Source organism: Pseudomonas sp. SDO55104_S430, assembly GCF_054070595.1.
This window is the reverse complement of record NZ_JBSVXG010000011.1, coordinates 1-52,396: the sequence shown is the minus strand read 5'-3', so window position 1 is coordinate 52,396 and position 52,396 is coordinate 1. Positions and strand designations below refer to the sequence as shown.

Genomic DNA, 52,396 nt, shown 5'->3' with positions numbered 1-52,396 from the left:
AGTACGGGAAAGCTGCCGCGCCAGATGAGCATTCGGCGTGCGCGTTGGTGGCTGGTCATGGAATGCACCTTTCAGATCCGCCGCAGTACGACATGTCTGGGTCGAAGCCATCTGCAGGGTCGCCGTCGTAGCTGTAGGGTCGATCACAGCGCCTGCATTGGGCGAGCAAGTTGCCTCGCTTGTCCTCCCATAAGCCTTCAGGGAGAGCAGGGCGCTGATTCAGTGGTGTGACTGGCTGCATCACCCACTCTTCAAACGACTTCACCGCAGCACCTGTTGCAGCGTAGGGATACGGCGCGGTTCACCGTTCTCCTTGAACAGGCTGTACTGGAAGACCGCGATGGTCAGCAGGCCGACCATACACCAGGTGACGATTCTCATAGTCATGCTCTCCAATACTGCACCGGCACAAAGGTGAACTGGTCTTGCCCGTGACAGTGGACGCGCCAGTATTCAAGGTCGATGCGGTTCATGAGTTCTTGGAAGGTGTACACGCGGGTGGCGAGGCGCTTCATGGCTTCGACTCCTTTTCCTGCTTGGCCTTGATGGCGCAGTCCGCGTGTTGAGTCCGCCATCCGCCAGCATGTCGTTCGAAGTGCCCGGCACCTGCCGGGACATTCCCGTGGCACCGGTAGCAAATTCCTGCGTACTTGTTCCTCATGGGGCGACCTTGCAGACCCAGCGGCCCGCGCATTTGCATGGATGGTCGATCCATTTCACGTCGACCAGAAACAGGAAGCCCCGATTTCTCAGGGCTTCAACGATTCCTTCAAACGATCCGGCGATGATGGTCATGCGGCAACTCCCCTCAGGTCGTTGATGCGCTTGTCGCGCTTCTGGTCCAGTTCGTTTCGGTACTTGTTGGCGGTGGCGGGGTCGATCAACTCGCAAAACTCGGCGAGCTCGATCATGCCCATCACGAAGGTGTGGTCAGGGGCAGGGGAGTGCGTGACGCCGATCTTGGCGACCTCGTACTCGATGGCGGAGACGGCGCGATTGTTCATCAGTCGAAGTCCTCCGCCGCCTGCTCCATGGCCAGGTCAAACCACGGGTCGGCCATTTCCATGGCCAGTTCCTGTGGGTCCTTGTCGCCGAGCAGCTGTTGGGCGATGCTCTTACCGACCCCGGTCCTGATCGCCATAAGGACCAACTGGGCGAACAGGTCTTCCGTGTCCTCGCCGTCGATCTGGCGCTGGTTCAGCCGTTCCTGGACCTTCCCGAGGAAGTCGGCGTAGGTGATCACCTTCGTCTGGCTGCGAGTTCGAATCACCAGGTCGCAACCGAACACCAACTGCTCACCGGCGTTGTACGACCAATTGTCCGCCGCCTCATCACGGGCTGATGTATCGGCCGGGGTCATGTTGTCCCAGCGAGACTGGGCTGCTGCGAGTGCGTTCATGATCGCCTCCAGAGATGGCGGTTTATTTGCTCAGATCTAGCCACAGGTAATCGACATGCTGGCCAGGGCCATGCCGGTGGGTGACACGTTCCAGATGTTTGCGGTTGACGTGCTTCTTGGCCCGCGCTCTTGTCTGCCACGCGCTTCCACATATCTTGCAGATGTGGCCGACTAGCTGATGAGCCATCTCAATCTCCAATCAGGCGATATACCCGCCCGGCATGGTGGTTACGACCTTCTTCGGCGCGTCATGCATACGGCCTTTGGCGCAGTCGTGGACGTCGGGGCGGGGCTTGCGGGGCAGGGGTGGAGTTGTGCGTTTCATGATTGGCTCCATAAGCCCGCTCGGGCGGAGAGCATGGCGTCGGCGATCTTGTATGCCTCTCGCGCAGCGCCGTCGTAGTTCATGTACAAGGTGTCAGGGCCGCGCTTGGCGTCCGCCGCGAACGCCTGCATGGCCTTGGCCGCGAAGTAATCGCGAATGGTGATGCCGTACTCACGACCACACTGATGGTCTGGAGCAGAAGGAAACGCTGCCGACTGACCTGCGCTCATCGCCTCTTCATGCGCGAGCTGGGCGCCTTCGATCTGGCGGTCCATTTGGTCTGCCATGTAATCCATTGTTCTCACCTCCAATTGCCCAATAAAAAGCCCGGCGCGAACCGGGCTTTACCTTCCCTACATGACTACCGGGCGCATGGGGCGTCGGATAGTTGGCTGGCTGTTACATGGCTGCAAATCCTCCGCGTGGACGTACAGTGAAAATGCGCTTTCATAGTGCGCTTGCAGCTGTACCTGCATTGGCGAAACCCCTGAGATCAAGGTGTTCGCCGATTCAGGCAGTGAAAAGCCCGACAATGCCGGGCTTTTCTTCAGGCCTCAGGCCGTTCAGGTTTTATGCGGTGGTTGCGGCATCCCAGTCAGGAACACCGGCCGGAGCCGCCGACACCATGACGAAGTGATTGCTTTCAGCGCGCATGTTGGACTTTTGGGCTTGATCGCCAGCACCGACACCCGTTCGCCAACTGGCGAGGGTCAGCTCCATTCGGGTCATGGCCGACGATTGCAGCTCGCCGATCTGCTCGAAACTGGAAACCAGGTACTGGATCGGCCGCTCCATCGCCGAGGCGAACGAAGAGCCGAAGCACGCGCAGAGCGCGAGTGCCACGTAAGTCGCGAAGCGTTTCAAAATCATCGTGAAGCTCCTTTCGATGGTTGCTTGATGCGAATGCATCGGGGTGTGATCTTGTGGTCAATCGTCATCTCGGGGAGATCCAAGGCTGCTATCCACGACACCCTTGGCAGCCGGAGTTCGCACCGGCCCGCTCATTTGCGTTTTAGCTGATGAGCAGCGCTACCTGCTCATGCCGCCCGAAGGCCGCGCCCACTAGATTGAAGATCACACTCCGATGCACTCTCCATCACCATGGAGATATCGGGCCGCTTTGCGCCCGGCCGGCGTACTGCACGGAGATCAAAAGCAATAAATGAATGATCAAATGATCAATCTGCGGACGGGGCGGACGCGGAGCTCGCTGACCTTGGCGCTGTCGTCCTGAAAGCCATCATCGAAGTTCATACCGAATGCGAAGTAGGCGGAGCGCTGCGTGCTGCTCCAGTGCCATTCCTTCTCGAACATCTCTGGAACGTTCGCCATGCACAGCGCCAACTCGTTGATCGCTGGCAGATAGAGGTCGCTGTGGCCGTCAGCAGAGAGGCGTTCACAATACTTCGCCGCTGGATGATCCTCATCGTCATCGGTCAAGGCATTGGTGTTCGCCAGGCCGTCGCGGAGAGACGAGCATCCGGACGATTCCTTCTCGTAACCGCCGTAGGCCAATTTCACACCCTTCACATCCGGCACGATCAGGTGATAGTCCGGCTTGCCGTCCTCACCGCGCATTACGCCGGCATACACGCCGCCTTGGCCGGCCCAGTAGGAGCCGATCGATGGAACCGCGATGGTCGATCCACAGGTGCCGAGTGATTCCACCGGTGCAGCGCCCAGCACGAAGTTGGCGAATTGCAGAACCAGCGCCTTGTCCGGACTGCTGATCGTTGAATCACCGCAGGTCAGGGTGGTCATTTGAGCTGTCATGTTCTTTTCCTTGTCGGGTTTGGCTTTCAAATGCCTCCCGGGGTTTGAGAGGCATTTGTAAAGCCAGATGGCGATCCTGAAACAGCAGGAAGCCATCTGTGGTGATGCAGGGGGCCGCATTGCGCGGTGCAGAATCGTCCGCATCCCGCTGCCCACTCTTGGAATGGGCAGAAGTGATGGTTCAGGTGGCTGCGGCCAACGCATTCAGAATCATTTTTACGTGCGATCCATTGGCGCCGCAGTAGCCTTCGTAGTGGGTTGGCACGTTGACATCCCACGATTTGATGACCTGCCAGATGGCTTCGAATTCTGGTGAAGCCAGATCCGCTTCGGTAGGGTTTGGCATTTCGAGTTTTTCACTCGCCGCCTTGCTCTGTTGTGTGGCTGCGTTTTGCTCGGTATTCATCGTCTTGCCCTCTGTTGATTTCCCGTCTGGCCCTGTCGCCAAGGCCAGCCAGTGAAATCTGTTTTCCATTCCATGCGCGGCGCCGCGGTTTCCCCACCTGGCCGGCGTCACACATTTCGTGTTCGGTGTTCTTCGCCGGCTGGCTTGCATGGTTTGGCGTACTCCCCTGAGGGAAGTCCGGCAGGTTCCAGAGCCTGCATGGAGATCGAAATTTGTGTTTCGCGCTGTGCCCGTTGCCGGGGATCGATCCGCGAAGATTCCTGACTGTTAAAGAGCGGAGGGCTTTTAAGGCCCTGGCCAACACTGCTTGTGTTTCGTAATGCAAGTCGGCTTGCATTTATAAAAGCATGCTTGTGTTTTTAATGCAAGCACGCTTGTGAAAATATTTTGTACTGTTCGGATATACAGCATCAACAAAGGGGGTGTTTTATGGCAAAGCAGGACAAGAAGAAGGAAGCGGGGCCAAAGCCAATGACGGGAATGGAGAGGTTGTCGTTGCGAGTGTCATCGATGATCAATCACCCAAAAGCGCAGCTGGACCGCGCAGTGACGATTCATCGCCTGGATACGGATGGCCAGCGGGAATGGGATGAGCTATTGACGATCCTGTCGGACACTGACGGTATCGACATGACCATCAACGATGAGGACGATTCGATCACCCTGGAGTGGGAGGCGGCGAGCGATGAGGATCGCCCGGTCGAGGTGGGGGATGTGGAGCTGGCAGAGCCGCCTGCGCCTTTCTGACAGGTGCAGAAAAGCCCGCTCTCGGCGGGCTTTGGCATGACCTGGATTATTTTGTTTCAGAGAGGACTTTGCGCAAGCCGGCCATATCATCACTGCCAATGGAGCTCTCTACATTACAGACTTTGAACTCAACCAGCTTTGCTAATGAAAGTTTGGTCAGTGTCGCGCGATCTGGGGTCATTACGAACCGTTCAATTGTGGCTGATCCGGTGCTGTCGATGCTGTACTTGGCATTGAGATATGGCGCTGGCTCCCCATCAATCAGCCAAACAACGTATGGGCATCCGGCGAACTGTGAAGTATCTGCATAGGTGATTATTTGAAAGTAATATTCATTCGGCGTTGGTGAGCCTTTTGAGTAGTAGGCAGCGGTCGTTACTGCAAAGGTTTCCGCTTCTGTTGGAATCGCTTGCCAGGCAACTGAGCGAACGCCGGTGAAGCGGTCAGTCTTGTCCTCAAAAACGCCGGCTTGCGATGTCGCCGAAATAGCCAACAGTGCGGCGGCTACGTAAATAGAAAATGCTCGCATATGGTTCCCTCCAAGATTGACTGTCGACTCTACCATGGCGTACAGCCACTATCTCCGACAGGGAAGGGCGGAAACAAAAGCCCGGCACTGGGCCGGGCTGCAGTTCACTTCTTGATTACCTTGAGAGGTTTTTTCTTCCATCCTTTTGCTGCGCTCTCAAGGCATTGGTAGTAGGTCGGCTTTTGAGCTGCCTCACGCACGGCCTCAACATATGGCTTCGCCTGGGCCCACACCCTGATGACGGTGTTGTAGTTGGCTTCGCGAAGCATTTTTTCATCATAAATGCCTTGCCTGACCCCAACGAAAACGCGCTCCCAGTGGTTCAAAACGTAGCGAATACTGTTTGCGTCATCGGAATTGCTTTTGTCATCAGAGGCGAACGATCGCATGTTCGATCCAGGATCGGTATGCAGGCGCTGAAGGCACTTGTAGCCATTACTCAGATTGTCATCTGCCCTGGTGCCGAACATCAGATCAGCCGTTTGCTTGCGCCTGGCGATGGTTCGAGCACTGACAACTGAGGTGATTGCAACGATAACGCCGGTCATCACCATGAAGCCCTTGAACCACTCTTGGGCCATCGTCGCTTTACATGTTTCAAAAATCGCAGCCAAAAATTCCATATTTTTTCTATCCATCAGGCATTAAAAAAGGAGGCCGGCGGCCTCCTTTTTGGATCGAGATAACGACAGCTCAGAAGCCTTCGTATTCGTCTTTCTTTATGATGTTCTTCGCCATAGATGCCTCACTTATTCGGGATTCGTCCCCGTTTGGTCTCGACCGGAAATCGGTCACTTCTCCTGTCTCCGGAAGGCCGTCCTGACCATCCGTACTCAAGACTTTAGACGGTTTTTGGGTCTGCAAGTTCTTGGTTTCTACGTAAGCGGACTTATTTGACATCACTCGATTACGCTTATCAATAGAGGCAAATATCGTACCAACACGACCGTCTTGGTTGTCTTGAGGGTACGCGTTATGCCTTTCTCGCATTCCAGATCAGCAGCACCTTCGCATGCACTGCCACGTCATCAATCCTAGCTTGCTGGTCTTTGTGCTTTTCGTTGTCCGAGATAAGCCAGAAGTGGTCCTCGTCGCACATCTGGAGACGCTTGATGTACAGCAAGCCATGCCAGGTGATGACGTAAATGCCGTCCCCAACGAACTCATTGATGCCGCGATCGACGATCACTGGATCCTTGTCGTTGATCGTGCCTTCCATGCTTTGGCCCCAGCCAGTAATTACAGCAAGGGCGTTGAGCGCGGTGTAGGAGACGCCTTTCTCGCGCAGAACATCCTCACGCACGATCAGGTTGCGGATCGTTTCGTTATATTCCGGTGGCACCTGGCCGTGGCCCATTGCCGCGCGAATGTCATATTGCGGGATGAGCACCTCGTCTGGGCGCACTTTCAAGCCTGAAAAGTCGGCCGAGATCACGTTGCCCGACTTCACCTCTGATGCCGTCTCCTCAACCGCTTCGGCGATCTTCTGCCGGGCGTCATCTGAAAGATTCTTGCCGTGCTTGGCCAGCATTTGCTGAACGAGATCTGCTGCCGACTTGGTCGGTTCGACTGAAGCCTTTTCCGTGCTTGACCGGCGCGGTGGCTCGCCCTTGCCTGACAACAGCCAATCAACTGTCGTGTCATAGCCCTCGGCGATGGCGCTCAAATTGTCGTTCTTGATGTTTCCGGTGTCGCCTGCAAACCATTGGCGCACAGCTTCGTAGCTGACCCCGCAAGTGGTGGCTATGTCTCGCTTGAAACCCCGCGCACCCACTTCAGGTTTGCGCGCGAGGACGAGCTTTGTAATTCGATCAGTAATTTTCATAAGTGCAATTTACAAGAGTGCTTGTCAAGCATGCTTGCCTTGCAAACACAAGCATGCTTGAATACGAATAAGCAAAGGAGGTCGGCATGACCAAAACACAAGCAATCAAGCATTTCGGCTCTGTTTCGGCGCTGGCTAAGGCTTTGAACGTGACCTACGAGGCCGTGCGGCAGTGGGACGACGTACCAGAGCTGCGCCAGTACCAAATTGAGCGAATCACTCATGGTGCGCTGAAAGCTGAGCAGAAATCCCAAGCTGCATAGCCATGCCGCCACCCCAACAAGCTCTCTGTTTCAACCCCCTTATCAGCCGCAAGGAGCAATACATGTACGAAGACCCCAAGCACCTAAACCACAACGAAACAAAGGTTCGCCTGAGCGATGAGTACGACGAGTACCTGCGCTCGCTCGCAAAGATCCATGGAACGCAGAAGGCCGTGCTGGCACGGGAAATTCTCAAGGCTGCAATTCAGCAGATGAGGGATGAGCTTACCCGTACCCAAGACATGGCCTGAAGGCCCCCAATGGAGGCTCTATGCCTGAGACCCATGACGACCTGTCTTTGCGACAGATCGCGGATGAAGAGGATATCGAGCTACTGCGGCAAGAAGCCAAAGAACTCGGCATTACGCCAGAGCAGCTGGCAAAGGAAATGATTGAAAAGCACATCGTCGCTCGAACGAGACCCAAGACGATGCCAGGGACGGTTCAACCATTTAGGCGCCCGTACTCACCTGCGAGAGCCAAGCCTGATGAGGGCCTGAAAAGGTAAGCGGAGGGACTGATGAAGAACTCGAATACCAAATCGCGCGCACAAAAAAACCGGGATTGCGCCCCGGTTTTTTGCATTGCACTTGAAACAACTCTGTGAGGCCAACTATGGCAAATATCATTCAATTTGACAAGTCCAGGGGGTTTACCCGAATGGACAACCAGCTGATGGATAGCCTGATGGCTATCGACCTGTCGGCGCGCGAGATGAAGATCATCCTGTATGTGGCCAAGGCTACCCTGAACTTCAACGAGGGCGCCCAGCGCATCCCTGCAACGGCAATTGCCAAGGCTACCCATATTCACCCTGATACCGTGTCGAAAGCCGTATCTGGCCTGTTGCGACGTCGAGTGCTGTACCGCGAAGGCGGGGCGCGCGGCGATATCGGCCTCTGCGACCCAAAAGAGTGGAACTACGAAAATGATCCGAAACAGACCAAATCATCTGATTCGGCCCAAATCGTCCGAATCGGATCTGATGCGAAACAGACCAAAACCGACGACTCCCTTCTTTATTCCAAGAAAGAACCCCTATTAACTCTTCCTTCGGAAGAGATTAATCCGCCCCACGCAGAATCAGATGATCCGAGCGATAAAAAACCAGTCCGGAAAAAACCATTCGGCCTGGTCCAGATGCGCACCGACAACCCGCATGCCATTCCTGAGCAGTTGCTCATCGACTGGCTAGCACTGCGCAAGACCAAACGCGCCGCGACAACCCAAACCGTGTGGGATTCGCTTAACGCTGAAATCGCGAAGTGCCAATCCGAATTCGGTATTGACTCGACAACCGCGATGACCGAAGCGCTGCTCGCTGGCTGGCAAGGGTTTCGTGCCGCCTGGATCGCTAAGCGACTTGCCGAGGCCGCGCCGCAACCATCTACCCAGTCCCGGCACACCGGCTTCGATCAGCGCGACTACCACGCCGGCCTTATCAAGCGAGAGGACGGCAGCTATGCGCTCTGAAAAAGTCGTATCCATGCCGGAAGCAACTCCGAACATGCGTGTCCAGCCTGCTGAGTGTGAGAAGCACGGGCCGTACGAGCAGAAAGTCACCGTCATCCTGAACCGTGAATTGAAAGGCAGCTGCCCTGAGTGCCAGCGGCAGGCCAATGAGGATCGCGAAGCTGCGGCAGAGGCCAGTCGGGCCTATGAGATTCGCCTGTCCATCGCCCGAAAGCTCGGTGATGCATTGATCCCCAAACGGTTCACATCTCGCACCCTGGAGAATTACCAGGCTGCGAACGAAGGCCAGCGCAAGGCTCTGAGCTTCTGCAAACGTTACGTGCAGGTCTTCGACGAGATCCTCGAAACCGGTCGATGCATGGTCCTGATCGGAAAGCCGGGCACCGGGAAAACGCACCTTGGCGTGGCCATGGCCAACGAACTGCTGCACAACACCTCACGCACGGCGGTGTATCGCACTGTTGGGGCCATCCTGCAGGCGATCCGTGCAACGTACGACCGGAATAGCGAACGCAGCGAGGCGGAGATCCTGTCCAGCTTGGTCAGCCCCGATCTCCTTGTGCTGGACGAGGTTGGCGTGAGCAAGGAACAGCCCAGCGACTTCGAACTGACCACGCTTTTCGCAATCATCAACGGACGGTACGAGCAGGAGCGGCCCACGGTGGTCATCTCTAATCTCGATGCAGGGCAGCTGCCCGGAGCGATGGGTGAGCGCTGTGTCGACCGTCTACGCGAGGGCGGGATGATAGTCGTGCCGTTCGAGTGGGAATCGCAGCGCGGAAAGGAGGGCTTCTGATGGCTGACGTATGTGACCTTGCCGACGAGGCAATCGAAGAGTCCCTGAACCGGACCCTTTCCCAGATCCCGCGTTACACCGGAGTGAGCGCAACGGAATGTGAGTGCGGCGAAGAGATTCCGGAGGGCCGTCGTCTGGCTATTCCGGGGGTGAAGTTGTGCGTTCAGTGCGCCGAGCGTGATGCATTGGCCAAGCAGGGAGTGCGACGGCTATGACTGACCTCATGCTCCGCAACGAATCCGACCGCGTTCGCCTGATCGGCTACCTGACGGCGCTGGACCTCAAGAAGCCCCGTAAGCTGACCATCGTCGAAGTCCGCAGCAAGCGCAGCGATGCGCAGAACAAGCTTCTATGGATGTGGAACGGTCTGATCCAGACCCACCTGCGCGAGTCCTTCGGCCAGCTCGCCAGTTCCGAAGAGTGGCACGAGATCCTGGTGTCGAAACTGTGGCCGGCCGAGGTGCGCCCGGTCGAGCTTCCCGATGGCACCCGGTACCGCGTTGGCCGGGCCAAAACCCGCAAGTTCACCATCGCCGAGATGACCCAGTATCTCGAACTGCTGGACGCCTACTGCGCCGAGCATCTGCAACTCCTGCTCCCGCATCCGGATGACCTGATGTACGCCATCTATGGCGAGAGGAGGGCGGCATGAGCACTTACGGGGAAGATATCCAGAAGTGGATCAAGCGCAGCAACCGCAAGAAGGCGAAGCTGGTCCGGAGTGAAGGCCGTCACCACTACATCGTGTATTTCGACAAGGGAAAAGCCAGGGTTGGCTTTGTCAGTGACGGCATGTACTGCCGTTATGGCGTCACCTGCTATGGAGCGATGCCGAACACCGATCCCTATTACTGCTGGCAGTCCGAACCTGGTGCATGTGACGAAACAGACGTGAAGGTCATGACGGATTACCTGAATGGGGTGAGCGAGCTTCCTGATTTCGACTTCGGATCGATCAAGGAGCTGAAATGGTGATCGCACGAAAAGAGCCGGCAGTCCGGAAGCAGCCCCGCTCGAAGAAATGCCGAGTCGAAACCTGTGGGGCCTCATTCGTGCCTCAGCGCCTGGGTCAGGCGGTATGCAGCCCGGCCTGCGCGCTGAAGGACGCGCCTCGGAACGAGCTGAAGGCGAAGAAGGCCATCGATCAGCGCGATCGCCGTGAGATCAAGGTCCGCAAGGAGAAGCTGAAGAGCCGGGCGGACCATCTCAAGGACACGCAGGTCGCGTTCAACGCCTGGGTCCGCGCCCGGGACTCCGCGCAACCCTGCATCAGCTGCGGTCGTTTCCATCAGGGCAAGAATGATGCGGGCCACTATCGCACGGTGGCCAGCGCGCCGGAATTGCGTTTCGAGCCGTTGAACTGCCACCTCCAATGTTCGCCCTGCAACACGCACAAGTCCGGCGACATCGTGAACTACCGCATCAATCTGGTTCAGCGGATTGGCGCCGAGAAGGTCGAGTGGCTCGAAGGCCCACATGATCCGAAGAAATACACCGTCGACGACCTGAAAGCGTTGACCGCCGAATACCGCGCCAAGACCCGTGAGCTCAAGAGGGCAGCAGCATGAACTGGAAGCAGACCACCAAACACTGCATCGCCTCAGATCACGACTACCTGATCAGCAAATACGCGCTACAGGAGGGTCACGCCTACGTGGCTCGGACGCCTGCCGGCAAGATCCTGCATTCCGGCACCGACCTGGCCAAAGCCAAGGCGGCTTGCACTGACCATTTTGAATCACAACAGGGGAAGGCAGCATGAAGGCACACGAATTTCTCGGTAAAGCCCAGGCCATCATGCTGGAGCGCGGCAAGCAGTACGACAAGCCCGAAGGCGAGCGCAGCATGGCGACCACTGTGTCTGCGTTCAACACCATCACCGGTCAGTCACTGACCGAGGCCGAAGGGTGGCTGTTGCTCCAGATCCTCAAGGACGTTCGCCAGTGGCAGAACCCGGCCTACCACGCCGATTCCGCCGAAGACTGTGTGGCCTATGCGGCCCTCAAAGCTGAAGCACTCGCAGGAGCAGCGTAATGGTCGAACGTAAAGTCACGGACGAGCAAATCGTAGAGGCGCTTAGCACCATGAGCGTGGCGAAAGCAGCCAAGCATCTCGGCGTGCATCTGCGGAGCCTCCAGAAGCGCAAGGCGAGAATGGCCCGCAAAGGCTGGAGTCCGGAGCACGACATGACGCACATCGTGCCTGACGGGTTCCGTCTGCGCGGAACGTCGAGCCTGTATCGGGAGGGTCAGAAGGCTCCAGTGCTGCAGTGGGTCAAATCGGCGATCGATCATGAACGGCAGCGCGAACTGAACGAGGCTTTCGCCAATGCGTTCATGGAAGGTATAGACCCGCTTCCGGAAATTACAGGGCCTGAAAAGGGACTCGATACCGACATCATCCCATGGTTCCAGATCGGGGACGCCCACGTCGGCATGCTCGCGCACTCCCATGAGGTCGGCCACAACTTCGACCTGAAGATTGCCGAGCGCGAACTGATCGTTGCCATGCACAAGCTGATTGACCGGGCGCCGAGCTGCGAGCGCTGTGTCATTCAGGATCTGGGCGACATGTCGCACTACCAGGACTTCACAGCCAAGAGCGAGTCGGGCCACGACTTCGACTTCGACAGCCGGTACCCGAAGATGATCGAAGTCTGCGCGCGGATCATGCGCTCTATCGTCGACAAGGCCCTGGCCAAGTTCCAGTTCGTGGATGTGATCGTCAACCAGGGCAACCACTCCCGATCGAACGACGTCTGGATGCGGATCTTTCTGAACCACGTCTATCAGGAGAACCCACGGCTACATGTCCTTGACAACTCAAGCGTGTTCATCCCGTACCGTATGGGCAACACCTTCGTGATGTGCCACCACAGCGACAAGTGCAAGCCTGATCGCCTGATCGACGTGATGGCCACCGATTTCTCTGTGGATTGGGGAGAGTCGACGTACCGATACAACGATATCGGTCACATCCATCACCGCATGCAGTCGAAGGAGTCCGCCGGCGTGACGGTTGAATCGTGGAACCAGCTCGCCCCGGGCGACAAATACGCCCACGACGGTGGCTGGCGGTCCCGTGCGTGCCTCACCGCAGTACTGCGTTCCAAGACCTACGGCGAGAAAGGCCGTATCACCATCAGCGCGGAGGAGGTGAAGGACATCATCCAGAACGCTGTGCCAGGTGCTGAAGCATCTAAACGTCGCGCTGTGTATTCGGTTTAAGGGGGAATCAACATGACCTATCGCAACGTCGTATCCGCAGTTGTTCGGGCCCTGGCCGCCGAGACCATCAACTCTGCAGGTGGGTGCGATTTCGAACCGAAGGTGCAGAGCGCCAAGCAGAAGGGGGAGATCGTCGGGAAAGAAGCGGCTTTCCTGGTCGACTGCATGGTGTTCAGCCGGTTGCGTAAAGGCTTGGCGCCGGCGCACTGGATGGCACTGCTTGCCCAGTACTCGACCCACACCGAGCGCAAGCATGATGCGATCATCACCATCGCCAAGGCCATGAAGTCGCCGGCACCGGAGCGCTTCCGTCACGCTGCGGTTGTCACCTGGGCGATGCCGAAGCTGCCAGGGCAGGATGGAAAACGTTCGACCAACGTCCTGCCGTCCGGATGGTACTGCATGGACAACTGGGTGGACGAGCCCACCGCCGAGCGCACCCAATACCGCTGGAAGGCCGCCATCTGCAAGGAGCTCAAGTCCATGGTCGACTCTGCGCTGGCCGAGGCTCAGGGGATCCTCGATGCCGAAGGACTGATTTGTGAAATTGCCGCTTGACGGTGGTGGCAGAGTGGCATAGATTAACCACTATCTTGTCCTTCTTGCGTGTTAAAGAATGACACAGAAAACCCGGCCACCGCGCCGGGTTTTTTATTGCCCCGATTTTGCGTGGTAGAGCAGTCTGGTAGCTCGTCGGGCTCATAACCCGAAGGTCGATGGTTCGAATCCATCCCTCGCAACCACTCAACGGCTCCCCAGCCGTCTTGGCGCCTCACACTGGCGCCTTTTTTATTCCTTGGAGTCACACCATGGCCGAACCCGCGAGCACCACTGCCGCCGGCGTCTTGCTCGCCAAGTACGGCATCATCATCGCCGGGTTTGCTGGGGCGATCCTTTCGCTGACGTTCCTGCAAGGCCTGACCCGCAAGCAAGCGGCATGGGCATTCTTCACCGGGTTCAGCTCAGCGATCTTCTGTACGCCTCTGGCGGTTGGATTCTTCAAGCTTGAGCCAGGTGGTGAAACTCAATATGGCGTTGCCTTCCTGATCGGCCTGCTGGCCATGAACATCATTCCAGGGTTGAGAGCACTGGCAGGAAAGTTCGGCGCTACCGGGGGTACATGATGCATACCATCCTGCAAGTCGCTGATGCCTTCCTCTGTGTCCTGGTGGTGGTCGCTGCTGCCGAGTACCTGCGCCGCGTTCGACCGATGGATGAGCCGGTGCTGAGCATCTCGTTCTACATGGTCGCCATCGCCGCCTTCGGCAGCTTCATCTTCAACATCAAGGGTCACCCGGTCAGTCCGTTCACGATGATGCTGCACGGGGCCGTGATCCTGTATGCGATCGCCCGGCGCGGGCACATCTGCAAGATCCCTGACTAAACCAAAGGGTGCCTGGCGTCATGCGGGCGCCACTCAACACGCAATAGATTGCGCGGATCCAGCGGAAACGCTCGGAATACTGGCAATTGATTGCACTTCCATGTCGACTTGCATGGTGACTTCCATGGCCCGGACCGTTCAACTGACCGCCTATCACCCATGGTGGTTTCGCTTCTACGTGGTAGCGGTGAACACGTTCGCCTATCTGGCCGGACTGGAAGTTGACGAGGAGAAGCTGGCCGCCCAGGCGCGCAAGGCGACCCGGTACCGCGAGATCCTGCCGCAAGACGAGGCCAAGCAATGACGACCATCGCTTACAAAGACGGCGTGATCGCGTATGACGGCCGAATCACCCGAGGCAACCAGATCACCTACGACGACTTCGACAAGTGCCTGGAGCGGGAAGGGGTCAAGTTCGTGTGCTCGGGTTCGACCGCAGACTTCGAGAGCATCATCAGCGCCTGGTTCGGCCAACAGGTCGAAAGCTGCAGCGCGGTCGCGCTCATCATCGCTGACGGTGTTGTCTGGCATTCGGCCGTGGATGAGACCACTGGCTTCTGGAAGTCAGCCCTGATCCCGGATCGCCCCTACGCATTGGGCAGCGGATCGGAATACGCCCTCACAGCAATGGACATGGGCGCAACTGCCTACCAAGCCGTCGAGATGGCCATGAAGCGTGACAACTGCACTGGCGGCAAGATCAGAACGCTCACCGTGAAGGTCGAGCAGTAGAAGGAATTCAACATGGCGGCAAAGCAACCCGACTGGGAGGCGATCGAACGAGCCTTCAGGGCTGGTGCGCTTTCCATCAGAACCATCGCCGAGCGGAACGGTGTCAGCGATACCGCCATCCGCAAGAAGGCCAAAGCCCTTGGGTGGGCGAGAGACCTTTCCGAGCAGGTCCGCAAAGAGGTTCGCAACAAGCTGGTTCGCGGAGAGGTTCGCGATGAGCAATGTGCGAACCCTGAGCGGGATGCTGAGATAGTCGAGGAGGCCGCAGAGGAAGGCGCCCGGGTTGTTCGCAGCCACCGTCGTGACATTCGCAAGGCAACGAACCTCGCGAACCTGCTGATGGATGATCTGCTTGCAACCATCCAGAAGCGCGAAGAGATCGAAGACGCGATCACAGAAGAGACGGCCGGTGACAACAACGGCATGCGACGCGCCTCGATGCTTGCTGCCGTGTCGCTGCCGAGCAACTCCAAAACCCTATTCCAGTTGTCGTCGGCCATGAAGAACCTGCAGGTGCTCGAACGCACCGCCTTCGGCCTGGATGAGAAAGAGAAATCAGCTGATGCCGACGAGCTCTCTAGCCTGATGGATGAATTATCGAAGGAAGCCTGACATGAAGCCCGAGCACATGAAGCTGCTCCGGGACAAGCGTTGGCGTCTGAACAACCTCTACTTCATCACCGACAAGCAGGGGAAGAAGGTCCGGTTCCGCATGACGGACGAGCAGGTCGAGTACTTCGATGGCCTGCATACCCGGAACATCATCCTCAAGGCTCGGCAACTCGGCTTCACCACCGAGTGCTGCATCATCCAGTTGGACGCGGCGCTGTTCGAATCAGCCAAGTGCGCGCTGATCGCCCACACCCTGAACGACGCCAAGCGCCTGTTCCGCGAGAAGGTCAAGTACGCATATGACAACCTTCCCAAGGAGATACGCGCTGCCAACCCTGCTCGCAATGATGCTGCTGGTGAGCTTGTGTTCAGCAAGGGCGGATCGCTCTACGTGTCCACATCCTTTCGGGGTGGGACTCTACGGTATCTGCACGTATCCGAGTTCGGGAAGATCTGCGCCAAGTTTCCCCACAAGGCCCGAGAGATCGTCACCGGCGCCTTCGAAGCTGTCGCCGCCGAGTGCTTTGTCACGATCGAGTCGACAGCGGAGGGGCGGGCGGGATACTTCTTCGATTACTCGCAGAGCGCAGAGAAGCAACAACTGTCTGGCGCCCCGCTGGGCTTGCTGGATTGGAAGTTCTTCTTCTTCAGCTGGTGGAAGAACAAAGAATACTGGCTGGCCCCGGCCGGCGTGGTCATCTCGCAACGTCTGACCGACTACTTCAACGAACTGGCAGCCAAGCACGGGATCGCCACCAACCCTGGCCAGCGCGCTTGGTACGCCGCCAAGGAGAAGTCCCTCGGCGACGACATGAAGCGGGAATACCCGTCACTGCCTGTTGAGGCGTTCCAGCAGTCGGTCGAAGGCGCCTACTACGCCCAGCAGTTCGCCAAGCTGTATGCCAACAAGCGCATTGGCGTGATACCGGACAACAGTCATCAGCCGGTGATGACCTTCTGGGACATCGGCGTCGGCGACTCCACGGCCATCTGGTTCGTGCGCCAGATCGGCACCGAGTACCACGTCATCGACTACTACGAGAACAGCGGCGAAGGCCTGCGGCACTACATGAAGGTGCTCAAGGACAAGGGTTACAGCTATTCCGAGCACTGGGGTCCGCACGACATCGAGAACCGCGAGTTCGGCAGTGATGCCAAGAGCCGCAAGGACATCGCCAAAGAGGGCTACGTGATCGATGGCGAGAAGTACTCCATCCGGTTCCAGGTAGTGCCAAAAACAGGCGTGGATACCGGCATCGAGGCGGCGCGGGAGATCCTTCCGCTCTGCGTGTTCGATGAGTCCAAGTGCGAGGAAGGCATCGGGCATCTCGAAAACTACCGCAAGGAGTGGGACGAGAACCGCGGTTGCTGGAAGGACAAGCCTCTCCATGACCGAACCTCTCACGGCGCCGACGGGTTCCGATACTTCGCTGTCGCCAAGACCAAACGTGTACGCACCGCATCCACCGCACCTCTGAGAATTTGACCCATGAGCGACGATCCAAGCAAAACGCTGCCGGCAGTGGACGCCATGCGCGAGGACTGGGCCATCGTCGATCCTTTGATGGGCGGCACCAAGGCCATGCGCGAAGCGGGCGAGGAGCTGCTGCCGAAGTGGCCAAAGGAAGAGGACTGCGACTATCGGAACCGCAAGAAGCTCTCCACGCTGCTTCCGGCCTACAGCGAGACGGTCAAGAACATGACCGGGCGCGTGTTCGCCGAGCCGATTGTGCTGGGTGATGACCTGGCTAAGCCGATCGAGGAGCACGTCGAGAACATCGACCGACAGGGCAACAACCTGCAGGTCTGGGCGCAGACGTTCTTCACCCAAGCACTGTCGCATGGCCTGTGTCATGTGCTGGTCGAGTATCCGAAGACCAAGGACGATGAAGGCAATCAGGTCATCGTCACCAAGGCCGATGAGCAGGCTGCCGGGGTTCGCCCATACGTGGTCATGATCCGGCCTCAGCAGGTCATCGGCTGGCGGTCCAGCACTGTCGACGGCGCGCACGTCCTGACCCAGTTCCGCTACATGGAATCGGTCGAGGAAGACGACGGCACCTTCGGCACAAAATGCATCGACCAGATCCGCGTGTTGGAGCCTGGCAAGTGGTCGACCTACCGCAAAGCCGAGAGCGGCGAGCGCAAGGGCGAGTGGATCCTGTACGACGAGGGCGGCAACTCCCTCAAGCAAATCCCGCTATCCACGCTCTACACCGGCCGCACCGGGTACATGACGGCCAAGCCGCCATTGCTCGAACTGGCCTTCCTCAACGTCAAGCACTGGCAGTCGCAGAGCGACCAGGACAACATCCTGCACGTCGCCCGGGTGCCGATGCTGGCCATCGTCGGGATCGAAGACGATACCTGGGAGCTGAAGGTCGGTACCGCATCGGCCACCAAGCTGCCGAAAGAAGGCGACATGAAGTGGGTGGAGCACACCGGCAAGTCCATCGAGGCGGGCCGGGTGTCGCTTCAAGACCTCGAAGACCAGATGCGGATCGCCGGCGCCAAGCTGCTCCAGAAGGAGAAGCAGGTCACCAAGACCGCGACCCAGGCTGAGGATGAGGCGGCTCAGGAGATGAGCCCGCTGCAAACCATGGCCGGGCAGTTGGAGGACACGCTGGACCAGGTGCTGGAGTTCATGGCCGAGTTCATTGGCGAGAAGGAAGGCGGTCACACTCAGGTCAACGGCAACTTCGACATCGACTTCGCACCCGAAACAACTCTCCCGCTGCTGCTCAACATGGCCAGCCAAGGGCGTCTGTCCGACGAGACACTGTTCTCCGAGATGCAGCGCCGCAACGTGGTGTCGAGCGACATCAAGTGGGACGAAGAGAAAGCCAAGATCGCCGAACAGGGGCCGAGCCTCGGAGTGCTCTAAATGCCAACCGTCAACCAGGTGCTCGAAGACGAGCAGGTCGCGCACAGCGTCTCGCTCGAAAAGTACAAGGTTGGTGTGGTCCGGCGGATCATCGCGCTGCTGAATCGCTCGGATGCCGAGCTTTCGTCAGCCTTGTCCGCTGCGCTGGAGCGGTTGCCGGCCGAATCCTTCACGGTCGAGCGCCTGGAGTTGCTGTTGGCTGAGGTGAGGGCGATCAACGCCCAAGCCTATGCCGCTGTCGCCCAGGAGCTACAGAGCGACCTGAAGGAACTGGCAGGCTACGAGGCGAACTGGCAGCAGGCGCTGTTCGAGAAGACGATTCCCGAGCCGGTGCAGGTCCGTTTCCCGATCGCCAGTGTCAGCGCCGAGCAGGCATATGCCGCGGCACTGTCCCGGCCATTCCAAGGGCGCTTGCTCAAGGATTGGGGAACCGAAATCGCTGCCGACCGCATGGTCAAGGTGCGCAATGCCGTCCGGACCGGTTACCTCGAGGGCAAGACCACCGACCAGATCATCCGCAGCATTCGCGGAACCAGGGCGGCGGGATACGCCGATGGCTTCCTCGAACGGCCCCGCAAGGACCTTGCCGCAGTTGTCAGGACGGCAGTGAGCCACACCGCGGCGACAGCCCGGCAAGAGTTCAACAAGGCCAACGAAGAGATCCTGAAAGCTGACAAGTGGGTCAGCACGTTGGATAACAAGACCTCGCCGATGTGCCGCATCCGCGATCAGCTTCAGTACACCGCCGTCACGCACAAACCGATCGGGCACAAGGTGCCGTGGCTGCAAGGCCCGGGCAAGATCCACTGGTGCTGCCGGTCGACATCGAGCCCCGTCACCAAGTCATGGCGTGAACTGGGCATCCCGCTCGACGAGATGACCCCGGCCCAGCGCGCGAGCATGGACGGCCAGGTCCCGGGCAACACCACCTACAGCGAATGGCTCAACCGCCAGTCCGACGCCCGCAAGCTGGAAGTGCTCGGCCCGGCCCGGTACCAGATGCTGAAGGATGGCAAGGACCTCGAGGACTTCTACACGCCTACCGGCGAGTGGATGACTCTGGATCAGATGCGCGCGCGGGATGCTGCGACATTTGCTAGCATCGCGGCATGACCGACAAACCCCGCTTTCACGTAATCACGGGCACATCAGCCCCGGGAACTCCGGCGGAAGAGGTGCGCAAGCGCGTGCGAGCGGCGCCAAAGCCACCGACGATGGTTCAGTGCCATCGCTGCGGCGGGCGCGAGGTCATCGAGAGCAAGATCGGCGTGCTGATGAAGAACGGCAAGCCCACCGGCGGGACGAAGGCACTGCTCTGTTTGGCGTGCCTGCTCAAAGGTGAGCGTGTCACGCTGTAGTGTCACGAAACGAATTCAAACAGCCCTGGCATCCGCCGGGGTTTTTTATGTCCACGATTCAAACCGGCCTCGTCAATGACGGGGCTTTTTTATGCCGCCAGGCGGCCAACAGACCCAAGGGGTTAGCAGATGTTTATTTTCGGCAAATGGTATCCGCTGATGGCGGAAGAGGGTGGCGGTGAAGGTGGTGACGGCGGTAACGGTGGTGGTGGAGCCCAAGGGGCAACGTTCACGCCCGAACAGCAAGCGGTATTCGACGCGAAGCTGGCCGAAGCCGTGAATGGCCTGAAAGGCAAGAACAGCGAACTGCTCGGCAAGTTGAAAGCTGCCAGCGACAACGCTGCCCGCTTCGAAGGCATCGACCCTGATGCAGTGCGCGGGATCCTCTCGAAGTTCGCCAACGACGAAGAGGCCGCCCTGATTGCGAAGGGTGACATCGACACCGTGATGACCAAGCGCGCCGAGCGCATGAAGGCAGGCTTCGAGAAAGACCTGAAGACTGCGCAGGAAGCCGCTGCAACCGCATCCAGCCGCACCGAAAAGTTCGCCTCCCGCGTTCTGAAGGGCGAAGTCGTGGGCGCCGCCACTGAGGCAGGCGTGCACAAGTTCGCCATGGAAGACGCGATGCTCGCTGCAGCTCGCGACTTCGAACTGGACGATGACGGTAACCCCATCGCCCGCGAGGGCAAGTTCGGCAAAGACGGTAAGCCGCTGACGCTCAAGGAGTGGTTTGCGGAAATGAAGGACTCCCGTCCTCACTGGTTCCCTGCTACCGGCAACGGCGGCGGAGCGGGCCACGGTGGCGGTAGTGGCTCGAAGGTGATGACCCAGGCTGATTTCGATGCGCTCCCCGCCAAGCAGCGGGCCGCAGCGATGGAAGGCGGCGTCACCATCAAGGGCTGATCAACACAACCCAATCCCAGGCCCGCCATGAGCGGGTTTTTTATTGTCATAAGGAAACCGCCACATGGCCAACATCTTCACCGCACTTCAGCCGGTTCTGTACAGCGCCGCACAGGAAGTGTCCAACGAACCGTTCGGTGTAATCTCCGCGATCACCGCTGACTTTGACGATAAAGGCGTTGCCGTTGGTGATGCCGTCAAGGTTCCGGTCGCGCCGATCCGCGCCGTCAAGTCCTTCACCCCGTCGATGGCGATGCCAACCGGCGACGACGCGACTGCTGATGGTGTGTCCGTTCAGATCACCAACACCGACTACGTCGACTGGAACCTGACCGGCGAGCAGATCAAAAGCCTGGAAAACGCCGGCTCCGACAAGGAGTGGGTGCGCCAGATGATCGCCCAGGGCATGCGCGCCCTGCGTAACAAGGCCGAGATCGCTGCCTGCACCGCAATCAAGGTCGGCGCCTCCCGCGCTGTCGGTACCGCCGGCACCAACCCGTTCGCCTCGGACATCAACATCATCCCTGACGTACGCAAGGTGCTGTTCGACAACGGCGCTCCGATGGCCGACCTGCAGCTGTGCATCGACTCCAGCGCCGGCACCTCGGCCCGCAAGCTGGGCATCATCCAGCAGGCCTATCAGGCTGGCTCGGACGCCGAACGTCGCTCCGGCGACCTGCTGCGTCAGTTCGGCTTCGCGATTCGCGAGTCTGCTGGTATCACCGCGCACACCAAGGGCACTGGCGCTTCTTACGTCACCTCCGGCTCGACCGGTATCGACGTTCCGAACGTCGCACTGGTAACCGGTACTGGTACCGTTCTGGCTGGCGACGTCGTGACCTTCGCGGCCGACACCGCCAACAAGTACGTCGTGAACGCCGGTGTAGCCGCTCCGGGAACTATCACCCTCGGCCGCCCAGGCGCTCAGATCGTGATCCCGACCGCGAACGCACTGACCGTTGGCAACAACTACGTGCCGAACCTCGCGTTCGAGCGCTCGGCTGTTGTGGGTGTAATGCGCGCACCGATCATCCCGGACAACCCGATCATCAACCAGACCCTGATCAGCGACAAATTCGGCATGACTTACCTCTTGCTGCAAATCGCTGGTTACGGCATGACCACCTGGCAGCTGCACATCGCCTACGGCTTCAAAGTCGTTCAGGGCGAGCACGTTGCCGTCGTCATGGGCTAATAGCCTGTCCCGGCCGGGGGCTTCGGCCCCTGGCTACTCAAGAGGAAGTGAATCATGGCTGGTTTGACCAAAGAGCAAAAAGCGGCGAAGGCCCTGCTGGAAAAGGCTGGTGAGCTGAGCGGCCTGAAGGCCGAAGAGTTCGCGCTGTTGTCTGCCGAAGAGCAGGCGGCGCACACCGCAAAGGCGCAGGAAGCGTTGGATGCCGCCGCAGCAGCGGCTGCCGCCAAGAAGTCTGAGCCAGAAGAAGAGGTGGACAACTCCCACCTGATCGCAGTGGCCAAGGATGGTGAAACCATTCATGTGCACCCGACCTGCCTCGCCGCGCACCGGCTGATTGGCTGGAAAGAGGTGTAAGCCATGGCTCTCGTCATCGAAACAGGCGCAATCGTCCCAGGTGCCGAGAGCTTTGCGTCGGCCGCCGAACTGGTGGCGTACGCGGCGAACTTCGGCCGGGTGATCCCGGCGGATACCACGGCGCAGGAAGCGCTGTTGCGCCGCGCCGCGCTGGAGATGGATGCGAAGCCGTGGAAGGGGCGGACAGTCAATCGCGATCAGGCTCTGGCCTGGCCTCGAATGAACGTCTGCAGAAATGGCTTCACGCTGCCGTCCGATTCCATCCCTGCCCAGATCAAAGCCGGCCAGATGGCCCTGGCCACCGAGATCCATGCCGACGATCTGTCACCGCCTGAGCAGCGCCTTGGCGCAATCAGCCGGGAGAAGGTCGGCCCGCTTGAAACCGAGTACTCGACTGCAAGCCCCATCATCAGCAAGCCTGCCGCTGTTCGGCAGTCCTATGCGCAGTTCTCCGGGCTTCTGCAGTCGTCCAGTCAGGTGTCACTGAGTAGAAGCTGATGGCCGATATCTACGATCGAGCGAAGGCGAGCGCTGCGCGAATGCTGGCGCCTCGCAGCAGGGGCGGGAAAGGCCTCGAACTGTCACTGCTGCGTGTCACGACCGGTGAATATGATCCGGATACCGGTACAAACCCGGTCACCACGGAACAATTCGACGGCTCGGGCTTTCGCGAGAACTACCGGCAGCAGGATATTGACGGCACGCTGATCAAGCTGGGTGACGTGAAGATCCTGATCTCGCCGTTACTGCTCGACGGCACAGACACGCCGCAACCCATCAGCCAGGACAAGATCCTGTTCGACGGTGACACCTACACCGTGCAGAACGTCGATCCCTGGGATTACGCCGGCCTCGCGGTTGGCTTCAGTGTGCAGGCGCGCAAATGAGCTTCTCCCTTGATCTGAAGGCGTTCGCCGAGAAGGTCGAAGCCAATGCCGAGACGGTGATCAAGAAGGTTGCCATCGACCTGCTGTCTGCTGTGGTGGATCGCTCGCCGGTGGGTAACCCTGAGATCTGGGCAGCCAACTTGGCGTACCGAAGCAAAACCAAAGCCGTGGCTGATGCATACGACGCCCATGTCGATGTGCGCAATGCCAACATCTCGCTCGACCCGAGCAACTTCACCCGCGGGGGCAACCTGAAGCGCGGGGTGAAGTACGCCAAGCATCTGACCAAGGCAGAGCGGGATCAGAACTTTGATGTCAACGGCCTGGTGGCTGGCAAGGATTACGTCGGCGGCCGGTTCCGCGGCAACTGGCAGGTGTCATTCGATAAGGCCAAGACCGGCACGCTGGAGCGCATCGACCCGTCTGGGGCCGCCTCAATTGGCGATGGCACGACCGTCATTCAGGGCTTCACCACCCAGGTCGGCACCATCTGGATGATGAACAACCTGCCATACGCTCAGCCGCTGGAGTACGGGCATTCGGCTCAAGCGCCGGCCGGCATGGTCCGGATCTCTGTGCTTGAGGTGCAAATGTTCATCACCAAGGCCATATCGGAGTTGCCCTGATGAGTGACCGAATTATACGCAGCCTCTTTGAGGCTCGCCTGAAGGCCTGGGCCACGGCCAGGGTTCAACCCCTGCCGATCGCCTATGAGGATGTCGCCTTCACGCCGCCGGCGGACGGATCGACGTTCTTGCGCGCGTTCCTGCTGCCGGCCAACACCACCAGCGAAGACCTTGAAGGCAAGCACACCGCTTACCGCGGCGTGTTTCAGGTCAGCGTGGTGACTAAGGCAGGGCAGGGGCGTGGCGCTGTCGGGCTGATAGCCGAAGAGATCGCCGCACTGTTCCCGAACAACCTGGGCCTGACCAAGGCGGGATTCACCGTCTATGTCCGCTCGCCCATGTCCGCCGCCTCGGCGCAACAGGGCGACACAGCCACCACGCTGCCGCTGTCGTTCCAGTACCGGGCCGACACCGCATCCTAATCCGCCCATTGGGCAAACCCAGAGCCCGCCATCGAGCGGGTTTTGTCATTTCTGCATAGAGGAATTCCCATGGCCGTAAAATTGCCTAACGGTGCGACGTTCGAACACGCTGCCACCTACGCCGCTGCGCTCCCTGTCTCCGCGATTTCTAACGCATCCGAAGCTGTCTGCACCGTGACCGGCGCGACCCTGGTGGCGGGCGACATCGTGCTGGTCGCCTCGGCCTGGACCACGCTGAACAACAAGGTCGTTCGCGTGAAGACCGCGACCGCAACGGCGATCACCCTGGAAGGGATCGACACGACGGACACCACCGTTTACCCGGCTGGTTCTGGCGTCGGTTCCTTGCGCAAGATCCTGACCTGGGTGCAGATCCCGCAGATCACCGACTTCGCATCGTCCGGTGGCGACCAGAACTACACCGACGTCGCGTTCCTTGAGGCGCAGCAGGGCTTCCAGATCCCGACCGACAAGTCCGCAGCGAGCATGAACATCACCGTCGCGGATGATCCGACCCTGCCATACGTGCCAGTGGTGACCGCTGCTGACACTGCTCGGACCATCCAGGCCGCCCGCATGAACCTGCCAGGCACCGACAAGCTGTACTACGGGGTCTTCACCTCGTTCTCGCAGCAGCCGGCCATCTCGCGTAACAACGTGATGACCAAGATCGTCTCGATGGCGCTGCAATCCACTGCCACCCGCTACACCTCGTAAGGAAACCCCATGGCCAGCTTCAAGATCGCCCCAGGCGCCACCTTCAAGACCGAGGTCGAGATCCCGCGCGTCGGTTTCGACCCGGTCAAAGTTGAAATCGAGTTCAAGTACCGCGACCGCAAGGAACTGTCGAAGTACTACGACAAGTGGAACACCCAGCGTGATGCGCTCACCCAGGAAGCCATGAAGGACGGTGCAACCTGGGAGGCTGCCACGGAGCGGCAGATCGCGCTGGAGGTCGGCCAGATCAAGGATATCGCCGTCGGCTGGGGTTTTGACGAGGAGTTCACCGAGGAGGCGATCACCGAGTTGGTGACCACCTGCGTCGGTGCGCCCGCTGCGGTGCTCGACGCCTACCAGAAAGCCTACGCGGTTGCCCGCCTGGGAAACTGAAAGCCGCGGCGCGCGCGATGTACGAACCGCGCGCCACTGCCGAAGACATGGCGAAGCTGGGTCTCACCATGGCCGACATTGAAGATTATGACGTGGAGGTCTGGCCAGACAACTGGCCAACCTTCCGCCTGTTCAATGCCCTGGGCACCCAGTGGCGCACCGGTGCCGCCGGAGCGACCGGGCTGGACTACTCGGTCATCCGCGAAGTGGCCACGCTCATCGGCATCAAGAAGCGGCAAATCCCCGAACTCTTTCCTGACCTTCAAGTAATGGAGGCCGAAGCGCTCGCTGTCATGGCTGAGGCGAAGTGAATTTTATTGTCAGGAGAATGGCATGACACAAGACATCGCCAGCCTTGGGATCAAGGTCGACACGGGGGATGTGGCCAAGGCTTCTACGGAGCTGGAGGGCCTGGCCCAGGCTGGCTCGAAGGCCGAGAAAGCCACGGATAACCTGTCCAGTGGCAGCAAGAAAGCAAGCGCCTCAATCAAGGCTATGGCGGCCGAAACGAAGGCAGCAGAGTCTGCCGTAGATGGTGCCGCCAAATCCTTTCGTGCATTGCACGGCGGAACAAGCGCACTTGAGGCCGGGATGTTTTCCCTTGGGAACTCCATCAAGAATGGAACCTTTGTTGATTCCTTAAAATCTACTCAGGAAGCCAAAGATTGGCTGGCGTCTCTGAATGCTACAACCAAGGAGTCAAGCGCAGCGTTCCTTGATGCAAGCAAAAAGCTGACCTATCTCTCGACCGGAATGAAAGGTCTTGGCGCTTGGTCAGGGTCGGGGACCCCTTTTTTTGGTCAGATCGGCAAGCAGGGCCTTGAGGCTGCTGCTGGTTTGACGGCATTCAACAAAACTTCCGCTCAAACAACGATATCGGCCAAGCAAACGGCTGCTGCCCTGCGTGGCGTGCCGGCGCAGTTCACCGATATCGTCGTTAGTTTGCAGGGAGGCCAAGCGCCGCTTCAAGTTCTGCTACAGCAAGGCGGCCAACTCAAGGACATGTTTGGCGGGATTGGTCCCGCTGCGCGGGCGCTTGGTGGATATGTTGCAGGCCTGGTCAATCCGTTCACGGTGGCAGCGGCCGCCGCTACGGGTCTTGGAGTTGCCTATTTCAAGGGCAGTGAAGAGGCTACAGCTTATAACAAGGCGCTGATCCTCAGCGGCAATGCCGCCGGAACCAGCGCCGATCAACTGGCTTCGCTGGCCAGCCAGGTCAATTCGACCATCGGTACAACTGGCGCTGCTGCTGAAGTGCTAGCCCAGTTGGCAGGTAACAGCAAGATCGCCGGGGAAAGTTTCAGCGTCGTGGCCACCGCTGCGCTTGAGATGCAGTCGGCCACGGGCAAGGCGATCGAGGAAACCGTCGCCGAGTTCACCAAGATCAGCAAGGACCCGGTCGCCGCCGCCAAGGAACTGAACGATCAGTACAACTTCCTCACGGCCTCGGTCTACTCGCAGATCGTCGCGCTGAAGGAGCAGGGCGACACCATCGGCGCCGCCAGGCTGCTCACCGACACCTATGCCGACACCATCAAGACTCGTACCAGCGACATCACCGCGAACCTGAGTCTGTGGGAACGTGCGTGGAAGGGCGTTGCTTCCGAAACCAGGAAGACGCTGGACGCTTTCAATGACATTGGCCGTGCGGAGGATGCCGCCAAAAAGATCGCCGACCTCACCCAGCAGGTTGCGTATGCACGTAGCGCGGTGGCAGCGGATTCGTCCGACACCGACGCAAGAGAGAAGCTGCAGAATTCACAGCTCGAACTGGACTTCCTCATCAAGCAGCGCGACACGCAGTCGGCAATCGCAGCGGCCCAAGGGCTGTATGCGGAGCGCCAGAAGGCAGGCATCGACTCCTATGCCTGGCTGCAAAAAGAACTTGAGGGTACCGCGTCCAAAGCGGACAAGCTCAAGAAGGCGCTGGAGGAAGTAGACCGCAAGGTTGCGAAATCGCGAGCGGCGGGGCTGACAATCTCGGATGCCGAAGTTCAGAAGCTCTATCAGCAAGAGCGAGACAATCACAAAGATCCGAAGACGGCTGGCAAAGCTGTCAACCTGAGCGGCTACAACGACGCGCAGAACGCCATCAAGGAACTGCAGGCTGCCTACAACAACTCCGAAAAGGAACTGGAGGCGCAGCAGAAGGCGGGGCTGATCACCCAGCAGAACTATCTGGACCAGCGTACCGCGTTGATCCGGGCTGAGCGTGAGGAGGTAACTGGCGCATATCAGGCGGAGATTGCAGCGCTCGAGGCTGCCAAGGACAAGGCCGGCACGACTGGCGCCCAGCGCATCCAGCTGGACCAAAAGATCGCCGATGCACGCACCAACATGGTCAAGGCGCAGAAGGATGCCGACAGCCAGCTGGAAATCCTCGCAACCAACGAGGAAGGCCGGCTGAAGAAGCAGGCGCTGGCGATCAAGACCTACACCGATGCCTTGCAGCAGCAGGTGACCACGCTTCGCCAGCAAGGGCAGCGTGAAGCTGCAGGCATTGGCATGGGCGACCGCCAGAAGGGGCTGCAGAGCCAGTTCAACGGCATCGACGACCGCGCCAATCAGCAACGCATCGACCTGGCCAACCAGTATGGCGATGGCTCGCGCGGCATGAGCCTGGAGGAGTACAACGCCAAGCTGAAGGCCGTCGAGCAGAGCCAGCAGGACCTGCGAAACACGGTGGTCGCCAACTATGACGACATGACGGACGCCCAAGGTAGCTGGTCTGCCGGTGCATCCTCGGCATGGGAGAACTACCTGGAGTCGACGCGGGACGTGGCCGGGCAGACCAAAAGCCTGCTCACCAACGCCTTCAGTTCCGCCGAAGACGCCATCGTCCAGTTCGTGACGACCGGGAAGTTGTCGTTCTCCGACTTCGCCAAGTCGGTGCTGGCTGATATGGCCCGGATCGCAGCGCGGCAGGCCGGTTCTTCCGCGCTCAGCGGGTTGTTTCAGGTGGCTGGCAGCGTTGCTGCGTCCTACTTCGGTGGTAGCTCGTCTCAGTCGCTGGGTGCATCGCAGGCCGGTTATTCATCGACCTATTTCCCACAAGCGAAGGGCGGAGCTTGGTCCGGCGGAGTGCAGATGTTCGCCAACGGCGGAGCTTTCACCAACAGCATCCTCAGTCAGCCCACGGCATTCGGTATGGCCAACGGCGACATGGGAGTAGCGGGAGAGGCTGGCCCAGAGGCGATCATGCCGCTTGCACGCGATTCGCAAGGACGACTCGGCGTGCGTGGGGGCGGTGGCGGAACGACGTTCAACATGAGCTTCTACATCGACGCTGATGATGGTGGCGACACCCTGCCGGATCCTGCGCGCCTGGCTGACGCCATCAAGACCGTCTGCAAACAGGAAATTGCACTAGCACGCCGGAATGGTGGGCAACTCACTTAAGGAGGCGTCATGCCGACATTCACATGGCAGGCGACGTATGACGCCACCAAGACCATCACCCCGACGGTCAAGGTCATCAAGTTCGGCGACGGGTATGAACAGCGGCAGGGCGCCGGGATCAACCGGCAGCCGCGCAAGTTTGACCTGACGTTCAAGCGAGTGAAGGCGGAGGTCGAAGCCATTGACGCGTTCCTGAAGGCAAGGGGTGCTATCGAGTCCTTCGACTACGTTCACCCTGGGCAGACGACAGGGAAGTTTGTTTGCCGAGAGTGGGCCCGCACCAATGTCGCTCGCGGCGTCGATAGCCTGTCAGCAACCTTTGAAGAGGTGTTCGAATGAGTGCGCTTCAGGGTCAACTGGCGCTCGCCAATGGCATGGCGATCTGGGAAGGCTTCGAACTGGTGTTGCCCGGCCAGACAATTCGCTTCCATGCAGGGACCAATGAAAATCTGGGCTCTGTTATCTGGCAGGGACTTACATACACCCCCTGGCCGATCAATGCCGTCGAGTTTGCCACGCCGAGCCAGGGGTCTCCGGCCAGGCCAAAGCTGCAGGTCGGTAACTTCGGCGGCACAGTGTCCGCCCTCTGCCGACAGTACGATGATCTGTTAGGGGTGAAGCTCAAGCGCCGGAGGACGCTGGTGAAGTATCTCGACGCGGTGAACTTCTCCGGGGGAAACCCTACGGCCAACCCGGCCGAGGAGTATCCCGTCGAAACGTGGTTCATCACGCGCAAGGCCAATGAAACCCCAGCGGCCATTGAGTTCGACCTGGGATCGCCCCTTGATCTGGAAGGCGTGAAACTGCCGCGGCGTCAGGTTGTCGCTGGCACATGCCTTTGGGCTTACCGATCGGGCGAGTGCGGCTATGCCGGCGGTCCGGTGGCGGACTATGCAAACAATCCAACCAGCGACCCAGCGAAGGACCAATGCAGCCGCACTATGACGGGCTGCAAATTGCGCTTCGGCGTGAGTGGTGAACTTCCATTCGGCGGCTTCCCGGGCATCGCCAGCGTACCGAGACTTTGATCATGAGCGAACTGTTCAACAGGTGTCGAGCCGATGCTGAGGCCCATGCTCGGGCCGAGTACCCGCGAGAAGCCGTCGGCTTGGTCGTCAGTGTGCGCGGCAAACCCTCGTATGTGCCTTGCCGTAATCAATCGGAAGAGCCTGACCACTTCATCCTGCACCCGGAAGACTACTCGGCCGCCGAAGACATGGGCGATATCGTCGTCGTCGTGCATTCGCACCCGGATGCCGGACCAGAGCCGAGCCTGCACGACATCGCGAGTCACGCGATCAGCCGCATGGCTTGGTGGATCGTCGGGCTGAAGGATGACGTGGCCACCTGGCACGAAATGCCGGCCGCCGGCGAGATGGCGCTGGAGGGGCGCGTTTTCGTTCACGGCGTCATCGACTGTTACACCCTGGTCCGCGACTACTACCGACAGGTGCTTGGCATCGATTTGCCAGACTACTACCGCAAGGACGACTGGTGGCACAACGGCGAGAACCTCTACGTCGACAACTTCACCCAGGCCGGCTTCGTCCAGGTGGATACGCCGCAGAGCGGTGACCTGATTGTCATGGCCATCGGCAGCCCGACGCCATGCCACGGCGCAATCTGGCTTGAGGGCGATGTGCTGCTGCATCACCTGTATGGCCGGCTGAGCTGCCGCGAAGTCTATGGCCGGGCTTACCGGGAGTGCACGACGCACATTCTTAGATACGCCGATTCGTAACCAGCCACATGATGCGGCGATGCCGCGGGAGATCGATATGACCAAAGTGATCGAGGTAACGCATTTTCGCACGGAGAAGTTCACCCTGACCCGCGCAGAACTGGTCGCGGCACTTACAGCCAAATATGGGGAGGAGCCTGTTTTCAAGGAGGGTCGCTTGCAACAGGTATTTAACCCGATCTATTTCCTCGATGGGAATGACTTCGAGTCTACGGATTTTGTGTTTCAAGTTGACCAGGTATTGCCACGGTCAACTCTCGCGCGGTGAGGAGTTATGAATACTTCGTCGAAAGAACGCTTTTCAGAAAGCTCAGCGCCCGATTCGACTGGGCTTTTGCCTCTTGGATACTTTCCCCGACGCTCTGATGCCAAAGATCCACGGTCCACCCATGGGTGTTCTCGGTTGTCAGATGCGCTCGCTCAATTTCGATTACAAACGCACGACGACCTTCTGGGAAAATGCCGCTATCCGCCGCATACCCAAGAATCTCTCCAGCAACCATGAGCTGGGCACCGTATTCGGCGAACACGCCTCTATCCCTGTAGATCAAGCCTATATTGAAGCTCGAGTAGAATTTTCCGGCGTCTTCTTCATCGCTTGATAAGCACCGAAATGATTCGAATCGGCCTCCAGGTGCATTAAGGATTTCTACCGCAGACCTCAGCTCTGGGTTGCGGCTCAGTTCAGGAATTTCACCTATCCTGTCTGGCTCCTTCGATAGCCAGATCACAGGATGCACATCGCCGTCGGGGTCTGCAGCATAGGGAATATTTTTCTGCTGTGTGCTCAGCCTGATTTCAACCGCCGTCCAATTGCTCATTTCATCAATGCCCCAAGTCGTCCATGTGAACGCCAGAAGCTACTCTCGAATGCCGGGATGGCGTTACTGGGGATTCGTACAGCAGGCTTTCCTGAGCGATAGGCCCTGTATTTTTTCGCAGTGTCCCTGTTAGAGTCGCGAAAACACAGGGAGGCAGTAGCAATGCGGAAAATCATCACGGCCATCGCCTTGATCGCACTGGCGGGGTGCACCACTTCTGGTCTTGAGAAAGACCAGCCGGCCTACGCTGATCACTCAAACAAGACGCCGCAGCAGTTTTCAAGATGTCTCGCGCCGAAGTGGCAGGACTTGAATCCGTCAACGACCTCAGTCGAAACGGAGACGGGTTACAAAATCGCGGCATCCTCCACCTATACGGGTGTGATCGCACTGGCGGTCGTGGAGAAATCCGACACTGGAACTTCAGTGCGCGTCTTCCTGCCCATGGACTGGTCAGCAACGGCAAGGTGGAAGGACGCCGCTAAATCCTGCATGTAAACATCGAAAACAAGCCAAGCCGCCTACGGGCGGTTTTTTATTGCCTGGAGAAAATGTATGAGCGCCGCCGAGAAGGGAATGACCAGGATTTTGCTCTCTGGCAGCCTCGCACAAGCCTTCGGGCGCGAACACTTTCGTAAGCTTGAAACAGGCACTGTCAGCGAAGCTTTCAGCGCGCTGAAGCACACAATTGAAGGATTCGAGGACTTCATCCGATCTGATGCGCGCCGGGCCCAGCGCTACGCCATCTTTCGCAACCGTGAAAATGTTGGTGAAAAACAGTTTTCTCTGAGTGGCACCACGGAGATCCGCATCGTGCCAGTCATATCTGGCAGCAAAAACGGCGGCCTGTTTCAGACAATCATTGGTATCACGCTGATTGTTGTGGGTGTCCTTGTGACGCCGATTTCTGGACCGATCGGCGCGGCGCTGATCAACGTCGGCATCGCGATGACGATTGGCGGGGTCATTCAAATGCTATCTCCCACGCCAAAAACTGGAAGCCAGGAAGATCAAGCTGGTACCGAAAACAAACCGAGCTACCTGTTCAATGGGGCGTTCAACTCAACGCAGCAAGGCCTGCCTGTGCCCGTGGTCTACGGGAAGATGCTGGTCGGCTCCAGCGTTGTCGCTGTCGGCACCTGGTCGGAGGCCCTACCCTTATGAGTGAAATTATCGTTGGTCGCAAGGGTGGCGGCAAAGGTGGTGATGGAGGCTCTGGGCGGCAAGCAGTAGAGGCCCCGGATAGTTTGCGATCCCGCCAGCATGTGCGTGTATTGCACGCGATTTGTGAGGGAGAGGTTGAAGGCCTTGCCGGATTTTTGCAGGGTGTGTTTTTCGATGATGTTCCACTGCAGAATCCAGACGGCAGCATCAACTTCACCAATGTCGGGATAGATTTTCGGAATGGCACGCAGTGGCAGTCGTATGTACCTATTACGGGGCTTGAAGCTGAGCAGAGTGTCGGCGTCGAACTGAAGTGGAACGTTCCAATTGAGCGTGCGATTACCGATACGGACGTTGATGCCGTGCGCGTAACAGTCAGCGTCCCACAATTGAGTGAGCAAAACACCACAAACGGCGACACCAATGGAGCTACTGCGCAATTTACAGTTGAGTCCCGTCTAGGGGCCGGGGCCTGGGTTCCACTCACGGGCATTCTGACCATTAGCGGCAAGACGATGAGTCGGACCCAGTTCTCCTACTACTTCAGATTGCCGTCTTCGGGCGGACTTGTTCGGTATATTCGTGCCTATCGCACCTCCCCTGACTCCACCAGCGCCGCGCTTCAAAATCGAACCTTTTTCGACAGCTACACCTTGTTGTGGGACGAAAAACTGCGCTACCCGAACACGATGATAGTCGGGCTCTCCATTGATGCTCAGCAGTTCGCCAGCATCCCGCGTATGGCCTTCATGGTTCGCGGTCTCAAGGTTCTGGTCCCAAGCAACTACAACCCTGCGACGCGGTCGTACTCCGGATCGTGGAATGGCTCCTTTACGCGCGCCTGGACCGATAATCCGGCCTGGGTCTGGTACGACATGCTGACAAATACTCGCTATGGCTTGGGCAGCTTGCTGGATTCGGCGCTGATCGATAAATACGCCCTTTACAGCATCGCTCAGTATTGCGATGCGCTGGTGCCGAATGGCTATGGAGGGTACGAGCCACGGTTTACCTGCAACCTGGCACTCACCACCCAGCAGGATGCGTGGAAGCTGGTCAACGACATGGTGTCGGTGTTTCGGTCCATCTGCTTCTGGGCGGGCGGTACTCTCACGGCCGTTCAGGATGCGCCGAGATCAAGCCGTTATCTGTTCAACAACTCCAACGTGGTCGGCGGTGATTTCAGCTATCAGTCAGTGGCGAATGATCAGCGCTACAACGTCGCGGCGGTCACCTGGAACGATCCGACCCAGCAATACAAGCAGTCGGTTGAAATCGTTGAGCGGCCCGAGTTGATCGTGAAGTGGGGGAGGATCCAGCAGAGCGACGTGGTGGCCGTAGGCTGCACGTCGCGCGGCCAGGCTCGGCGTTTGGGTCGCTGGCTGCTGTACGCCGAGAACGAAGCCGTGACTTTTGCGGTTGGGGCTGATGGGGCGATCCCATTGCCTGGCGATATCATCGATATCGCTGACGCCAATCGTGCTGGCGCGCGTAATGGTGGTCGCCTGCTGTCCGGCAGCACTGCTTCAACCCTGTTGCTGGATGCGCCGATCGGCATGTCTGGCGCCGGGACTGTCAGCGTGGTGATGGCGGACGGGGCGTTCGCCAAGGCCTCTGTCACCGTCGGGGCAGGTGCCACGTCGATAACGGTCTCTCCGCCGCTGGCCTCCGCGCCATTGGCTTCTGCGCCCTGGTGCTTTTCGACGCCTGCACTGGAAACGCAGAAGTTTCGGATCATCGGTGTCAGCGAAGGCGACGATGGGACTTATGCCATCAGTGCTGTGGCGTACGACGCAGACAAGTTCAACCAGGTCGAATACGGCACGCCAGACGTCGACAACCCAATCAGCAATGTAAACCTGGCGGCGCCGGATGCGATGGGGCCACTGACGTTCCTCGAGTCGCTATACGACACCGGTACCGGGTTGGCGGCGGCGCGCCTTTCGGTAAGCTGGACGCCGCCCGCACGGGCGATGCGCTATCAGATCGAAGTCAAGAAGCCCGGCGGCAACTGGGAATACGTCACGGAAATCGCGACACCTGCAATCGATTTCGACTCAGCTTCGTCTGGGTTATGGTCGCTGCGAATTACACCGAAGTCCGTGCTTGGGCTCGCCGGTCCAACGTCGATCCAGACCTATACCGCGCAGGCGCTGCTTGCTCCGCCAGGAGCCTTGGTCGACCTGAGACTTGATGTCATCAATAGCGTTGCAACGCTGGCCTGGGAACCTGTTCCAGAGCTGGACGTGAAGCTTGGCGGTAGCATCAACATCCGCCATTCGCGTAACACCGCGGCGACATGGGATTCCGCTTTGCCGTTGACTGAAGTCGCTGGGCGCTCTACCTCGACTGTGGTGTCGCTGCTGCCGGGCAAATACCTGGCGCGGGCGGTCGACTCATCCGGCGTCGGCGGTCCGGTCATCGAGGTCTGGTCGGATGCGCAAGTACCGCTCCCGGCCAACGTGGTGCTGACCATCACCGAGTCACCGAGCTTTACCGGCGCTGTGGTCAATGCTGCGGCAGGCGGAGGCGTGCTGAAAATGGCCGCTACTGGGCTATTTGATGAGATGGCAGATGTTGATGCGGTACTCGGTGAAGTCGACAAGTTCGGTGGCTCGGCCCTGTCGATGACCTACAGCTTCGCGGCGCTTGCTGATCTTGGGTACGTCTACGACTCGCGGCTGACCGCCGATGTCGTGGCGGCTCTGTACGACGACGGCACCTACGTCGATACGATCGCCGACTTTGACTCACTGATCGGCATCGATGGCGATCCACCGAATGGCGCGTCGCTGTCGTTGTGGGTGCGGACATCGGATGTATCGCCGGCGGTATGGTCAGCCTGGAAGCCATTTGTGGTGGGGGATTATCGCGCTCGCGTATTCGACTTTCAGCTTCGGGGAACGGTCGCTCAGGTTTCGAACTGGATCGACGTCACCAAGCTTGAGGTTGTCATCGATATGCCTGACCGGATTGAGAGCGGAAATGACATTCCGGTTCCCATTGGCGGGCTGGTCATTACCTACAACCCACCATTCAATGCCTCACCCGCGGTTAGCCTGACCGCGCAAAGCCTGGCAGCAGGTGACTACCTCGACGTTTCCGCCAAGACCGCCACAGGCTTCACGGTTCGCATCCGAAACTCCAGCGGAGTAGCCGTGGCTGGGCGCTCGATTGACTACATTTCCAAAGGATACTGATATGTCACAGCATGATATGGATGTTGCCAACGGCCCGGGGGCAACTGTTCGAACGGATATCAATAATGCGCTGCAGGCGCTGGCATCCAGCAGTGTCGGGGCACTTCCTCCTGCCACGACATTCCCGTGCCAATGGTGGGGAGACACTACGGCAGGCCTGCTGAAGCGGCGCAATAGTGCGAACTCAGCCTGGATCGATATGGGCGCGCTGGATTCGTTGAGCTACCTGCTTGCGTCAGGCGGCACCATGACCGGGCCAATCAATGATGCGACACCGCAGACGATCGCCTCGGCGACGACTACGGACATTGGGGCCTCCACCTCAAACGTGGTCTACATCAGCGGCACAACCACGATCACTGGTCTTGGTACGATTGCGGCAGGTGCCCGGCGCACTGTTCGGTTCCTTGGTAATCTGGTACTGACCCATAACGTCACGTCTTTGATTCTCCCAGGGAATGCGAGCATCACGACGGCAGCAAACGATACCGCCGAGTTTTTGAGTCTTGGAAGCGGTAACTGGATTTGCCTGGATTACACCTACCGGCTGGCGTCTTCATCGCGTGCTGCTCTGGGCGCCCTGGACGCTGCACTGGCGGACTTTACGATCATCTACCCGAATGGTGGGACGCAAGCTGTTCCTGCCACGCTCTCCAACAACACCCGTTATGTTTCTACCAATCCGTTCCCTGGATTCAGGGTGTTCTGTGTTTCGCAAATCAAGGTTGGAGCTGCATGGGGTGCACCAAACTGGAGTACCTGGCTAGATGCTGGGGCATTTCAGACGTTTGGCGTCATGACCAGTCAGCTAACCGACGACACGCTGATTACCGTTACCGGTAAACAAGGTGTATGTACGGGGGACGACAAATTAAACCCGCATCCATTCGGTTCCACATCCAACATTATCACGGCGCCAGCAAGGATTCTGGTCTGGAAGCTCAAGGGGGCGGTATGACAGATTTAACTGTATTCGCAGCAGCAGGCAGCAACTTTCAGCAGGTTGGCGGTGAGTGTCCGGAAGGATGGATTGTCATGAACTCCCAGCGGCCTGAAGGCGATCAATGGGCAGATTACACCGCGCAGCCTGACGGTTCCTGGGCGATCTCGGAAGAGACGCTTCTGGCCAAGTTGGCTGTCCAGGAATCCGTTTGGAGGGTCGCTGAGCTGCTTGTTATTGGCCGGCAGTTGGAGGCGATTGAGGAGGCCGAAGTCGCTGATCCAGGTGATGAACCAGTGGATTTACTCCCGGGTACGCGCAAGCAATGGTTGAAATACCGCAGTCTTGCCAGCAACTGGGTTGAAGGTGCTCTCGGTTACCCTCATGAGGCCAGCCGACCTGTTCGCCCGTCTTAAACCCGTGGTCGATTTATCAGCCCGCCATCGAGCGGGTATTTTTTTCGCCTGGAGAAAACCATGCTCGACATCTGCAAGGCGCTCGCTCAGTGGGTTTTTCTGCTGATGTCGAACCTGATACTCGATTTTCTTGGGCTGTTCGTGGTGGCTGCGGCGATCCCGTTCCGCGTGCCCGGCATCAGCGGCAGCGACGGCCGTGCGATCGTCAACCTGCCGCGCTGGGCATGGCTGTTCGGCAACGACTACGACGGCCTTCTGGGAGACAAGCGCGGCTGGTGGGCGGCCAATACGCCGTTCGGCTGGCCGGTCGATTCGTTTCTGGCGATGTGGTGGTGGGCGGCGATTCGCAACCCGGCCAACAACATGCGCTTCGTCAAACTGTGGCAGGCGCCCGTGGCTGGCAGCACGATCACTTACCGCGGCGATTACACGGTCGAGGACAGCCCGGGGCTGGGTGGTTGGCAATTCGTCATTGTCGAGAACGAGGGCAAGCACTGGTATGGCTTCTACTGGGTGCATCAGTGGAGCGACACCCGGGCCTTTGTGGTCCGTCTCGGCTACAAGGTCAAGCCCAGCCATGCCGGCACGACCGAAGAACCCAAAGGCATGACCACCAAACTCAATCCGTGGAAGGCGATCTGACATGCCCATCACCGCGCAGCAGTTGCTGCAGATCCTCCCGAACGCCGGCAAGCAAGCCGGCGTTTTTGCATCTGCGCTGAACCTGGCCATGGATCGGTTCCAGATCAACACCCGGCTGCGGATGGCGGCCTTCATCGCCCAGGTCGGGCATGAGTCTGGCCAGTTCCGGTATGTGAAGGAGCTCGGTGGCGACCAATACCTGAGCAAATACGACACCGGCCCGCTGGCCAAGCGCCTGGGCAATACGCCAGAGGCTGACGGCGACGGACAGAAGTACCGCGGGCGCGGCCTGATCCAGGTCACAGGCCACGACAACTATCTGGCATGCAGCAAGGCCCTGTTCGGCGATGACCGCCTGCTGCGCACCCCTGAGTTGCTCGAGCAGGCCGAGTGGGCATGCAAGTCGGCGGCGTGGTTCTGGAACTCGCGCAACCTGAACGTGCCCGCTGATGCCGGGGACTTCGAGTTGATCACCCGGCGCATCAACGGCGGATTAAATGGCCTTGCAGAGCGCCTTAACTTCTATAAGACCGCCCTGAAGGTGCTTTAAATGAACGCCATCATCCTGCGAATCCTTCCTTATATAGCAGCGGTCGCCCTGGTGGCCGCTGCGCTGTTCGGCGCCTATCACCATGGCGTGAGTACCACAAACGCGACATGGCAGGCCCAATGGAACGCACGCGATACCCGCGACAAGGTCGCCAAGGCTGAAAACGAGGCCGCCGCCCGGGCACGGGAGCAGGCCTACCAACAATCAATCAACAAGGCGGTACAGGATGGGCAACAGATCATCGACCAGGCAGTTGCTGATGCTGCCACTGCTCGCACTGCTGCTGTCAGCCTGCGCGGAGCAGCCGACGACCTTGCCGCTCGACTCGCAGCCAGTGAAGCCAGCGGTAATTCCTGCACTGCCGCCGCAAGCAAGGCAGCTGCCCGCGCCGCCGCTGTGCTTGCCGACGTGCTCAAGCGCGCTGACCAGCGAGCGGGCGACCTGGCTGAAGTTGCTGACCAAGCCAGAGCCCGGGGCCTGACCTGCGAGCAGGCCTACGATGGACTGGTCCAGTCGTCAGGGCTTCATTGAATCGCGACGGGTGTGCAATGATACTGTTCATTTATCCAGTATCGAGCAGGCCATGTACTTCTTCATTACCGTCATGAGAGAGAAGGGTGTCGCGCGCCCATGGAAGGACATTCGCGGCTCTACTCCGATCAGGGGCGACATCAACATCAACAATGAGATGTGCCAGGCGCTGAACAGGACCAGCGATATCGCGGTCATGCGGCCGCAGGGAATGCCTTTGAACAAGGTGCCCCTCCTGCCGCTCCTGGATGCCAGGATCTCGGGCATGGCCACCAACGCTTTCACGATCAGCGGCCTGGAGGAAATCGACGGCGTGCTGTACGCGCAGTCGTGGTGGTGCAGGGATTGTTGAATGTCGGCAGAACGCCGGAGAAGGGAAGGGCGCTATAGCCCTTCTTGGGTGGTAGTGATGATGTCCGCCCACTCTTGCATCATATCCCGGCGCTGCTCCAAGTAGGCGGCGTGGTTGTACACGTCTCGGATGAAGCTGGCGTCTGCGTGGGCGAGCTGACGCTCGATCCAGTCGCGGTTATAGCCGCGGCCGTTCATTTCGGTGGAGAACAGATGCCGGAACCCGTGCGGCGACTGTTTGCCGGTGAGGCCGCAGGCGTCCATGACGTTGTTGGCGTAGTTGGTCCCGATCGGCACCATAGGGTTGTTGCGGTTGATGAACACGTAGCGCTTGTCGCCCGTGATCGGCAACATGCTCTTCAGGATGGCGACGGCCTGGGTCGATAAAGGGACTGAGTGATCTCGGCGCATCTTCATCTTCGCCGCCGGCGTGGTCCAGATCGCGGCATCGAGGTCGATTTCCGACCATTCCGCATGCCTGACTTCCCCGGGTCGAGAGGCGGTGTAGATCATCAGCATCAGCGCGGACTTCATCTGATGGCCTGACGCACAGCCATTGATCGCGGCCATGGTCTTGGGCATCTCGCTGAAAGGCAGGAACGGATGCGGCCTGTGCTGGCCCATCTTCTCGGTAACGGCGTGCATCTCGGCAGTCGGGTTCACCTCAATGACCCCGATGGCGATGGCATAGCTGAAGACCTGGCTCATGCGCTGCCGGACTTTCACCGCTGTCGCCACCGATCCGCGCTTCTCAACACGACGAATCAAGGCAATGACGTCAGCTCGCTTGATGGCGTCAATCTGCCGGTCGCCCAGCACGGGCAACACATCCAGCTCCATCGCATTGCTGATCACCCGGTAACTGCCAGGGGAAAGCGTGCCCTTCCTGAAAGCCAGCCATTCGTCATAGATACGACGGAAGGTCTGGCCCCCGGCCGCAATCATCTCGGCCTTCTTGTCCCTTCTCGAATCGCGCGGGTCCACCCCGTTGGCGATGTCCTCTCGTGCCTCGTCTCTGCGTGCGCGCGCTTCCTTCAGTCCACTCTCCGGGTATGTCCCAAGCGAGATGCGGGCCTGCTTCCCAAGCCAGGTATATCGAAAGTGCCAGCTCTTCACGCCGCTCGCCGCCACGTAAAGTGAAAGGCCAAGGGCGTCCGGGAGGGTGTATGCCTTTTCCTTTGGCTTGGCCTGCTTGGCTGCCGTATCCGTGAGTGCCACTAGTACATTGCTCCCATGCTTACTTTCAAATGTACTGGATGATGTACTAACTGTTTTACATTGGGAAGGGATTGCGCGGTACTCGGTGATACTCGCCATTCAATATTTGCAGGGGGTTAAATCGGTTTGTGAGGCGGGGCGGTTTTTGGCGGGAGCCAACCGTGGAATTCTTGAAGATTTCCACAGGTGTTTTCAGCTCTGTTGAGGTGGCGATCGACGGGGCGACGCCGGGGCAATGGGGACTGGCGGCGAGTTTAACAGCTTGTCCTGACTAAAGGGTCAGCAAGCGCTCACCCAAGCGACCGTTGGCGGCCAGATCCAGAAACTCATCCCCCATCCGGCGGCTTTCATCCATCGCCGCGCGCCAGTATTTCTGCCGACTCGGAGCATCCCCCATGAAGCGCTTGAAGTCGTTGCGGTCTGGCAGTTTGCCGTAGGGCAGGCGCGCCAGGTATTCCTTCGACGGCGCCAGCAGCAACACATTCTGCAAACGCGCGGGGCACGCGCGGCGCCATGGCAGGGTCTTGTCGAACCAGCCCGGGATCACACGGTCGGTGAAGTGCGGGTAGAGCACGATGTCGTCGCCGCTGTAGGGCAGGTCGAGGTGATAGTCCAGCAGGCCGCCGTCGCGGAAGGTGCCGGCGCCGGCACCCGGCAGGTCGCGCACGCCTTCCATTACCATGGGGATCGAGCCGGAGGCCAGCAGGGCCTGGCGCAGGTTGCCGGTATCGAGGGCGACGAAGCGCGACGGGAAGTCATTGAGCGTATCGACCGGCGGCGCCAGGCGCGGATCGTGGATGATCAGCCGCTCGAAGTGCCGCGACAGCCGCGCACGACCGCGCAGGTTGTCGGCGATCACCGACGACAGGCCCAGCCCCAGACGGCCGCGATGATCGTCGGCGAGCAGGCCGTGGCTTTTGACCACCATGATGTTCAGGCGGTAATGGGCGTTGCCGAGCAGGGCGGCGTCGCGGCCATCGAGCAGGTCATCGAGCATGCGCCGCGAGCTCTGGCTGATCTGTGCCATGGTCACGCCCTTGTTGAAGTTCTGCTCGGTGTACAAGTGCCCGAGCCGGCGAATGCCCTCGGCGGCATCCGGCAGGCACGCGCTGGCGAAGCGCCAGGAACCCACCGAGGCGCCGATCAGCGAGCGCTCCCGCGGCGCCGCCGGCAGCCAGTCGCCGAACAACGCCAGGTCCAGCCCCTGAATCCCCAGCGCCTTCGGCCCACCGGCGGCACCGGGTAGGGTTCCGACATCGGCGGCGTTGAGGCCGTTGTCCCGAATGCGCGCAAAGGCGCGGGGGCCGGCCTTGAGGGTCAGGGAGGGGAATTTGATGTGGATGGCGGTCATACCGGTCTCAATGTCTGGCAAGCGCGCAATTATAAACATCTTGTGAGGCAGCACTGACCTTGTGGGAGCGGGCTTGCCCGCGATTCGATCTGACAGTCACATTGATGTTGGATGTGCCGCCGTCATCGCGGGCAAGCCCGCTCCCACAGGTCCTGCTCCAACAGGTATTGCGCAACGGTGTTCAATGATGGCAATTCAGTTTCAATTAAGTTCTCATTGCTAAGCTGCCTTGCAAGCAACACCTCATTAGACGCCGTCCCCGGCCAGGTTCTCAAGGATCATCAGGTTTCGTAATGACGCTGCTTTCTGTTTCTCATCGACGCGCCAGCACTCGGCTGGCGCTTGTGCTTCTGGCGGTTTGCTCGGTGGCGATGGCCCGCGATCTCGATCAGGACGAGGCCCTGCGCCTTCGCCAGCAGGGTGTGATCCTGCCGCTTGAGCAGGTGCTGCATCAGGCGCTGGAGCGCTATCCGGGGGCCAAGCTGCTGGAAGTCGAGCTCGAAGAGAAACACCACGTCTACATTTATGAAGTCGAACTGCTGACCACCGAAGGCGTGGTCCGCGAGATTGATGTCGAAGCCGCCACCGGCCGGCTGCTCAAAGACAAGGAAGATTGACCGATGCGTTTGCTCCTGGTGGAAGACCATGTGCCTCTGGCCGATGAATTGCTGGCGGGCCTCAATCGCCAAGGCTACGCCGTGGACTGGCTGGCTGACGGTCGCGACGCGGTGTATCAGGGCAGCAGCGAGCCCTACGACCTGATCATTCTCGACCTGGGCCTGCCCGGCCTGCCGGGGCTCGAAGTGCTGGCCCAGTGGCGCGCGGGCGGGCTGACGACGCCTGTATTGATCCTCACCGCTCGCGACTCCTGGGCCGAGCGCATCGAAGGCCTCAAGGCCGGCGCCGACGATTACCTGGCCAAGCCGTTTCATCCCGAAGAATTGCATCTGCGCATCCAGGGGTTGTTGCGTCGCGCCCACGGCCAGGTCAACCAGCCCACGCTCCAGGCGGCCGGCCTGCATCTGGATGAAGGCCGCCAGTGCGTGATCCGCGACGGCGCAGAGATCCAGCTGACCGCCGCCGAATTCCGACTGCTGCGCTATTTCATGCTCCACCCCGAGCAGATCCTGTCGAAAACGCACCTCGCCGAACACCTTTACGACGGTGAGACTGAGCGCGATTCCAACGTGCTGGAAGTCCACGTCAATCACCTGCGGCGCAAGCTGGGGCGCAGCGTGATCGAGACCCGACGCGGCCAGGGTTATCTGTTCGGCGGGCAAGCCCGGTGAGGTCGATCCAGCGCCGCTTGAGCCTGGGCCTGATCAGCGTGATGGTGGTGGTCGGCCTGATCCTGGCGCAGACCAGCCTGTGGCTGTTCGAAATGGGCCTGCAACGCTACCTCGAATCCGGCCTGCGCAACGACAGCGAGAACCTGCTGGTGGCGCTGGTGCGCGGCCCCGAGGGTCTGCAACTGGATGAGCGCCTGCTGTCGCCGGCCTATCAGCGACCGTTTTCCGGTCACTACTTCCGCATCGATTTCGCCGACAGCCACTGGCGCTCCCGCTCGCTGTGGGACCAGGAGTTGCCGCGACTGGAGCGGCCGGGGTTGCACAGCAACCTGCAACTGGGCCCGGAAGGCCAGCAACTGCTGGTGCTGCGTTCCGATTACCGGCGCCTGGGCCAGTCGATTTCCATCAGCGTCGCCCAGGACTACACCCCCGTCAGCGAAAGCTTTCGGCGTATGCGCCAGATTGGCATCGGGTTGGGGCTGGCGGGCCTGCTGCTGATCCTGCTGTTGCAGCGACTCACCGTGCGCCGCGCCTTGCGTCCGCTGGAAAAGGCTCGGGAGCAGATCGCCCAGCTCCAGCAAGGGCAGCGCTCGCAACTCGATGATCAGGTGCCGGTGGAGCTGGAGCCGCTGGTGGCGCAGATCAACCATTTGCTGGCCCACACCGAAGACAGTCTCAAGCGCTCGCGCAATGCTTTGGGTAACCTCGGTCACGCCCTGAAAACCCCGTTGGCGGTGCTGTTGAGCCTGGCTTCCAGCGAACAGCTCGACGGGCATCCGCAACTGCGCAAGATCCTCAAAACTCAGCTTGAGCAAGTACAGCAGCGCCTCAATCGCGAACTCAACCGTGCGCGCTTGTCAGGCGATGCGCTGCCGGGGGCGCTGTTCGACTGCGATGCCGAACTGCCGGGCCTGCTGGCGACCCTGAACATGATCCATGGCGAGCACCTGGACCTGAGCTACCGCTGCCCGCCGGGCCTGCAATTGCCCTGGGATCGCGAGGACCTGCTGGAGTTGCTCGGCAACCTGCTGGACAACGCCTGCAAGTGGGCGGATGCCGAAGTGCGGTTGAGTGTGGTGGAGAGCGAGCAGGGGTTTGAGCTGAGTGTCGAGGACGATGGACCGGGGATTCCCGAGGATCGGCGCGATCAGGTGCTCAGTCGGGGGACCCGGCTGGATGAACAGACCGATGGGCATGGGCTGGGGTTGGGGATCGTGCGGGATATCGTCGATAGCTGGGGTGGGGCGTTGAGTTTGCGCGAGAGTGAGTGGGGTGGGTTGAAGGTGGTGATCGAACTGCCCAAGCGCATCTGAAGCAAACCGCAAAGACCCTGTAATCACATGACCTGTGGGAGCGGGCTTGCCCGCGATTGCGATCTGACAGTCACCGCGATGTTGAATGTACTGCCGTCATCGCGGGCAAGCCCGCTCCCACAAGGATTGGGTGTTCCTTGAGGGAGTGGGCAGCCTTCTGGCCTCAGGTGTGATTGATATCCCTATCCTTGGTTTCCGGCATGAAGAAGATCCCCAGCACCGCCGTCATCACTGCAATCACGATCGGATACCACAGCCCGTAGTAGATATCCCCGGTGGCCGCGACCATGGCGAAGGCCACGGTCGGCAGGAAGCCGCCGAACCAGCCGTTGCCGATGTGGTAGGGCAGGGACATCGAGGTGTAGCGGATGCGCGCCGGGAACAGTTCCACCAGCCAGGCGGCGATCGGGCCGTAGACCATGGTCACGTAGATCACCAGGATCGTCAGCAGCAACAGCACCATCGGGTAGTTGGTCTTGGCCGGGTCGGCCTTCTCGGGGTAGCCGGCTTCTTTCAGGCCGGTGGCCAGGGAGGCGGTGAAGGCATCGTTGCGGGTCTTGAAGTCGGCGGCCGGCATGCCGGTGCCCTCGAAGCTCTCGACCACCCGATCGCCGATCCGCACCTGCGCCACAGTCCCGGGCTCGGCCTTCACGTTCTCATAAGGGATGGCCCGCTTGGCCAACAGGGTCTTGGCCAGATCGCAGGAGCTGGTGAATTTGGCCTTGCCCACCGGGTCGAACTGGAACGAACACTGGTCGGGATCGGCAATCACCGTGACCGGGTTCTTCTCCTGAGCGATGAACACGTCGGGGTTCCCGTACTGGGTCAGCGCATGGAAGATCGGGAAGTAGGTGAGCGCCGCCAGAATGCAGCCGGCCATGATGATGCCCTTGCGGCCTATGCGGTCGGACAGGCTGCCGAAGATCACGAAAAACGGCGTGCCGATTATCAGCGAGCCAGCGATCAGCAGGTTGGCGGTCTGGGCGTCGATCTTCAGGGTCTGCAACAGGAAGAACAGCGCGTAGAACTGCCCGGTGTACCAGACCACCGCCTGGCCCGCGGTGCCGCCGAGCAGCGCCATGATGACGATTTTCAGGTTTTCCCAGCGGGCGAAGGATTCGGTCAGCGGCGCCTTCGACGCCTTGCCTTCGGCCTTCATTTTCATGAACACCGGCGACTCGTTCAGTTGCAGACGAATGTAGACCGAGATCGCCAGCAGCAGGATCGACAGCAGGAACGGAATCCGCCAGCCCCACGCTTCGAAGGCCTCGGTGCCCAGAATGGTACGACAGGCGAGAATCACCAGTAGCGACATGAACAGGCCGAGGGTCGCGGTGGTCTGAATCCACGAGGTGAAATAACCGCGTTTACCCTTCGGCGCGTGTTCGGCCACGTAGGTCGCCGCACCGCCATACTCACCGCCCAGCGCCAGACCTTGCAGCAGACGCAGGGTGATCAGGATGATCGGCGCCGCGACGCCAATGGTCGCGTACCCGGGCAGGAAACCCACGATTGCCGTCGACACGCCCATGATCACGATGGTGATGAGGAAGGTGTGCTTGCGCCCGATCATGTCGCCCAGGCGGCCGAACACGATGGCGCCGAACGGCCGCACGGCAAAGCCTGCGGCAAAGGCGAGCAGGGCGAAGATGAAGGCGGTGGTTTCATTGACGCCGGCAAAGAAATGCTTGGCGATGATCGCAGCCAGAGAGCCGTACAGATAGAAGTCGTACCATTCGAACACAGTGCCCAAAGATGACGCGAAAATGACCTTTCGCTCCTCCCGGGTGACCCCGTGCTTGGGCTCACTGCCCATGGTGGTGCCGCTGATTGTCGCCATGAGATTTCTCCGTTCTTTCTTGTTTTCGGCCGGAGCACCTCTCAATTGTTGCCGCACCCTGGCCCTGGGGACTGCGCGAAACGTGGACACGAACTGACGGCCTCGCATTGCTGCAAGGTCCCTAGAAGCATAATCGTGATTGCGCAGATATCCACTCGCCATCATTCCGCTGACTGGATGGGGACCTGTAGGAGCGAGCATGCTCGCGATGGAGGCCCAGACACCGCTGGGTGTCAGGCACCCAGCGTTATCGTTGACGACCATCGCGAGCGTGCTCGCTCCTACAGGGGGCTGTGATCAGACGCGGAACTGATCCATCAGGCTCTGCTGATGGTTGGCCAGGCAATTGAGGGTCTGGCTCACCCGTGCGGTTTCATTGGCCTGGCCCGACAGCGATTCGGTCACGTCGCGAATGGTCGCCACATTGTTGTTGATCTCCTCGGCCACCGCGCTCTGTTCCTCGGCGGCGCTGGCGATCTGCAGGTTCATGTCGCTGATCACCGTCACCGCCTCGCCGATCTGCCGCAGCGCGGTTACCGCCTGGCTGACCTGCTCGACACTGCCCTGGGCCTGACGATGGCTGTTGCCCATCGAGCCCACCACTTCCTGAGTGCCATTCTGCAACTGCTCGATCACCAGACGGGTTTCCTCCACCGACTGCTGAGTGCGCTGGGCCAGGTTGCGCACTTCATCGGCCACCACCGCAAAACCGCGCCCGGCCTCACCGGCACGGGCCGCTTCGATCGCTGCGTTGAGCGCCAGCAGGTTGGTCTGCTCGGCAATGGCGCGGATCACTTCCAGCACCGAACCGATCTTCTCGCTGTTGGCGGCCAGGCCTTCGACCTGAGCCATCGCCGCGCTCATGTCGGCGGCCAGATGATCGATGCTCGCGGTGGTGCGGTCGATCACGGTCAGGCCCTGACGGGTCGCCTGATCGGCATCCCGCGCAGCCTGGGCCGCTTGCGCCGCGCTGCGGGCCACATCCTGAGCGGTGGCGCTCATTTCGTGGGACGCGGTCGCCACCTGATCCACCTGACGGTACTGCTGCTCCATGCCGGCGCTGGTCTGGGTGGCGATGGCCGAGGACTGATCGGCGGTGCCACGGGCGTCCTGCACCGAACGCTTCACCTCGGCGATGATCGGCTGCAACTTGTCGAGGAATCGGTTGAACCAGCCGGCCAGTTGGCCCAATTCGTCCTTCTTGTCGTAGGCCAGGCGCCGGGTCAGGTCGCCTTCGCCGCTGGCGATGTCTTCGAGCATGTGCGCCACGCCGAGGATCGGCTTGGTCACGCTGCGGGCCATCAACCACACCAGCAGCAGGCCGATCAACGCGGCCAGCACGCCCAGGCCGAGTTCGGTCAGGGTCCCGGCGGTGTTGCTGTCATCCAGCTGTTTTTTCAGCGCTTCGGCGGGGCCGACCAGGACTTTCTCCGGCACATCGAGCAACACGCCCCAGGTCTTGCCACCCGGAATCGGCTGGAACGGCGCCAGCACCTTGAGCTTTTCCTCGCTGTGCAGGCTGGTGGTCTGGCTGATGCTGGCGAGCATGCGCATCAGTTCGCCGCCGTTGCGCGGATCCACTGCTTCCAGACGCTGGCTGAGTTTGCCGACGTCCGGACTGTAGCCGGCGAGCAGGCCGGCGGGGCTGACGATGCTGACGCTGGTCTGGCCGTCGTAGAGCTTCTTGCTCGCGCTCTGGCTGAGGGCCTGCAGGCTGTTGAGGTTGATGTCCACCGACAGCGACGCGATGACCTTGCCGTTGAGCATCAGCGGGAAAACGATGCTGGTCATCAGCACGTTCTGGCCGTCGATCACATAGAAGTACGGCTCGATCACGCAGGGTTTGAGGGTCGCGCGCGGGCAGGTGAACCAGGCGTTGGCCGCCTCGCCGCCGGGGCCGGTGCTGGTGTCGGCGATGTCCTTTTCCGGCAGCGGCATGGACGTCAGCTTGCCCGGGGTCGGTTGCGACCAGTACAGGGCGAAACGGCCCTTTTCATTGCTGCCGATCTCGCCCTGATCGGCGAACAGTTCGTCCTTGCCGTCCAGTGCGTTGGGCTCGAACACCAGGGACAGGCCGAGCAGGTCCGGGTTGGCTTGCAGCGCGGATTTGACCTGGCGCGTCAGGTCCTCACGCAAGTCGAAGGCATCGAGAAAGCGCTTCTCGGCCTGATCGCGCAGGAACAGCACCTGCCGCGAAAAGCCGTGGCCGTACTGATAGGCATCCATGAACTGCTGGCGAATGTTCAGCGCCTGGTTCTCGCCCTGGGACTCGATCCGCGCCTGCGCTGCTTCGTTCAGCATCTCCATGCTCGAGGCTTTCACCAGCTGGGAGCTGTGCTCCATGCGATAAAGCGAAAGCCCGACCAGCAAGGTCACGACCCCCGCCAGGCAAAGCCCGGCCAGCAGGGTGATTTTCCATTGGATGGAAAGTTGTCTGAGCGACATGGAGACGTCCTTATTCGATAAATATCTGAGACTTTGCAGGTTAGCGGCAGGATTTTGGCTTTCTTTATTCCGTCTATCGGGCGTTGGAATACGTTTTCATTGGCGAAGAATATCTACTGTGGTGAGGGGCTTGCCTGTGGCGAGGGGGCTTGCCCCCGTTGGGTCGCGAAGCGGCCCCCTGCATTCTTCCAGGCAAACCGCATCCACAGGTTTTGCGACTGCTGCGCAGCCGAACGGGGGCAAGCCCCCTCGCCACAGGAGTCCGCGTCGCCACAGGGGGATCACATGTCGTTACATCCGCACGCACCCTGCGCTTTGACACGGGCGCGACCATACGGCAAAGTGCGCGCCCTCTAATAAAACCCATCTCCAAATCCGCTGGCGGCTCATCGCAGACTGCCGGACGGAGTCTTTTCGTTTGTCTTGAGGTAATGAAATGAATGCAGTGATTGCCGCGGTCGGCATCATGCTGGTTCTCAGCCTGTCGCGCGTGCACGTGGTCATCGCGTTGATCGTTGGCGCGCTGGTGGGCGGGTTGACCGGGGGGCTGGGCATCGAGGCGACGCTCAAGGCCTTCAACAGCGGGCTTGGCGGCGGGGCGACGGTGGCGTTGTCCTATGCCTTGCTCGGCGCGTTCGCCGTGGCCATCGCCAAGTCTGGCCTGGCCCACGCCCTGGCCGACAAGGCGCTGGCGCTGGTCGATCGCCAGCACGCCACCGGCGGCGGTCAGGTCAAATGGCTGCTGATCGGCCTGCTGTGGGTGGTGGCCATCGCCTCGCAGAACATTCTGCCGATACATATCGCCTTTATTCCGTTGCTGGTGCCGCCGCTTTTATACGTGCTGACCAAACTGCAACTGGACCGTCGGCTGATCGCCTGCGTCATCACCTTCGGCCTGATCACCCCCTACATGTTCCTGCCGGTGGGCTTCGGCAACATCTTCCTCAATGAAATCCTGCTGGCCAACGTGGCCCGCAGCGGCGTGGACGTCGCCGGCATCAACGTCACCCACGCCATGGGCATTCCGGCGCTGGGCATGCTGGTCGGGCTTGGGGTGGCGTTCATCAGCTACCGCAAAAAACGCGTGTACGACTTGGCGAAGATCGAGCAGGTCGAACAGGTGGCGGTGCAATACAACCCGTTGAGCCTGATGGTGGCGCTGCTGGCCATCGCCGCGGCGTTCATCGTGCAACTGCTGCTGGACTCGATGATCATCGGCGCGCTGGCCGGCTTCCTGATCTTCTCCCTGTCGGGCATTGTCAAATGGCGCGACACCGACGACCTGTTCACCGAAGGCATGAAGATGATGGCGATGATCGGCTTCATCATGATCGCCGCCTCCGGCTTCGGTGAAGTAATCAAGGCCACCGGCGAGGTGCAGACGCTGGTGGAAGCCTCGGCGTCGTGGATCGGCCACAGCAAGGCCATCGGCGCGCTGCTGATGTTGCTGGTGGGACTGCTGGTGACCATGGGCATCGGCTCGTCGTTTTCCACGGTGCCGATCCTCGCGGTGATTTTCGTGCCGCTGTGCGTGCAGCTGGGCTTCAGCCCGATCGCCATCGTGTGCATCGTCGGCACCGCCGGCGCCCTGGGTGATGCGGGCTCGCCGGCCTCGGACTCGACACTGGGCCCGACCTCGGGCCTGAACATCGACGGGCAGCATCACCATATCTGGGACACCGTGGTGCCGACGTTTCTGCATTACAACTTGCCGTTGCTGGCGTTCGGGTGGTTGGCGGCGATGGTCCTGTAATCCGGCTGATTCGGGTTGCCCACAGGTTTTGTGCACACCACAGAACCTGTGGGAGCTGGCTTGCCAGCGATGACGGTGTGCCAGTCAACACTTATGCCGCCTGACGCACCGCCATCGCGGGCAAGCCCGCTCCCACAGTTTTCCCAATGTCAGGCCTTATTCAACTTTTGGTTTCGCGTGCCGTTAAAGCCTTTACCCACGCCAATAAAACCAAAAGAGTGAACGCCATGCGCATGAGCCTGAAGGCCAAAGTCCTGTCCCTTGCCGTCCTCCCGGTGCTGCTCTTTGCGCTGGTCATCAGCCTGACCACGCTGTTCATCCTGCAAGGCCAGGCTCGAAACGAGGTCGAGGAAACTCGCGAACGGCTGCTCACTGACGCCAAGGCCACCCTGCAAAGTTACGTCGCCGTGGCCATGACCACCATCAAGCCCCTGTACGACGCCGCCGCCCCCGGCGATGACGCGGCACGGGCCCAGGCCATCAAGCTGCTGTCGAACATCGCCTACGGCAAGGAAGGCTACTTCTTCGGTTACGACTCCAACACCGTGCGCCTGTTCAAGGCCAACAGCCCCGAAGGCGTGGGCCAGAGCTTCAAGGACAACCGCGATCCCAACGGCGTCTACGTCAACCGCGACCTGGTGAAGGTCGCCAAGGACGGCACCCACTACCTGCAATACAGCTCGCCGCTGCCGGGTAACAGCCAAGTGCTGGTGCCCAAGCTCGGTTACACCGAATACCTGGCCAAGTGGGACATGGCGGTCGGTACCTCGGTCAACCTCGACGGCATCGAGGCGCAAGTCGCCGTGGTCGAAGCCAAGGTGCAGGAGCGCATGCAGGGCGTGGTGCTGAGCATCGTCGGCGTGGCCGTGGTGGTGCTGTTGCTGATCGCCGCGGCCGGGATGCTGCTGGCCAACACCATCCTGCGTCCGCTGAACCTGATGAAAGCCAACCTCGATGACATCGCGGCGGGCGAAGGCGACCTGACCCGTCGTCTGAGCATCACCAGCCACGACGAGCTGGGCGAGCTGGCCGGCTCCTTCAACCGTTTTGTCGACAAGATCCATGGACTTGTCCGCCAGATCACCGAAATGACCAGCCAACTGACTGCTCTGGTGCATCAGGTGTCCGACCAGGCCCAGCGTTCGGACCAGGCCATGGAGCGTCAGCGTCACGAGACCGATCAGGTCGCGACGGCGATCAACGAAATGTCCGCCGCCGCCCAGGAAGTGGCCAAGAGTGCACAGAACGCTGCGGTTGCGGCGCAGCAGACCGATGAAGAAGGTCAGGCCGCCAAACGCGTGGTGGCTGGCAGCATCGTGAAGATTCATGCGCTGGTGGATGACATTCGCAGCAGCGGCGTGTCCCTCGACAGCCTGCAAAAGGACGTGTCGTCGATTGTCAGTGTGCTTGGGGTCATCCGTTCGATTGCCGAACAGACCAACCTGCTGGCGCTCAATGCCGCGATCGAAGCGGCTCGTGCTGGTGAAGCCGGTCGCGGATTCGCGGTGGTGGCCGATGAAGTGCGGGCGCTGGCCAGCCGCACGCAGATCAGCACCCAGGAAATCCAGGGCATGATCGACCGCCTGCAGGCCGGCACCCAGTCGGCGGTCGAAGCCATGCGCCGCTCCAGCGAAGCTGGCGACGGCACCTCGGCCCAGGCCAACGAAGCCGGCGCGTCTCTGGACACCATGGCGCAGCTGATCGCCACCATCAACTCGATGAACGCCCAGATCGCCAGCGCCGCCGAAGAACAGACCGCCGTGGCCGAAGAGATCAACCGCAGCGTGCACCAGATCGCCGTCGCCGTGGACAACGTCGCCGACGAAACCCAACAAGGCGCCCAAACCTCCCGCAGCCTGGCCGACCTGGGCCAGCGCCTGGGCGGGCTGGTGGGCCAGTTCCGCATCTAAGGCGCAACGCAATCCCTGTAGGAGCGAGCACGCTCGCGATGGTCGCCAACGATAACGCTGGCATCCTGACGGCCCACGGTGTCCCGACCTCCATCGCGGGCAAGCCCGCTCCCACAGTGATTTTTTCAGTTGTCGAAAATTTCGCGTACACCCACCGACCTTGTGGGAGCGGGCTTGCTCGCGAATACGGTGTGTCAGCTTGAGAATTCATTGACTGATACACCGCCTTCGCGAGCAAGCCCGCTCCCACAGTGATTTTCAGTTGTCGAAAATTTTGCGTACACCCACCGAC

The 52,396-nt window shown here is 60.0% G+C and carries 69 protein-coding genes, 1 tRNA gene and 3 pseudogenes; 54 read left to right on the top strand and 19 right to left on the bottom strand.

Going from position 1 to position 52,396, the window contains the following annotated elements; translation table 11 throughout:
• Positions 1-261: 261 nt before the first annotated feature.
• The 10 genes from ACW9JE_RS03935 to ACW9JE_RS03890 form a co-directional block, all read right to left on the bottom strand.
• Positions 262-387, bottom strand: coding sequence for a hypothetical protein (locus tag ACW9JE_RS03935; protein WP_457431986.1), 126 nt, complete (start codon positions 385-387; stop codon positions 262-264).
• Entirely contained in the window at positions 384-515 is a 132-nt protein-coding gene (locus ACW9JE_RS03930) for a hypothetical protein (protein ID WP_457431985.1), read from the bottom strand. The genes ACW9JE_RS03935 and ACW9JE_RS03930 overlap by 4 nt, the downstream gene beginning before the upstream one ends.
• Positions 516-657: 142 nt before the next feature.
• Positions 658-795 carry a hypothetical protein gene (locus tag ACW9JE_RS03925; protein ID WP_457431984.1) on the bottom strand — a complete coding sequence of 46 codons (138 nt, stop codon included), beginning with the start codon at positions 793-795 and terminating at the stop codon, positions 658-660.
• The gene (locus ACW9JE_RS03920; protein ID WP_457431983.1) at positions 792-1,004 is read right to left on the bottom strand and encodes a hypothetical protein; all 213 of its coding nucleotides are present in this window, start codon (positions 1,002-1,004) and stop codon (positions 792-794) included. Before ACW9JE_RS03920 ends, ACW9JE_RS03925 begins: the two co-directional genes overlap by 4 nt.
• Positions 1,004-1,399, bottom strand: a complete 396-nt coding sequence (locus ACW9JE_RS03915) for a hypothetical protein (RefSeq protein WP_457431982.1) — start codon at positions 1,397-1,399, stop codon at positions 1,004-1,006. The genes ACW9JE_RS03920 and ACW9JE_RS03915 overlap by 1 nt, the downstream gene beginning before the upstream one ends.
• 199 nt (positions 1,400-1,598) lie before the next feature.
• Entirely contained in the window at positions 1,599-1,724 is a 126-nt protein-coding gene (locus ACW9JE_RS03910; RefSeq protein ID WP_457431981.1) for a hypothetical protein, read from the bottom strand.
• A complete protein-coding gene (locus tag ACW9JE_RS03905; protein ID WP_457431980.1) occupies positions 1,721-2,020 on the bottom strand; it encodes a hypothetical protein in 300 nt (99 codons plus the stop codon). The genes ACW9JE_RS03910 and ACW9JE_RS03905 overlap by 4 nt, the downstream gene beginning before the upstream one ends.
• 274 nt (positions 2,021-2,294) lie before the next feature.
• Entirely contained in the window at positions 2,295-2,594 is a 300-nt protein-coding gene (locus ACW9JE_RS03900) for a hypothetical protein (RefSeq protein ID WP_457431979.1), read from the bottom strand.
• Between the two features lie 300 nt (positions 2,595-2,894).
• Positions 2,895-3,497 (bottom strand): DUF1566 domain-containing protein, encoded by a 603-nt coding sequence (locus ACW9JE_RS03895; protein WP_457431978.1) that lies wholly within the window; start codon positions 3,495-3,497, stop codon positions 2,895-2,897.
• Between the two features lie 181 nt (positions 3,498-3,678).
• Complete coding sequence (locus ACW9JE_RS03890; RefSeq protein WP_457431977.1) at positions 3,679-3,972, bottom strand: hypothetical protein; 294 nt, start codon at positions 3,970-3,972, stop codon at positions 3,679-3,681.
• A gap of 360 nt (positions 3,973-4,332) precedes the next feature.
• On the opposite strand from ACW9JE_RS03890, the gene ACW9JE_RS03885 reads away from it, so the two are divergent.
• The gene (locus tag ACW9JE_RS03885) at positions 4,333-4,650 is read left to right on the top strand and encodes a DUF1654 domain-containing protein (RefSeq protein ID WP_457431976.1); all 318 of its coding nucleotides are present in this window, start codon (positions 4,333-4,335) and stop codon (positions 4,648-4,650) included.
• Between the two features lie 46 nt (positions 4,651-4,696).
• On the opposite strand, the gene ACW9JE_RS03880 is transcribed toward ACW9JE_RS03885, so the two are convergent.
• From ACW9JE_RS03880 to ACW9JE_RS03870, 3 genes are all read right to left on the bottom strand, one after another.
• The gene (locus ACW9JE_RS03880) at positions 4,697-5,179 is read right to left on the bottom strand and encodes a hypothetical protein (RefSeq protein WP_457431975.1); all 483 of its coding nucleotides are present in this window, start codon (positions 5,177-5,179) and stop codon (positions 4,697-4,699) included.
• A gap of 104 nt (positions 5,180-5,283) precedes the next feature.
• A complete protein-coding gene (locus ACW9JE_RS03875) occupies positions 5,284-5,802 on the bottom strand; it encodes a DUF4760 domain-containing protein (protein WP_457431974.1) in 519 nt (172 codons plus the stop codon).
• Positions 5,803-6,152: 350 nt separating this feature from the next.
• Positions 6,153-7,004: an XRE family transcriptional regulator gene (locus tag ACW9JE_RS03870; protein ID WP_457431973.1), complete on the bottom strand. Its 852-nt coding sequence runs from the start codon at positions 7,002-7,004 to the stop codon at positions 6,153-6,155.
• Positions 7,005-7,090: 86 nt separating this feature from the next.
• On the opposite strand from ACW9JE_RS03870, the gene ACW9JE_RS03865 reads away from it, so the two are divergent.
• The 38 genes from ACW9JE_RS03865 (at position 7,091) to ACW9JE_RS03680 (ending at position 30,638) form a co-directional block, all read left to right on the top strand.
• Positions 7,091-7,267, top strand: a complete 177-nt coding sequence (locus tag ACW9JE_RS03865) for a Cro/CI family transcriptional regulator (RefSeq protein ID WP_457431972.1) — start codon at positions 7,091-7,093, stop codon at positions 7,265-7,267.
• A 62-nt stretch (positions 7,268-7,329) separates the two neighbouring features.
• Entirely contained in the window at positions 7,330-7,518 is a 189-nt protein-coding gene (locus tag ACW9JE_RS03860) for a hypothetical protein (RefSeq protein WP_457431971.1), read from the top strand.
• Positions 7,519-7,538: 20 nt separating this feature from the next.
• Positions 7,539-7,775, top strand: a complete 237-nt coding sequence (locus tag ACW9JE_RS03855; protein WP_457431970.1) for a hypothetical protein — start codon at positions 7,539-7,541, stop codon at positions 7,773-7,775.
• Positions 7,776-7,882: 107 nt separating this feature from the next.
• Positions 7,883-8,740 (top strand): replication protein, encoded by an 858-nt coding sequence (locus ACW9JE_RS03850; protein ID WP_457431969.1) that lies wholly within the window; start codon positions 7,883-7,885, stop codon positions 8,738-8,740.
• Complete coding sequence (locus tag ACW9JE_RS03845; protein WP_457431968.1) at positions 8,730-9,536, top strand: ATP-binding protein; 807 nt, start codon at positions 8,730-8,732, stop codon at positions 9,534-9,536. Before ACW9JE_RS03850 ends, ACW9JE_RS03845 begins: the two co-directional genes overlap by 11 nt.
• Positions 9,536-9,751, top strand: a complete 216-nt coding sequence (locus ACW9JE_RS03840; protein ID WP_457431967.1) for a TraR/DksA C4-type zinc finger protein — start codon at positions 9,536-9,538, stop codon at positions 9,749-9,751. The genes ACW9JE_RS03845 and ACW9JE_RS03840 overlap by 1 nt, the downstream gene beginning before the upstream one ends.
• Complete coding sequence (locus tag ACW9JE_RS03835; RefSeq protein ID WP_457431966.1) at positions 9,748-10,188, top strand: recombination protein NinB; 441 nt, start codon at positions 9,748-9,750, stop codon at positions 10,186-10,188. Before ACW9JE_RS03840 ends, ACW9JE_RS03835 begins: the two co-directional genes overlap by 4 nt.
• On the top strand, positions 10,185-10,511 hold the full coding sequence (locus tag ACW9JE_RS03830; RefSeq protein WP_457431965.1) for a hypothetical protein: 327 nt from the start codon (positions 10,185-10,187) through the stop codon (positions 10,509-10,511). The genes ACW9JE_RS03835 and ACW9JE_RS03830 overlap by 4 nt, the downstream gene beginning before the upstream one ends.
• Positions 10,505-11,104 carry a recombination protein NinG gene (locus tag ACW9JE_RS03825; RefSeq protein WP_457431964.1) on the top strand — a complete coding sequence of 200 codons (600 nt, stop codon included), beginning with the start codon at positions 10,505-10,507 and terminating at the stop codon, positions 11,102-11,104. The genes ACW9JE_RS03830 and ACW9JE_RS03825 overlap by 7 nt, the downstream gene beginning before the upstream one ends.
• Positions 11,101-11,298 carry a hypothetical protein gene (locus ACW9JE_RS03820; protein ID WP_457431963.1) on the top strand — a complete coding sequence of 66 codons (198 nt, stop codon included), beginning with the start codon at positions 11,101-11,103 and terminating at the stop codon, positions 11,296-11,298. The genes ACW9JE_RS03825 and ACW9JE_RS03820 overlap by 4 nt, the downstream gene beginning before the upstream one ends.
• Positions 11,295-11,570, top strand: coding sequence for a DUF6378 domain-containing protein (locus ACW9JE_RS03815; RefSeq protein ID WP_457431962.1), 276 nt, complete (start codon positions 11,295-11,297; stop codon positions 11,568-11,570). Before ACW9JE_RS03820 ends, ACW9JE_RS03815 begins: the two co-directional genes overlap by 4 nt.
• Positions 11,570-12,763 (top strand): oxidoreductase, encoded by a 1,194-nt coding sequence (locus ACW9JE_RS03810; RefSeq protein WP_457431961.1) that lies wholly within the window; start codon positions 11,570-11,572, stop codon positions 12,761-12,763. The genes ACW9JE_RS03815 and ACW9JE_RS03810 overlap by 1 nt, the downstream gene beginning before the upstream one ends.
• A 12-nt stretch (positions 12,764-12,775) precedes the next feature.
• A complete protein-coding gene (locus tag ACW9JE_RS03805) occupies positions 12,776-13,321 on the top strand; it encodes a hypothetical protein (protein ID WP_457431960.1) in 546 nt (181 codons plus the stop codon).
• Between the two features lie 108 nt (positions 13,322-13,429).
• A tRNA-Met gene (locus tag ACW9JE_RS03800) sits at positions 13,430-13,506 on the top strand.
• Between the two features lie 66 nt (positions 13,507-13,572).
• Entirely contained in the window at positions 13,573-13,887 is a 315-nt protein-coding gene (locus tag ACW9JE_RS03795; protein WP_116581703.1) for a peptidase M48, Ste24p, read from the top strand.
• Positions 13,887-14,147, top strand: coding sequence for a hypothetical protein (locus ACW9JE_RS03790; RefSeq protein WP_457432007.1), 261 nt, complete (start codon positions 13,887-13,889; stop codon positions 14,145-14,147). Before ACW9JE_RS03795 ends, ACW9JE_RS03790 begins: the two co-directional genes overlap by 1 nt.
• Before the next feature lie 100 nt (positions 14,148-14,247).
• Positions 14,248-14,451, top strand: a complete 204-nt coding sequence (locus tag ACW9JE_RS03785) for a hypothetical protein (protein ID WP_457431959.1) — start codon at positions 14,248-14,250, stop codon at positions 14,449-14,451.
• The gene (locus tag ACW9JE_RS03780; RefSeq protein ID WP_457431958.1) at positions 14,448-14,879 is read left to right on the top strand and encodes a proteasome subunit beta; all 432 of its coding nucleotides are present in this window, start codon (positions 14,448-14,450) and stop codon (positions 14,877-14,879) included. Before ACW9JE_RS03785 ends, ACW9JE_RS03780 begins: the two co-directional genes overlap by 4 nt.
• A gap of 12 nt (positions 14,880-14,891) precedes the next feature.
• The gene (locus ACW9JE_RS03775) at positions 14,892-15,491 is read left to right on the top strand and encodes a hypothetical protein (protein WP_457431957.1); all 600 of its coding nucleotides are present in this window, start codon (positions 14,892-14,894) and stop codon (positions 15,489-15,491) included.
• A gap of 1 nt (position 15,492) precedes the next feature.
• Positions 15,493-16,977, top strand: coding sequence for a terminase (locus ACW9JE_RS03770; protein WP_457431956.1), 1,485 nt, complete (start codon positions 15,493-15,495; stop codon positions 16,975-16,977).
• A gap of 3 nt (positions 16,978-16,980) precedes the next feature.
• Positions 16,981-18,375 carry a DUF4055 domain-containing protein gene (locus ACW9JE_RS03765; RefSeq protein WP_457431955.1) on the top strand — a complete coding sequence of 465 codons (1,395 nt, stop codon included), beginning with the start codon at positions 16,981-16,983 and terminating at the stop codon, positions 18,373-18,375.
• On the top strand, positions 18,376-19,488 hold the full coding sequence (locus ACW9JE_RS03760) for a hypothetical protein (RefSeq protein ID WP_457431954.1): 1,113 nt from the start codon (positions 18,376-18,378) through the stop codon (positions 19,486-19,488).
• On the top strand, positions 19,485-19,733 hold the full coding sequence (locus ACW9JE_RS03755; RefSeq protein WP_457431953.1) for a hypothetical protein: 249 nt from the start codon (positions 19,485-19,487) through the stop codon (positions 19,731-19,733). Before ACW9JE_RS03760 ends, ACW9JE_RS03755 begins: the two co-directional genes overlap by 4 nt.
• Positions 19,734-19,862: 129 nt before the next feature.
• Positions 19,863-20,636: a hypothetical protein gene (locus ACW9JE_RS03750; RefSeq protein WP_457431952.1), complete on the top strand. Its 774-nt coding sequence runs from the start codon at positions 19,863-19,865 to the stop codon at positions 20,634-20,636.
• Between the two features lie 64 nt (positions 20,637-20,700).
• On the top strand, positions 20,701-21,831 hold the full coding sequence (locus ACW9JE_RS03745; RefSeq protein WP_457431951.1) for a P22 coat - protein 5 family protein: 1,131 nt from the start codon (positions 20,701-20,703) through the stop codon (positions 21,829-21,831).
• A gap of 54 nt (positions 21,832-21,885) precedes the next feature.
• On the top strand, positions 21,886-22,185 hold the full coding sequence (locus tag ACW9JE_RS03740) for a hypothetical protein (protein ID WP_457431950.1): 300 nt from the start codon (positions 21,886-21,888) through the stop codon (positions 22,183-22,185).
• A 3-nt stretch (positions 22,186-22,188) separates the two neighbouring features.
• Positions 22,189-22,683, top strand: coding sequence for a DnaT-like ssDNA-binding protein (locus ACW9JE_RS03735; protein ID WP_457431949.1), 495 nt, complete (start codon positions 22,189-22,191; stop codon positions 22,681-22,683).
• Positions 22,683-23,072 (top strand): hypothetical protein, encoded by a 390-nt coding sequence (locus tag ACW9JE_RS03730; protein WP_457431948.1) that lies wholly within the window; start codon positions 22,683-22,685, stop codon positions 23,070-23,072. The genes ACW9JE_RS03735 and ACW9JE_RS03730 overlap by 1 nt, the downstream gene beginning before the upstream one ends.
• Positions 23,069-23,698, top strand: coding sequence for a hypothetical protein (locus ACW9JE_RS03725; RefSeq protein ID WP_457431947.1), 630 nt, complete (start codon positions 23,069-23,071; stop codon positions 23,696-23,698). The genes ACW9JE_RS03730 and ACW9JE_RS03725 overlap by 4 nt, the downstream gene beginning before the upstream one ends.
• Entirely contained in the window at positions 23,698-24,120 is a 423-nt protein-coding gene (locus tag ACW9JE_RS03720) for a phage tail terminator-like protein (protein ID WP_457431946.1), read from the top strand. The genes ACW9JE_RS03725 and ACW9JE_RS03720 overlap by 1 nt, the downstream gene beginning before the upstream one ends.
• A 69-nt stretch (positions 24,121-24,189) precedes the next feature.
• Positions 24,190-24,837, top strand: coding sequence for a phage tail protein (locus ACW9JE_RS03715; protein ID WP_457431945.1), 648 nt, complete (start codon positions 24,190-24,192; stop codon positions 24,835-24,837).
• 9 nt (positions 24,838-24,846) lie between these two features.
• On the top strand, positions 24,847-25,230 hold the full coding sequence (locus ACW9JE_RS03710) for a phage tail assembly chaperone (RefSeq protein WP_457431944.1): 384 nt from the start codon (positions 24,847-24,849) through the stop codon (positions 25,228-25,230).
• A gap of 17 nt (positions 25,231-25,247) precedes the next feature.
• Entirely contained in the window at positions 25,248-25,541 is a 294-nt protein-coding gene (locus ACW9JE_RS03705) for a DUF1799 domain-containing protein (protein WP_457431943.1), read from the top strand.
• Between the two features lie 22 nt (positions 25,542-25,563).
• Positions 25,564-28,629 carry a phage tail tape measure protein gene (locus ACW9JE_RS03700; protein WP_457431942.1) on the top strand — a complete coding sequence of 1,022 codons (3,066 nt, stop codon included), beginning with the start codon at positions 25,564-25,566 and terminating at the stop codon, positions 28,627-28,629.
• Positions 28,630-28,638: 9 nt separating this feature from the next.
• Positions 28,639-28,968, top strand: coding sequence for a phage tail protein (locus ACW9JE_RS03695; protein ID WP_457431941.1), 330 nt, complete (start codon positions 28,639-28,641; stop codon positions 28,966-28,968).
• Entirely contained in the window at positions 28,965-29,657 is a 693-nt protein-coding gene (locus ACW9JE_RS03690) for a phage minor tail protein L (protein ID WP_457431940.1), read from the top strand. Before ACW9JE_RS03695 ends, ACW9JE_RS03690 begins: the two co-directional genes overlap by 4 nt.
• Before the next feature lie 2 nt (positions 29,658-29,659).
• Positions 29,660-30,370 (top strand): C40 family peptidase, encoded by a 711-nt coding sequence (locus ACW9JE_RS03685; RefSeq protein ID WP_457431939.1) that lies wholly within the window; start codon positions 29,660-29,662, stop codon positions 30,368-30,370.
• 37 nt (positions 30,371-30,407) lie between these two features.
• Positions 30,408-30,638 (top strand): hypothetical protein, encoded by a 231-nt coding sequence (locus ACW9JE_RS03680; RefSeq protein WP_457431938.1) that lies wholly within the window; start codon positions 30,408-30,410, stop codon positions 30,636-30,638.
• A gap of 4 nt (positions 30,639-30,642) precedes the next feature.
• Here the strand turns inward: ACW9JE_RS03680 and ACW9JE_RS03675 are convergent, their stop codons facing one another.
• Complete coding sequence (locus ACW9JE_RS03675; protein WP_457431937.1) at positions 30,643-31,191, bottom strand: hypothetical protein; 549 nt, start codon at positions 31,189-31,191, stop codon at positions 30,643-30,645.
• 162 nt (positions 31,192-31,353) lie between these two features.
• On the opposite strand from ACW9JE_RS03675, the gene ACW9JE_RS03670 reads away from it, so the two are divergent.
• From ACW9JE_RS03670 to ACW9JE_RS03630, 9 genes are read left to right on the top strand one after another with little or no spacing between them, the layout of a single operon-like run.
• Positions 31,354-31,689 (top strand): hypothetical protein, encoded by a 336-nt coding sequence (locus ACW9JE_RS03670; protein ID WP_457431936.1) that lies wholly within the window; start codon positions 31,354-31,356, stop codon positions 31,687-31,689.
• Positions 31,690-31,746: 57 nt separating this feature from the next.
• A complete protein-coding gene (locus tag ACW9JE_RS03665) occupies positions 31,747-32,355 on the top strand; it encodes a tail assembly protein (protein WP_457431935.1) in 609 nt (202 codons plus the stop codon).
• Positions 32,352-35,555, top strand: a complete 3,204-nt coding sequence (locus ACW9JE_RS03660) for a host specificity protein J (protein ID WP_457431934.1) — start codon at positions 32,352-32,354, stop codon at positions 35,553-35,555. The genes ACW9JE_RS03665 and ACW9JE_RS03660 overlap by 4 nt, the downstream gene beginning before the upstream one ends.
• A gap of 1 nt (position 35,556) precedes the next feature.
• Positions 35,557-36,513 carry a hypothetical protein gene (locus ACW9JE_RS03655; RefSeq protein WP_457431933.1) on the top strand — a complete coding sequence of 319 codons (957 nt, stop codon included), beginning with the start codon at positions 35,557-35,559 and terminating at the stop codon, positions 36,511-36,513.
• Complete coding sequence (locus ACW9JE_RS03650; RefSeq protein ID WP_457431932.1) at positions 36,510-36,911, top strand: hypothetical protein; 402 nt, start codon at positions 36,510-36,512, stop codon at positions 36,909-36,911. Before ACW9JE_RS03655 ends, ACW9JE_RS03650 begins: the two co-directional genes overlap by 4 nt.
• A 60-nt stretch (positions 36,912-36,971) precedes the next feature.
• Positions 36,972-37,553, top strand: a complete 582-nt coding sequence (locus ACW9JE_RS03645; RefSeq protein WP_457431931.1) for a DUF7338 family protein — start codon at positions 36,972-36,974, stop codon at positions 37,551-37,553.
• Position 37,554: 1 nt separating this feature from the next.
• Positions 37,555-38,103 carry a glycoside hydrolase family 19 protein gene (locus tag ACW9JE_RS03640; protein WP_457431930.1) on the top strand — a complete coding sequence of 183 codons (549 nt, stop codon included), beginning with the start codon at positions 37,555-37,557 and terminating at the stop codon, positions 38,101-38,103.
• Positions 38,104-38,634, top strand: coding sequence for a DUF2514 family protein (locus ACW9JE_RS03635; RefSeq protein WP_457431929.1), 531 nt, complete (start codon positions 38,104-38,106; stop codon positions 38,632-38,634).
• A 52-nt stretch (positions 38,635-38,686) separates the two neighbouring features.
• The gene (locus ACW9JE_RS03630; RefSeq protein WP_457431928.1) at positions 38,687-38,986 is read left to right on the top strand and encodes a hypothetical protein; all 300 of its coding nucleotides are present in this window, start codon (positions 38,687-38,689) and stop codon (positions 38,984-38,986) included.
• Positions 38,987-39,018: 32 nt separating this feature from the next.
• Here ACW9JE_RS03630 and ACW9JE_RS03625 read toward each other — a convergent pair whose 3' ends face one another.
• Complete coding sequence (locus tag ACW9JE_RS03625) at positions 39,019-40,203, bottom strand: tyrosine-type recombinase/integrase (protein ID WP_457431927.1); 1,185 nt, start codon at positions 40,201-40,203, stop codon at positions 39,019-39,021.
• 271 nt (positions 40,204-40,474) lie between these two features.
• On the bottom strand, positions 40,475-41,554 hold the full coding sequence (locus ACW9JE_RS03620; protein ID WP_457431926.1) for a patatin-like phospholipase family protein: 1,080 nt from the start codon (positions 41,552-41,554) through the stop codon (positions 40,475-40,477).
• Between the two features lie 293 nt (positions 41,555-41,847).
• Here ACW9JE_RS03620 and ACW9JE_RS03615 point away from each other — a divergent pair, with 293 nt between their 5' ends.
• Genes ACW9JE_RS03615 through ACW9JE_RS03605 form a run of 3 tightly spaced genes read left to right on the top strand, consistent with a single transcriptional unit; the run spans position 41,848 to position 44,156 of the window.
• Complete coding sequence (locus ACW9JE_RS03615; protein ID WP_175377672.1) at positions 41,848-42,171, top strand: PepSY domain-containing protein; 324 nt, start codon at positions 41,848-41,850, stop codon at positions 42,169-42,171.
• A 3-nt stretch (positions 42,172-42,174) separates the two neighbouring features.
• Positions 42,175-42,843 carry a response regulator transcription factor gene (locus ACW9JE_RS03610; RefSeq protein ID WP_175377673.1) on the top strand — a complete coding sequence of 223 codons (669 nt, stop codon included), beginning with the start codon at positions 42,175-42,177 and terminating at the stop codon, positions 42,841-42,843.
• Positions 42,840-44,156 (top strand): sensor histidine kinase, encoded by a 1,317-nt coding sequence (locus ACW9JE_RS03605; protein ID WP_457431925.1) that lies wholly within the window; start codon positions 42,840-42,842, stop codon positions 44,154-44,156. The genes ACW9JE_RS03610 and ACW9JE_RS03605 overlap by 4 nt, the downstream gene beginning before the upstream one ends.
• Positions 44,157-44,319: 163 nt before the next feature.
• On the opposite strand, the gene ACW9JE_RS03600 is transcribed toward ACW9JE_RS03605, so the two are convergent.
• From ACW9JE_RS03600 to ACW9JE_RS03590, 3 genes and pseudogenes are all read right to left on the bottom strand, one after another.
• On the bottom strand, positions 44,320-45,996 hold the full coding sequence (locus tag ACW9JE_RS03600; RefSeq protein ID WP_457431924.1) for an MFS transporter: 1,677 nt from the start codon (positions 45,994-45,996) through the stop codon (positions 44,320-44,322).
• Positions 45,997-46,293: 297 nt separating this feature from the next.
• Positions 46,294-46,809: pseudogene (locus ACW9JE_RS03595) on the bottom strand (methyl-accepting chemotaxis protein); the annotation flags it as partial.
• A 342-nt stretch (positions 46,810-47,151) separates the two neighbouring features.
• A pseudogene (locus tag ACW9JE_RS03590) lies at positions 47,152-48,222 on the bottom strand (HAMP domain-containing protein); the annotation flags it as partial.
• A 655-nt stretch (positions 48,223-48,877) separates the two neighbouring features.
• On the opposite strand from ACW9JE_RS03590, the gene ACW9JE_RS03585 reads away from it, so the two are divergent.
• From ACW9JE_RS03585 to ACW9JE_RS03575, 3 genes and pseudogenes are all read left to right on the top strand, one after another.
• On the top strand, positions 48,878-50,194 hold the full coding sequence (locus tag ACW9JE_RS03585) for a Na+/H+ antiporter family protein (RefSeq protein ID WP_457431923.1): 1,317 nt from the start codon (positions 48,878-48,880) through the stop codon (positions 50,192-50,194).
• Positions 50,195-50,340: 146 nt separating this feature from the next.
• Positions 50,341-51,198: pseudogene (locus tag ACW9JE_RS03580) on the top strand (cache domain-containing protein); the annotation flags it as partial.
• 84 nt (positions 51,199-51,282) lie between these two features.
• The gene (locus tag ACW9JE_RS03575) at positions 51,283-52,104 is read left to right on the top strand and encodes a methyl-accepting chemotaxis protein (RefSeq protein WP_411961611.1); all 822 of its coding nucleotides are present in this window, start codon (positions 51,283-51,285) and stop codon (positions 52,102-52,104) included.
• The last annotated feature ends 292 nt before the right edge of the window (positions 52,105-52,396 follow it).

Coding starts and splice junctions, on each gene's coding strand:
- ACW9JE_RS03810 (WP_457431961.1), top strand. CDS start 11,570: ATGGTCGAACGTAAAGTCACGGACGAGCAAATCGTAGAGGCGCTTAGC.
- ACW9JE_RS03635 (WP_457431929.1), top strand. CDS start 38,104: ATGAACGCCATCATCCTGCGAATCCTTCCTTATATAGCAGCGGTCGCC.
- ACW9JE_RS03745 (WP_457431951.1), top strand. CDS start 20,701: ATGGCCAACATCTTCACCGCACTTCAGCCGGTTCTGTACAGCGCCGCA.
- ACW9JE_RS03845 (WP_457431968.1), top strand. CDS start 8,730: ATGCGCTCTGAAAAAGTCGTATCCATGCCGGAAGCAACTCCGAACATG.
- ACW9JE_RS03765 (WP_457431955.1), top strand. CDS start 16,981: ATGAGCGACGATCCAAGCAAAACGCTGCCGGCAGTGGACGCCATGCGC.
- ACW9JE_RS03795 (WP_116581703.1), top strand. CDS start 13,573: ATGGCCGAACCCGCGAGCACCACTGCCGCCGGCGTCTTGCTCGCCAAG.
- ACW9JE_RS03715 (WP_457431945.1), top strand. CDS start 24,190: ATGGCCGTAAAATTGCCTAACGGTGCGACGTTCGAACACGCTGCCACC.
- ACW9JE_RS03600 (WP_457431924.1), bottom strand. CDS start 45,996: ATGGCGACAATCAGCGGCACCACCATGGGCAGTGAGCCCAAGCACGGG.
- ACW9JE_RS03680 (WP_457431938.1), top strand. CDS start 30,408: ATGACCAAAGTGATCGAGGTAACGCATTTTCGCACGGAGAAGTTCACC.
- ACW9JE_RS03870 (WP_457431973.1), bottom strand. CDS start 7,004: ATGAAAATTACTGATCGAATTACAAAGCTCGTCCTCGCGCGCAAACCT.
- ACW9JE_RS03705 (WP_457431943.1), top strand. CDS start 25,248: ATGTACGAACCGCGCGCCACTGCCGAAGACATGGCGAAGCTGGGTCTC.
- ACW9JE_RS03640 (WP_457431930.1), top strand. CDS start 37,555: ATGCCCATCACCGCGCAGCAGTTGCTGCAGATCCTCCCGAACGCCGGC.
- ACW9JE_RS03655 (WP_457431933.1), top strand. CDS start 35,557: ATGTCACAGCATGATATGGATGTTGCCAACGGCCCGGGGGCAACTGTT.
- ACW9JE_RS03895 (WP_457431978.1), bottom strand. CDS start 3,497: ATGACAGCTCAAATGACCACCCTGACCTGCGGTGATTCAACGATCAGC.
- ACW9JE_RS03585 (WP_457431923.1), top strand. CDS start 48,878: ATGAATGCAGTGATTGCCGCGGTCGGCATCATGCTGGTTCTCAGCCTG.
- ACW9JE_RS03610 (WP_175377673.1), top strand. CDS start 42,175: ATGCGTTTGCTCCTGGTGGAAGACCATGTGCCTCTGGCCGATGAATTG.
- ACW9JE_RS03905 (WP_457431980.1), bottom strand. CDS start 2,020: ATGGATTACATGGCAGACCAAATGGACCGCCAGATCGAAGGCGCCCAG.
- ACW9JE_RS03630 (WP_457431928.1), top strand. CDS start 38,687: ATGTACTTCTTCATTACCGTCATGAGAGAGAAGGGTGTCGCGCGCCCA.
- ACW9JE_RS03620 (WP_457431926.1), bottom strand. CDS start 41,554: ATGACCGCCATCCACATCAAATTCCCCTCCCTGACCCTCAAGGCCGGC.
- ACW9JE_RS03575 (WP_411961611.1), top strand. CDS start 51,283: ATGACCAGCCAACTGACTGCTCTGGTGCATCAGGTGTCCGACCAGGCC.
- ACW9JE_RS03645 (WP_457431931.1), top strand. CDS start 36,972: ATGCTCGACATCTGCAAGGCGCTCGCTCAGTGGGTTTTTCTGCTGATG.
- ACW9JE_RS03930 (WP_457431985.1), bottom strand. CDS start 515: ATGAAGCGCCTCGCCACCCGCGTGTACACCTTCCAAGAACTCATGAAC.
- ACW9JE_RS03830 (WP_457431965.1), top strand. CDS start 10,185: ATGAGCACTTACGGGGAAGATATCCAGAAGTGGATCAAGCGCAGCAAC.
- ACW9JE_RS03920 (WP_457431983.1), bottom strand. CDS start 1,004: ATGAACAATCGCGCCGTCTCCGCCATCGAGTACGAGGTCGCCAAGATC.
- ACW9JE_RS03665 (WP_457431935.1), top strand. CDS start 31,747: ATGAGCGCCGCCGAGAAGGGAATGACCAGGATTTTGCTCTCTGGCAGC.
- ACW9JE_RS03700 (WP_457431942.1), top strand. CDS start 25,564: ATGACACAAGACATCGCCAGCCTTGGGATCAAGGTCGACACGGGGGAT.
- ACW9JE_RS03670 (WP_457431936.1), top strand. CDS start 31,354: ATGCGGAAAATCATCACGGCCATCGCCTTGATCGCACTGGCGGGGTGC.
- ACW9JE_RS03875 (WP_457431974.1), bottom strand. CDS start 5,802: ATGGAATTTTTGGCTGCGATTTTTGAAACATGTAAAGCGACGATGGCC.
- ACW9JE_RS03750 (WP_457431952.1), top strand. CDS start 19,863: ATGTTTATTTTCGGCAAATGGTATCCGCTGATGGCGGAAGAGGGTGGC.
- ACW9JE_RS03840 (WP_457431967.1), top strand. CDS start 9,536: ATGGCTGACGTATGTGACCTTGCCGACGAGGCAATCGAAGAGTCCCTG.
- ACW9JE_RS03805 (WP_457431960.1), top strand. CDS start 12,776: ATGACCTATCGCAACGTCGTATCCGCAGTTGTTCGGGCCCTGGCCGCC.
- ACW9JE_RS03860 (WP_457431971.1), top strand. CDS start 7,330: ATGTACGAAGACCCCAAGCACCTAAACCACAACGAAACAAAGGTTCGC.
- ACW9JE_RS03760 (WP_457431954.1), top strand. CDS start 18,376: ATGCCAACCGTCAACCAGGTGCTCGAAGACGAGCAGGTCGCGCACAGC.
- ACW9JE_RS03915 (WP_457431982.1), bottom strand. CDS start 1,399: ATGAACGCACTCGCAGCAGCCCAGTCTCGCTGGGACAACATGACCCCG.
- ACW9JE_RS03690 (WP_457431940.1), top strand. CDS start 28,965: ATGAGTGCGCTTCAGGGTCAACTGGCGCTCGCCAATGGCATGGCGATC.
- ACW9JE_RS03650 (WP_457431932.1), top strand. CDS start 36,510: ATGACAGATTTAACTGTATTCGCAGCAGCAGGCAGCAACTTTCAGCAG.
- ACW9JE_RS03925 (WP_457431984.1), bottom strand. CDS start 795: ATGACCATCATCGCCGGATCGTTTGAAGGAATCGTTGAAGCCCTGAGA.
- ACW9JE_RS03735 (WP_457431949.1), top strand. CDS start 22,189: ATGGCTCTCGTCATCGAAACAGGCGCAATCGTCCCAGGTGCCGAGAGC.
- ACW9JE_RS03770 (WP_457431956.1), top strand. CDS start 15,493: ATGAAGCCCGAGCACATGAAGCTGCTCCGGGACAAGCGTTGGCGTCTG.
- ACW9JE_RS03780 (WP_457431958.1), top strand. CDS start 14,448: ATGACGACCATCGCTTACAAAGACGGCGTGATCGCGTATGACGGCCGA.
- ACW9JE_RS03855 (WP_457431970.1), top strand. CDS start 7,539: ATGCCTGAGACCCATGACGACCTGTCTTTGCGACAGATCGCGGATGAA.
- ACW9JE_RS03890 (WP_457431977.1), bottom strand. CDS start 3,972: ATGGAAAACAGATTTCACTGGCTGGCCTTGGCGACAGGGCCAGACGGG.
- ACW9JE_RS03900 (WP_457431979.1), bottom strand. CDS start 2,594: ATGATTTTGAAACGCTTCGCGACTTACGTGGCACTCGCGCTCTGCGCG.
- ACW9JE_RS03775 (WP_457431957.1), top strand. CDS start 14,892: ATGGCGGCAAAGCAACCCGACTGGGAGGCGATCGAACGAGCCTTCAGG.
- ACW9JE_RS03755 (WP_457431953.1), top strand. CDS start 19,485: ATGACCGACAAACCCCGCTTTCACGTAATCACGGGCACATCAGCCCCG.
- ACW9JE_RS03785 (WP_457431959.1), top strand. CDS start 14,248: ATGTCGACTTGCATGGTGACTTCCATGGCCCGGACCGTTCAACTGACC.
- ACW9JE_RS03730 (WP_457431948.1), top strand. CDS start 22,683: ATGGCCGATATCTACGATCGAGCGAAGGCGAGCGCTGCGCGAATGCTG.
- ACW9JE_RS03835 (WP_457431966.1), top strand. CDS start 9,748: ATGACTGACCTCATGCTCCGCAACGAATCCGACCGCGTTCGCCTGATC.
- ACW9JE_RS03720 (WP_457431946.1), top strand. CDS start 23,698: ATGAGTGACCGAATTATACGCAGCCTCTTTGAGGCTCGCCTGAAGGCC.
- ACW9JE_RS03790 (WP_457432007.1), top strand. CDS start 13,887: ATGCATACCATCCTGCAAGTCGCTGATGCCTTCCTCTGTGTCCTGGTG.
- ACW9JE_RS03820 (WP_457431963.1), top strand. CDS start 11,101: ATGAACTGGAAGCAGACCACCAAACACTGCATCGCCTCAGATCACGAC.
- ACW9JE_RS03695 (WP_457431941.1), top strand. CDS start 28,639: ATGCCGACATTCACATGGCAGGCGACGTATGACGCCACCAAGACCATC.
- ACW9JE_RS03935 (WP_457431986.1), bottom strand. CDS start 387: ATGACTATGAGAATCGTCACCTGGTGTATGGTCGGCCTGCTGACCATC.
- ACW9JE_RS03865 (WP_457431972.1), top strand. CDS start 7,091: ATGACCAAAACACAAGCAATCAAGCATTTCGGCTCTGTTTCGGCGCTG.
- ACW9JE_RS03850 (WP_457431969.1), top strand. CDS start 7,883: ATGGCAAATATCATTCAATTTGACAAGTCCAGGGGGTTTACCCGAATG.
- ACW9JE_RS03910 (WP_457431981.1), bottom strand. CDS start 1,724: ATGAAACGCACAACTCCACCCCTGCCCCGCAAGCCCCGCCCCGACGTC.
- ACW9JE_RS03685 (WP_457431939.1), top strand. CDS start 29,660: ATGAGCGAACTGTTCAACAGGTGTCGAGCCGATGCTGAGGCCCATGCT.
- ACW9JE_RS03660 (WP_457431934.1), top strand. CDS start 32,352: ATGAGTGAAATTATCGTTGGTCGCAAGGGTGGCGGCAAAGGTGGTGAT.
- ACW9JE_RS03825 (WP_457431964.1), top strand. CDS start 10,505: ATGGTGATCGCACGAAAAGAGCCGGCAGTCCGGAAGCAGCCCCGCTCG.
- ACW9JE_RS03740 (WP_457431950.1), top strand. CDS start 21,886: ATGGCTGGTTTGACCAAAGAGCAAAAAGCGGCGAAGGCCCTGCTGGAA.
- ACW9JE_RS03885 (WP_457431976.1), top strand. CDS start 4,333: ATGGCAAAGCAGGACAAGAAGAAGGAAGCGGGGCCAAAGCCAATGACG.
- ACW9JE_RS03710 (WP_457431944.1), top strand. CDS start 24,847: ATGGCCAGCTTCAAGATCGCCCCAGGCGCCACCTTCAAGACCGAGGTC.
- ACW9JE_RS03880 (WP_457431975.1), bottom strand. CDS start 5,179: ATGCGAGCATTTTCTATTTACGTAGCCGCCGCACTGTTGGCTATTTCG.
- ACW9JE_RS03725 (WP_457431947.1), top strand. CDS start 23,069: ATGAGCTTCTCCCTTGATCTGAAGGCGTTCGCCGAGAAGGTCGAAGCC.
- ACW9JE_RS03815 (WP_457431962.1), top strand. CDS start 11,295: ATGAAGGCACACGAATTTCTCGGTAAAGCCCAGGCCATCATGCTGGAG.
- ACW9JE_RS03675 (WP_457431937.1), bottom strand. CDS start 31,191: ATGAGCAATTGGACGGCGGTTGAAATCAGGCTGAGCACACAGCAGAAA.
- ACW9JE_RS03615 (WP_175377672.1), top strand. CDS start 41,848: ATGACGCTGCTTTCTGTTTCTCATCGACGCGCCAGCACTCGGCTGGCG.